At 71.5% G+C, this 54,904-nt stretch carries 51 protein-coding genes and 1 pseudogene; 21 read left to right on the top strand and 31 right to left on the bottom strand.

The annotated features are described in order from the left end of the window. Positions 1 to 134: 134 nt before the first annotated feature. Genes ACZ6AA_RS39595 through ACZ6AA_RS39580 form a run of 4 tightly spaced genes read right to left on the bottom strand, consistent with a single transcriptional unit; the run spans position 135 to position 3,872 of the window. Complete coding sequence (locus ACZ6AA_RS39595; RefSeq protein ID WP_471463302.1) at positions 135 to 815, bottom strand: response regulator; 681 nt, start codon at positions 813 to 815, stop codon at positions 135 to 137. Next, positions 812 to 2,104: a sensor histidine kinase gene (locus ACZ6AA_RS39590; protein WP_471463300.1), complete on the bottom strand. Its 1,293-nt coding sequence runs from the start codon at positions 2,102 to 2,104 to the stop codon at positions 812 to 814. Before ACZ6AA_RS39590 ends, ACZ6AA_RS39595 begins: the two co-directional genes overlap by 4 nt. A 35-nt stretch (positions 2,105 to 2,139) precedes the next feature. Continuing rightward, complete coding sequence (locus ACZ6AA_RS39585; protein WP_468483982.1) at positions 2,140 to 2,946, bottom strand: ABC transporter permease; 807 nt, start codon at positions 2,944 to 2,946, stop codon at positions 2,140 to 2,142. Next, positions 2,943 to 3,872 (bottom strand): ABC transporter ATP-binding protein, encoded by a 930-nt coding sequence (locus tag ACZ6AA_RS39580; protein ID WP_468483983.1) that lies wholly within the window; start codon positions 3,870 to 3,872, stop codon positions 2,943 to 2,945. The genes ACZ6AA_RS39585 and ACZ6AA_RS39580 overlap by 4 nt, the downstream gene beginning before the upstream one ends. A gap of 156 nt (positions 3,873 to 4,028) precedes the next feature. On the opposite strand from ACZ6AA_RS39580, the gene ACZ6AA_RS39575 reads away from it, so the two are divergent. Further along, the gene (locus tag ACZ6AA_RS39575) at positions 4,029 to 4,592 is read left to right on the top strand and encodes a GNAT family N-acetyltransferase (protein ID WP_468462045.1); all 564 of its coding nucleotides are present in this window, start codon (positions 4,029 to 4,031) and stop codon (positions 4,590 to 4,592) included. A 58-nt stretch (positions 4,593 to 4,650) separates the two neighbouring features. On the opposite strand, the gene ACZ6AA_RS39570 is transcribed toward ACZ6AA_RS39575, so the two are convergent. The 7 genes from ACZ6AA_RS39570 to ACZ6AA_RS39540 all read right to left on the bottom strand — a co-directional run bounded on the left by ACZ6AA_RS39570 (position 4,651) and on the right by ACZ6AA_RS39540 (position 14,032). Further along, positions 4,651 to 6,207 (bottom strand): type IV secretory system conjugative DNA transfer family protein, encoded by a 1,557-nt coding sequence (locus ACZ6AA_RS39570; RefSeq protein ID WP_471463298.1) that lies wholly within the window; start codon positions 6,205 to 6,207, stop codon positions 4,651 to 4,653. A gap of 1 nt (position 6,208) precedes the next feature. Next, on the bottom strand, positions 6,209 to 7,639 hold the full coding sequence (locus ACZ6AA_RS39565; protein ID WP_030363591.1) for an ATP-binding protein: 1,431 nt from the start codon (positions 7,637 to 7,639) through the stop codon (positions 6,209 to 6,211). A gap of 28 nt (positions 7,640 to 7,667) precedes the next feature. Beyond that, complete coding sequence (locus ACZ6AA_RS39560) at positions 7,668 to 9,227, bottom strand: SCO6880 family protein (protein WP_468462041.1); 1,560 nt, start codon at positions 9,225 to 9,227, stop codon at positions 7,668 to 7,670. Next, positions 9,224 to 10,570: a hypothetical protein gene (locus ACZ6AA_RS39555; RefSeq protein WP_468462039.1), complete on the bottom strand. Its 1,347-nt coding sequence runs from the start codon at positions 10,568 to 10,570 to the stop codon at positions 9,224 to 9,226. The genes ACZ6AA_RS39560 and ACZ6AA_RS39555 overlap by 4 nt, the downstream gene beginning before the upstream one ends. Continuing rightward, entirely contained in the window at positions 10,560 to 11,390 is an 831-nt protein-coding gene (locus ACZ6AA_RS39550; RefSeq protein WP_468462037.1) for a DUF8175 domain-containg protein, read from the bottom strand. The genes ACZ6AA_RS39555 and ACZ6AA_RS39550 overlap by 11 nt, the downstream gene beginning before the upstream one ends. A 181-nt stretch (positions 11,391 to 11,571) precedes the next feature. Beyond that, the gene (locus ACZ6AA_RS39545) at positions 11,572 to 11,880 is read right to left on the bottom strand and encodes a hypothetical protein (RefSeq protein WP_030363595.1); all 309 of its coding nucleotides are present in this window, start codon (positions 11,878 to 11,880) and stop codon (positions 11,572 to 11,574) included. Between the two features lie 310 nt (positions 11,881 to 12,190). Further along, entirely contained in the window at positions 12,191 to 14,032 is a 1,842-nt protein-coding gene (locus ACZ6AA_RS39540; RefSeq protein ID WP_471463295.1) for a hypothetical protein, read from the bottom strand. Positions 14,033 to 14,372: 340 nt separating this feature from the next. Between ACZ6AA_RS39540 and ACZ6AA_RS39535 the strand changes: the two are divergent. Both ACZ6AA_RS39535 and ACZ6AA_RS39530 read left to right on the top strand, forming a co-directional pair. Further along, a pseudogene (locus ACZ6AA_RS39535) lies at positions 14,373 to 15,374 on the top strand (C40 family peptidase); the annotation flags it as partial. Positions 15,375 to 15,947: 573 nt separating this feature from the next. After that, positions 15,948 to 16,652 (top strand): phosphatase PAP2 family protein, encoded by a 705-nt coding sequence (locus ACZ6AA_RS39530; protein WP_468462033.1) that lies wholly within the window; start codon positions 15,948 to 15,950, stop codon positions 16,650 to 16,652. 60 nt (positions 16,653 to 16,712) lie between these two features. On the opposite strand, the gene ACZ6AA_RS39525 is transcribed toward ACZ6AA_RS39530, so the two are convergent. Further along, positions 16,713 to 18,290, bottom strand: coding sequence for an FAD-binding oxidoreductase (locus tag ACZ6AA_RS39525; RefSeq protein ID WP_468462031.1), 1,578 nt, complete (start codon positions 18,288 to 18,290; stop codon positions 16,713 to 16,715). Between the two features lie 119 nt (positions 18,291 to 18,409). Further along, on the bottom strand, positions 18,410 to 18,568 hold the full coding sequence (locus ACZ6AA_RS39520; RefSeq protein WP_468483988.1) for a hypothetical protein: 159 nt from the start codon (positions 18,566 to 18,568) through the stop codon (positions 18,410 to 18,412). Between the two features lie 121 nt (positions 18,569 to 18,689). Between ACZ6AA_RS39520 and ACZ6AA_RS39515 the strand changes: the two genes are divergently transcribed. Both ACZ6AA_RS39515 and ACZ6AA_RS39510 read left to right on the top strand, forming a co-directional pair. After that, positions 18,690 to 19,511, top strand: a complete 822-nt coding sequence (locus ACZ6AA_RS39515) for an SCO4651 family lipoprotein (protein ID WP_471463306.1) — start codon at positions 18,690 to 18,692, stop codon at positions 19,509 to 19,511. A gap of 119 nt (positions 19,512 to 19,630) precedes the next feature. Beyond that, a complete protein-coding gene (locus ACZ6AA_RS39510) occupies positions 19,631 to 19,819 on the top strand; it encodes a hypothetical protein (RefSeq protein WP_468462059.1) in 189 nt (62 codons plus the stop codon). Positions 19,820 to 19,848: 29 nt separating this feature from the next. Here the strand turns inward: ACZ6AA_RS39510 and ACZ6AA_RS39505 are convergent, their stop codons facing one another. Further along, positions 19,849 to 20,217, bottom strand: coding sequence for a metal-sensitive transcriptional regulator (locus ACZ6AA_RS39505; protein WP_468462029.1), 369 nt, complete (start codon positions 20,215 to 20,217; stop codon positions 19,849 to 19,851). Positions 20,218 to 20,384: 167 nt separating this feature from the next. Here ACZ6AA_RS39505 and ACZ6AA_RS39500 point away from each other — a divergent pair, with 167 nt between their 5' ends. Together ACZ6AA_RS39500 and ACZ6AA_RS39495 are read left to right on the top strand one after the other, a co-directional pair. After that, entirely contained in the window at positions 20,385 to 21,005 is a 621-nt protein-coding gene (locus ACZ6AA_RS39500) for a DUF47 domain-containing protein (protein ID WP_289949001.1), read from the top strand. Positions 21,006 to 21,014: 9 nt separating this feature from the next. Beyond that, positions 21,015 to 22,013 (top strand): inorganic phosphate transporter, encoded by a 999-nt coding sequence (locus tag ACZ6AA_RS39495; RefSeq protein WP_385718049.1) that lies wholly within the window; start codon positions 21,015 to 21,017, stop codon positions 22,011 to 22,013. A 91-nt stretch (positions 22,014 to 22,104) separates the two neighbouring features. Here ACZ6AA_RS39495 and ACZ6AA_RS39490 read toward each other — a convergent pair whose 3' ends face one another. From ACZ6AA_RS39490 to mshD, 9 genes are all read right to left on the bottom strand, one after another. Continuing rightward, a complete protein-coding gene (locus tag ACZ6AA_RS39490) occupies positions 22,105 to 23,541 on the bottom strand; it encodes an integrin alpha (RefSeq protein ID WP_468483989.1) in 1,437 nt (478 codons plus the stop codon). A gap of 202 nt (positions 23,542 to 23,743) precedes the next feature. Continuing rightward, positions 23,744 to 24,520, bottom strand: a complete 777-nt coding sequence (pstB, locus tag ACZ6AA_RS39485) for a phosphate ABC transporter ATP-binding protein PstB (protein WP_468462025.1) — start codon at positions 24,518 to 24,520, stop codon at positions 23,744 to 23,746. Positions 24,521 to 24,617: 97 nt separating this feature from the next. Beyond that, positions 24,618 to 25,697 carry a phosphate ABC transporter permease PstA gene (gene pstA / locus ACZ6AA_RS39480; protein ID WP_468462023.1) on the bottom strand — a complete coding sequence of 360 codons (1,080 nt, stop codon included), beginning with the start codon at positions 25,695 to 25,697 and terminating at the stop codon, positions 24,618 to 24,620. Next, positions 25,694 to 26,719 (bottom strand): phosphate ABC transporter permease subunit PstC, encoded by a 1,026-nt coding sequence (pstC, locus tag ACZ6AA_RS39475; RefSeq protein ID WP_468462021.1) that lies wholly within the window; start codon positions 26,717 to 26,719, stop codon positions 25,694 to 25,696. Before pstC ends, pstA begins: the two co-directional genes overlap by 4 nt. Positions 26,720 to 26,815: 96 nt before the next feature. Continuing rightward, positions 26,816 to 27,937, bottom strand: coding sequence for a phosphate ABC transporter substrate-binding protein PstS (pstS, locus tag ACZ6AA_RS39470; RefSeq protein WP_468462019.1), 1,122 nt, complete (start codon positions 27,935 to 27,937; stop codon positions 26,816 to 26,818). 351 nt (positions 27,938 to 28,288) lie between these two features. Then, entirely contained in the window at positions 28,289 to 28,717 is a 429-nt protein-coding gene (locus ACZ6AA_RS39465; protein WP_468483990.1) for an NUDIX hydrolase, read from the bottom strand. After that, positions 28,714 to 29,943 carry a CHAD domain-containing protein gene (locus ACZ6AA_RS39460; protein WP_471463291.1) on the bottom strand — a complete coding sequence of 410 codons (1,230 nt, stop codon included), beginning with the start codon at positions 29,941 to 29,943 and terminating at the stop codon, positions 28,714 to 28,716. Before ACZ6AA_RS39460 ends, ACZ6AA_RS39465 begins: the two co-directional genes overlap by 4 nt. Then, the gene (locus tag ACZ6AA_RS39455) at positions 29,924 to 32,197 is read right to left on the bottom strand and encodes an RNA degradosome polyphosphate kinase (RefSeq protein WP_468462057.1); all 2,274 of its coding nucleotides are present in this window, start codon (positions 32,195 to 32,197) and stop codon (positions 29,924 to 29,926) included. The genes ACZ6AA_RS39460 and ACZ6AA_RS39455 overlap by 20 nt, the downstream gene beginning before the upstream one ends. A gap of 324 nt (positions 32,198 to 32,521) precedes the next feature. Then, positions 32,522 to 33,448 carry a mycothiol synthase gene (mshD, locus tag ACZ6AA_RS39450; protein WP_468462014.1) on the bottom strand — a complete coding sequence of 309 codons (927 nt, stop codon included), beginning with the start codon at positions 33,446 to 33,448 and terminating at the stop codon, positions 32,522 to 32,524. A 126-nt stretch (positions 33,449 to 33,574) separates the two neighbouring features. On the opposite strand from mshD, the gene ACZ6AA_RS39445 reads away from it, so the two are divergent. Both ACZ6AA_RS39445 and ACZ6AA_RS39440 read left to right on the top strand, forming a co-directional pair. Beyond that, a complete protein-coding gene (locus tag ACZ6AA_RS39445) occupies positions 33,575 to 35,410 on the top strand; it encodes a bifunctional metallophosphatase/5'-nucleotidase (RefSeq protein WP_471463289.1) in 1,836 nt (611 codons plus the stop codon). Positions 35,411 to 35,481: 71 nt separating this feature from the next. After that, a complete protein-coding gene (locus tag ACZ6AA_RS39440) occupies positions 35,482 to 36,699 on the top strand; it encodes an LmeA family phospholipid-binding protein (RefSeq protein WP_468462010.1) in 1,218 nt (405 codons plus the stop codon). Between the two features lie 191 nt (positions 36,700 to 36,890). Here the strand turns inward: ACZ6AA_RS39440 and abc-f are convergent, their stop codons facing one another. From abc-f to ACZ6AA_RS39410, 6 genes are all read right to left on the bottom strand, one after another. Beyond that, a complete protein-coding gene (gene abc-f, locus ACZ6AA_RS39435) occupies positions 36,891 to 38,534 on the bottom strand; it encodes a ribosomal protection-like ABC-F family protein (protein ID WP_471463287.1) in 1,644 nt (547 codons plus the stop codon). A 146-nt stretch (positions 38,535 to 38,680) separates the two neighbouring features. After that, on the bottom strand, positions 38,681 to 40,096 hold the full coding sequence (locus tag ACZ6AA_RS39430; RefSeq protein WP_468462006.1) for a HAMP domain-containing sensor histidine kinase: 1,416 nt from the start codon (positions 40,094 to 40,096) through the stop codon (positions 38,681 to 38,683). Beyond that, entirely contained in the window at positions 40,093 to 40,845 is a 753-nt protein-coding gene (locus tag ACZ6AA_RS39425; protein ID WP_468483995.1) for a response regulator transcription factor, read from the bottom strand. Before ACZ6AA_RS39425 ends, ACZ6AA_RS39430 begins: the two co-directional genes overlap by 4 nt. A gap of 303 nt (positions 40,846 to 41,148) precedes the next feature. Continuing rightward, entirely contained in the window at positions 41,149 to 42,195 is a 1,047-nt protein-coding gene (locus ACZ6AA_RS39420; RefSeq protein ID WP_471463285.1) for a S1C family serine protease, read from the bottom strand. Between the two features lie 182 nt (positions 42,196 to 42,377). Next, positions 42,378 to 43,415 carry a LacI family DNA-binding transcriptional regulator gene (locus tag ACZ6AA_RS39415; protein ID WP_468462000.1) on the bottom strand — a complete coding sequence of 346 codons (1,038 nt, stop codon included), beginning with the start codon at positions 43,413 to 43,415 and terminating at the stop codon, positions 42,378 to 42,380. 23 nt (positions 43,416 to 43,438) lie between these two features. Beyond that, complete coding sequence (locus ACZ6AA_RS39410) at positions 43,439 to 44,284, bottom strand: response regulator transcription factor (protein ID WP_468461998.1); 846 nt, start codon at positions 44,282 to 44,284, stop codon at positions 43,439 to 43,441. Positions 44,285 to 44,589: 305 nt separating this feature from the next. On the opposite strand from ACZ6AA_RS39410, the gene ACZ6AA_RS39405 reads away from it, so the two are divergent. The 7 genes from ACZ6AA_RS39405 (at position 44,590) to ACZ6AA_RS39375 (ending at position 49,478) form a co-directional block, all read left to right on the top strand. After that, on the top strand, positions 44,590 to 45,435 hold the full coding sequence (locus ACZ6AA_RS39405) for an alpha/beta hydrolase family protein (RefSeq protein ID WP_468461996.1): 846 nt from the start codon (positions 44,590 to 44,592) through the stop codon (positions 45,433 to 45,435). Between the two features lie 20 nt (positions 45,436 to 45,455). After that, positions 45,456 to 45,710 carry a MoaD/ThiS family protein gene (locus ACZ6AA_RS39400; protein ID WP_468461994.1) on the top strand — a complete coding sequence of 85 codons (255 nt, stop codon included), beginning with the start codon at positions 45,456 to 45,458 and terminating at the stop codon, positions 45,708 to 45,710. A gap of 10 nt (positions 45,711 to 45,720) precedes the next feature. Further along, positions 45,721 to 46,977, top strand: coding sequence for a hypothetical protein (locus ACZ6AA_RS39395; RefSeq protein ID WP_471463283.1), 1,257 nt, complete (start codon positions 45,721 to 45,723; stop codon positions 46,975 to 46,977). Between the two features lie 129 nt (positions 46,978 to 47,106). Then, entirely contained in the window at positions 47,107 to 47,859 is a 753-nt protein-coding gene (locus ACZ6AA_RS39390; protein ID WP_468461990.1) for an LmeA family phospholipid-binding protein, read from the top strand. Positions 47,860 to 48,062: 203 nt separating this feature from the next. Further along, positions 48,063 to 48,143, top strand: a complete 81-nt coding sequence (locus ACZ6AA_RS39385) for a putative leader peptide (RefSeq protein ID WP_352321565.1) — start codon at positions 48,063 to 48,065, stop codon at positions 48,141 to 48,143. A gap of 169 nt (positions 48,144 to 48,312) precedes the next feature. Further along, a complete protein-coding gene (locus ACZ6AA_RS39380) occupies positions 48,313 to 49,158 on the top strand; it encodes a sulfurtransferase (RefSeq protein ID WP_468461988.1) in 846 nt (281 codons plus the stop codon). Between the two features lie 32 nt (positions 49,159 to 49,190). Next, positions 49,191 to 49,478 (top strand): DUF1416 domain-containing protein, encoded by a 288-nt coding sequence (locus ACZ6AA_RS39375; RefSeq protein ID WP_030362227.1) that lies wholly within the window; start codon positions 49,191 to 49,193, stop codon positions 49,476 to 49,478. Positions 49,479 to 49,540: 62 nt separating this feature from the next. On the opposite strand, the gene ACZ6AA_RS39370 is transcribed toward ACZ6AA_RS39375, so the two are convergent. Next, positions 49,541 to 49,798, bottom strand: coding sequence for a DUF3099 domain-containing protein (locus ACZ6AA_RS39370; RefSeq protein WP_164323439.1), 258 nt, complete (start codon positions 49,796 to 49,798; stop codon positions 49,541 to 49,543). Between the two features lie 240 nt (positions 49,799 to 50,038). On the opposite strand from ACZ6AA_RS39370, the gene ACZ6AA_RS39365 reads away from it, so the two are divergent. The 3 genes from ACZ6AA_RS39365 to ygfZ are packed head-to-tail and all read left to right on the top strand — an operon-like array spanning position 50,039 to position 52,104. Beyond that, positions 50,039 to 50,611, top strand: a complete 573-nt coding sequence (locus ACZ6AA_RS39365) for a heme-binding beta-barrel domain-containing protein (RefSeq protein ID WP_468461986.1) — start codon at positions 50,039 to 50,041, stop codon at positions 50,609 to 50,611. Between the two features lie 16 nt (positions 50,612 to 50,627). Further along, positions 50,628 to 51,104 (top strand): Fur family transcriptional regulator, encoded by a 477-nt coding sequence (locus ACZ6AA_RS39360; protein ID WP_468461984.1) that lies wholly within the window; start codon positions 50,628 to 50,630, stop codon positions 51,102 to 51,104. A gap of 34 nt (positions 51,105 to 51,138) precedes the next feature. Then, positions 51,139 to 52,104 carry a CAF17-like 4Fe-4S cluster assembly/insertion protein YgfZ gene (gene ygfZ / locus ACZ6AA_RS39355; protein ID WP_468461982.1) on the top strand — a complete coding sequence of 322 codons (966 nt, stop codon included), beginning with the start codon at positions 51,139 to 51,141 and terminating at the stop codon, positions 52,102 to 52,104. Between the two features lie 39 nt (positions 52,105 to 52,143). Here the strand turns inward: ygfZ and dtd are convergent, their stop codons facing one another. Further along, positions 52,144 to 52,569: a D-aminoacyl-tRNA deacylase gene (gene dtd / locus ACZ6AA_RS39350; RefSeq protein ID WP_468484000.1), complete on the bottom strand. Its 426-nt coding sequence runs from the start codon at positions 52,567 to 52,569 to the stop codon at positions 52,144 to 52,146. A gap of 335 nt (positions 52,570 to 52,904) precedes the next feature. On the opposite strand from dtd, the gene ACZ6AA_RS39345 reads away from it, so the two are divergent. Further along, complete coding sequence (locus tag ACZ6AA_RS39345; RefSeq protein ID WP_468461978.1) at positions 52,905 to 53,537, top strand: RsiG family protein; 633 nt, start codon at positions 52,905 to 52,907, stop codon at positions 53,535 to 53,537. Positions 53,538 to 53,755: 218 nt separating this feature from the next. Beyond that, the gene (locus tag ACZ6AA_RS39340) at positions 53,756 to 54,739 is read left to right on the top strand and encodes an asparaginase (RefSeq protein WP_468461976.1); all 984 of its coding nucleotides are present in this window, start codon (positions 53,756 to 53,758) and stop codon (positions 54,737 to 54,739) included. Positions 54,740 to 54,904 lie beyond the last annotated feature (165 nt).

Genomic DNA, 54,904 nt, shown 5'->3' with positions numbered 1-54,904 from the left:
GGTACTGCAGGGGGGACCCTGTGGGAGAGTAGGACGCCGCCGAACTAAATTTAAGGGAAACCCCCGCACCTCACGGTGCGGGGGTTTTCTGCGTTCAGGGGTATTTCCTGCACCCGCACGGGGCATTTCCCGTACTACGACGGGCGCACCAGCTTCGTGTCGTACGCCAGAATGACCGCCTGCACCCGGTCCCGTGCGCCCGTCTTCGCGAGGATGCGGCCCACATGCGTCTTCACCGTCGACTCCGCGAGATGCAGCCGGGCGGCGATCTCCGTGTTCGTCCAGCCTTGGCCGATCACCGTGAGGATGTGGAGCTCGCGTTCCGTCAGGGACGACAGGCGCGGGTGCTTCGAGGGATCGGCGGAGCCGGCCCCGGTGTCCGTTCCTGTCGGGAGCCGGTCCGCGAACGTGTCCAGGAGGCGGCGCGTCAGCCGAGGCGCCACCACCGCGTCCCCCGTGGCCACCGCGCGGACCCCCGAAAGCAGCTCCTCCGGCTGTGCGTCCTTGATGAGGAAGCCCGACGCCCCCGCCCGCAGCCCCGCGTACGCGTACTCGTCCAGGTCGAACGTCGTGAGGATCAGGACCCGCGTACTGGAGCCCGAAGCGACGATCCGGCGCGTGGCCTCGATGCCGTCCATGTCGGGCATCCGCACATCCATCAGGACCACGTCGGGACGCAGCCCGGACGTCATGCGGACCGCGTCCGTGCCGTTGCCGCCCTCGCCCACCACCGTCATGTCGTCCTGGCTCTCCAGGAGCATGCGGAAGCCGAAACGCTGCAAGGGCTGGTCGTCGACTATGAGGACGGTCGTCACTGAGCGGATTCCTTAAGTGGGGTGGGGAGAGGAGCGGTGGCGCGGGGGAGATGGAGTCTGACCTGCCAGCCCGGCTCGGGGTGCGGGCGCGGGCCGGCCTCAAGTGTGCCCGCGTACATGGCGGTTCGTTCCCGCATGCCGGTGAGGCCGCGGCCGCCGTCGGACGGTGGGCCGCCCTGCCCGGTGTCCGTGACCGACACCGACACGCCGTCCGCCGCGTACGAGACCTCGACCGTCGCCGTCGCCCCCGGGCCCGCGTGCTTCATGGTGTTCGTCAGGGCCTCCTGCACCACGCGGTACACGGTGAGTTGCTGGCCCTGGGGCAGGGAGTCGGCGCGGCCGTGGAACGTGCTGCGGACGGGCAGGCCCGCGGAGCGGACGCCGTCGATGAGGCGGTCCAGGTCGGTGAGGGCGGGCTGCGGGGCCAACTCGGCGGTCTCGGCGGCCTCCTCGCGCAGGACGTCCAGGAGGCGGCGCAGCTCGGCGAGGGCCTGGCGGCTCGTGGAGCCGATGGCGTCCAGGGCCTGCGCGGCGCGCTCGGGGGACTTGGTGGCCGCGTACTTGCCGCCGTCGGCGAGGCCGGTGATGACGGACAGGTTGTGGCCGATGATGTCGTGCATCTCGCGGGCGATGCGGGTGCGTTCGGCGGCGGCGGAGAGCCGTGCCTGCTGGTCGCGTTCGACCTCCAGCTGGCGGGCGCGCTCGACGAGGGCGCGGGTGTAGTCCTGGCGGGAGCGCACCGCGATGCCGAGGAGCGCGACGAGGGTGTACGCCCACACCTGCGGGACGATCTGCTGGTCCCAACTGCCCGTCGGGTAGCGGACCGTGCCCACCACCAGGGGCACCAGCATCAGCACGCCCGCCCACCCGAGCGTCTTCAGGGGAAGGCGCAGCGCGATGTTGAACAGGACGATGAGCTGGACCAGGGAGATCTGGAGCATCGCGCCGGACGCGCTGTTGACCACGCCGAACCCCACCATGACGGTGAGGACCGCCATCGGCCGGGTGCGGCGCCACAGCAGCGGCAGCGACATGCCGAGGGTCAGGGCGGCGACGAGCCAGCCGGGGAGGTCCGTGTTGTGCGCGATGTTGCGCCAGCCGCCGCCCACGTAGTCGATGCCTGCCGCCACGACGAAGAAGCCCGTCACGAGCAGGTCCCAGACCAGCGGGCGGCGGCCGTCGAAGGCGCGCGCCCGCTGGGTCAGCCGCTGCACGTGCCGGGTGAGCGGGTGCTGGTCCACGTCTTGGGTCACCGGCTCATCCTCGTACACGTACTGGATCTCGTACATGCGCCCGATCCTCATCTGTCGACTCGGGCCCGGGCTCACACGTCGCGGCGCTTGAGCAGGGCCGATGCCGTCACGAGGATCGCTGCCGCCCACAGGGTGAGGGCGAGGAGGCCCGTGCCCGCGGACACGCTGTTGTCGACGGGGGTGATCGAGCCGAGGGACGCGGAGGCCTGTGCCGGGAAGTACTTGACGGCGGTGTCGACCGCGTCGAGGGGGAGTGTGCCGATGACCTCCGGCAGGACCAGGACGGCGCCGACGAACGCGCCGATGCCGCCGGGCACCGAGCGGAAGAGCGCGCCCATGCCGAGGGCGATCAGGCTGAGCAGTGTGATGGCGGCGGCGCTGCCCGCGAGGGCGCCGAGGACGCCGGAGTCGGTGAGGGACAGTTCCTTGTCGGTGTCGGCGAGCCAGATCTGGGCGATGAGGAACGTGACGACGTTCGTGACGAGGGACAGGGTGAAGGCGACCGTCGCGAAGACCGCGGTCTTGGACCACAGGACGGGCCGGCGGTGCGGGACGGCGGTCAGGGAGGCGCGGATCATGCCGGTCGCGTACTCGCCCGCGGTGACGAGGATGCCGAGGACGGCGAGGCAGATCTGGGAGAGCTGGGTGCCGAAGAGGACGAAGACGACCGTGTCGATGTCGGCGTCGTCGCCGTCGTAGGTGGAGCCCATGGTGATGCCGACGGCGAGGACGAGGGCGGTCGCGGTGATCAGGGTGATCCAGGTGGAGCGCAGCGTCCACAGCTTGTGCCACTCCGAGCGCAGGACGCGGGCGGGGGTGACGCGGTACGGGCTCCGGGTGGGCGCGGGCGCGGGCGGGGTGAGGGTGTCCGTGGTCATGCCGCGGCTCCTTCCAGGGGCGTGACGTACTCGACGGAGTCGTGGGTGAGGTCCATGAAGGCCTGCTCCAGGGACGCGCTGTGCGGGGTGAGTTCGAACAGGGGGATGGCGTGGGCGGCGGCGGTGCGGCCGATGTGTTCGGCGTCGGTGCCGCGGATGTCGAGGGTGCCGGAGGCGCTGCTGGTGATGGTCACGGCGGGGCCCGCGAGGAGTTCGGCGAGGCGGGCGGCGGCGGGGGAGACGACCTTGACGGAGCCGGTGCCCGAGTCCCGTACGAAGCGCTCGACCGTGGTGTCCGCGAGGAGCTTGCCGCGGCCGATGATGATGAGGTGGTCGGCGGTCACGGCCATCTCGCTCATCAGGTGCGAGGAGACGAGGACGGTGCGGCCCTCGGCGGCCTGGGCCTTGAGGAGGTTGCGGATCCACAGGACGCCCTCCGGGTCGAGGCCGTTGACGGGCTCGTCGAGGATGAGGGTCGCGGGGTCGCCGAGCAGGGCGGCCGCGATGCCGAGGCGTTGGCCCATGCCGAGGGAGAAGCCCTTCACGCGGCGGCCCGCGACATCCGTGAGGCCGGTCGTGGCGAGGACGTCCTCGACGCGGGAGCGCGGGAAGCCGTGGGTGTGGGCGAGCGCCATGAGGTGGTGGTACGCGGAGCGTCCCGGGTGGATCGAACGGGCCTCCAGGAGCGCGCCGACCTCGGTGAGGGGCGCGCTGTGCGCGGCGTACGCCCGGCCGCCGATCGTGCAGCGTCCGGCGGTCGGCGCGTCCAGGCCGAGGAGCATGCGCATGGTCGTGGACTTGCCGGCTCCGTTGGGGCCGAGGAAGCCGGTGACGGTGCCGGGGCGGACCTCGAAGGAGAGGTCGTCCACGGCGGTCTTGGGGTTCTTCCCGCCATAGCGTTTGGTGAGTCCGTGTGCCCGAATCATGGCTCGATGGTCGCGTCGGGGCGGGTGCGGGCGCGTCGGACCGGGGTCTCTTCGTCGGGTGGGGAGTAGTACCGGGGTACGACCGCGGGGGCGGTGGCCGCGGGGTGACGGGGCAATTGCGTTGCGCGTGGCGGCCCGTCCGCTCAAGATCGGTGTATGGAACACCTCATACGCCCCGTGCGCGCCGACGAATGGCGACAGGTCCGTGAGCTGCGGCTCCTTGCTCTGCGGGATCCGGCCGCGCCGGTCGCCTTCCTGGAGACGTACGAGAACGCCGCTGCGAAGTCCGACGAGTTCTGGCAGGAGCGGGCCGAGGGTGCCGCGTCCCCGGGCGGCCCGGTGCGGCAGTTCGTCGCGGAGGGTCCGGACGGCGTCTGGGCGGGTTCGGTGACGGTGATGATCGAGGAGCCGGGTACGCAGGGGGTGCTCGGGTCGGGCCCTTCGGTGCGGCAGGCGCATCTCGTGGGGGTCTTCGTCCGGGCCGAGCACCGGGGTACGGGGGTGACCGAGGCGCTGTTCTCGGCGGCCGTCGAGTGGGCCCGGGCCACGGACGGCGAGGGGGCCGGGGTGGAGCGGGTGCGGTTGTTCGTGCACGAGGACAATCCGCGTGCTGAGGCGTTCTACCGGAAGTTCGGGTTCGTGCCCAGCGGGGAGGTCGCCCCCGTGCCCGGGGATCCGGAGGCTCGGGAGCGGGAGATGGTGCTGGGCCGGGCGGCCTGAACACCACATCGCGTCAGATAGAACGCTCGTTTTAGTTGAGGTAGATGGTCCGGGGGGCTCAGCCCGTCAGCTCGTCGTGGGGCCAGCGGGCGCGGCCCTGCTCGCGGGAGCGGAGCAGGGCCAGGGTGGGCATGCCCCGCTCCGGTCCGGTGGCGAGCAGCTCCGGCAGTTGCGGGAGCGGGGCGACCGCGGCGACGTCGTCCAGGACGAGCGTCATTGGTGGGTCGAGCCGACCGGAGGATGACCGTTCGGCCATGCGCCGGCCGTGCTCGACCACGCTGGAGGCGATTGCCGTCAGGAGCGGCATCGCGCCGGGGTTCGTCTTGGGGTCCTCGATCGCCTCACCCACCACAAAAAGCGTGCCCCCTTCATCGATGAAGGAATCCAGAGTGAGGGCGTCAGTTCGGTTCGGCGTGCAGGATTCTCGTACGTTGACCGTGAACAGGGCGGACAGGGCGCGGGCCGTCAACTCCTGGGCGATGTCCCGGCGTTCGGTGTGCGCGGTGAGGGCCGACTCCAGTTCGCCCGCCGCGCCCGAGGCGGCCTTGGGGTGGGTGCGCAGGACGCGGACGGCGTCCTGGACCTGGGTGCCCTGGGCCCAGCGGTGGACGTGCTTGATGTTTCGGCCGTCGATGGCTGCGGCGTGCAGGAAGCTGCGGAGCAGGGTTTCCGCCGTGTCGGCCACCGCGGTGTCCAGCTTGGCGCTGGGCCTTATCGGGGCCAGGAGGGATCTCGCCCGGTGGGCGGCTGTCTGGTTGTCCTCGCAGCCGGTGGTGGGGGGCCAGTGGAGGCGGGCCGGGGTGTCGCACAGGTGCGAGGGGTCGTAGACCAGGACGGGGCCGAGCTTCGCCCGGGCGTCCTTGGTCTCCTCCCACAGGGTGGGGTCCGACGTGATGACCAGGGCTGCGGATTCCGCGTCCGCGATGGCCTGGGCCGCCAGGGGGCGGCGGGTTTCCGGGGTGCCGAGGACCAGGGGGGTACGGGGGGTGGGGACCGTGGGGGTTTTGGCCAGCTCGACTTCGGTGGGCGCCGGGGCGGGGGCTGTCGTCGGGGCACCGTCGGCTTGCGCTGTGGACACCTGGTCCGCCCTCTGAGCGGACCAGGTGTCCACAGCGGGAGTGGGAGCGGGAGCAGGTAGGGCGGTGGGCGCTGGGTTGTCCGTAGCGGGTGTGGACTGGTCCTGCGTGGGAGTCGGCGGGTTTTGGGAGGCGGCTCGGCGGGCTCTGCGTACCGCTCTGTAGCGCGTCACCGTTCCCATGACGAAGATCGTGAGGACGATGAGGATCATCACCTGGCCGATGAGGAAGCCCCAGAGGAGGCCGTAGCCGGAGAGCTGGGTGGCGGGGGTGTCGGGCCAGGCGCCGTGGACGTCGTGGGGTTCCTGGGCGAGGTGGCGTACCGCGGGCGGGGTCTTGCCGAAGGTCACGCCGTCCGGCCAGGAGCCGTGGGCCCACCAGGCCGCGATGCCCGTGGACGACCAGATCAGGACGACCATGCCGAGCACGAAGGCGAGGCCGCCCACGAGCAGGCCGTCCGGCACGCCGCCGCGCCCGCCCGTGCCCTGCCCGGCGGGGCCGTGGCCGTCGGGCCCCTGCCCGTGCCGCTCCTGCCCCATGTCACGCCACCGTCGAGCGGGAGCCGGAGGACCCGGCGGGTCCGTCGCCCATCTGCTGTTCCATGTACGCGGCCCTTTCCTCCGCCTCCCGTTCGGCCGCCGCGAGGGCGTCGTCGGCGAGCAGGTCGCTCGCGGACTCCGTCATGGCGCGGTCGGTGAAGACGAGGGGGCGTTCCGTGTCCGTGATGAGGTGCTTGACCACCTGGACGTTGCCGTTGACGTCCCAGACCGCGATGCCGGGGGTCAGGGTGGGGATGATCTCGACGGCCCAGCGGGGCAGGCCGAGGACGCGGCCGGTGGCGCGGGCCTCGTCGGCCTTCTGGGCGTAGATGGTGCGGGTGGACGCCATCTTGAGGATCGCCGCCGCCTCCTTCGCGGCGGCACCGTCGACGACGTCGGAGAGGTGGTGGACGACCGCGACGAAGGACAGGCCGAGGCGGCGGCCGAACTTCAGGAGGCGCTGGAAGAGCTGCGCGACGAAGGGCGAGTTGATGATGTGCCAGGCCTCCTCGACGAGGAAGATGCGCTTCTTCCGGTCGGGGCGGATCCAGGTGTGCTCCAGCCACACGCCGACGATCGCCATGAGGATGGGCATGGCGATGGAGTTGCGGTCGATGTGGGAGAGGTCGAAGACGATGAGGGGGGCGTCGAGGTCGATGCCGACGGTCGTGGGGCCGTCGAACATGCCGCGCAGGTCGCCGTCCACGAGGCGGTCGAGGACGAGGGCCACGTCCAGGCCCCAGGCCCGGACGTCGTCTATGGCGACGTTCATGGCCTCGGCGGACTCCGGTTCGGGGTGGCGGAGCTGTTCGACGATGTCGGTGAGGACGGGCTGGCGGTCGACGATGGTCTCGTTGACGTAGGCGTGCGCGACCTTGAGGGCGAAGCCGGAGCGCTCGTCGAGGCCGTGGCCCATCGCCACCTCGATGATGGTGCGGAGCAGCGCGAGCTGGCCGGTGGTGGTGATGGCCGGGTCGAGGGGGTTGAGGCGGATGCCCATGTCGAGGGCGGCGGTCGGGTCGAGCCGGATGGGAGTTATGCCCAGCTCCTGGGCGATGAGGTTCCATTCGCCGACGCCGTCCTCGCCCTGCGCGTCCAGGACGACGACCTGGCGGTCCTTGAAGCGGAGCTGGCGCAGGACGTACGTCTTCTCCAGGGCGGACTTGCCGTTGCCGGACTCGCCGAGCACCAGCCAGTGCGGTGCCGGGAGCTGCTGGCCGTACAGCTGGAACGGGTCGTAGATGTAGCCCTTGCCGGAGTACACCTCACGGCCGATGATCACGCCGGAGTCGCCGAGGCCGGGGGCGGCCGTCGGCAGGTAGACCGCCTGGGCCTGGCCCGTCGACGTGCGCACCGGCAGGCGGGTGGTCTCGACCTTCCCGAACAGGAAGGACGTGAACGCGTCCGTGAGGACGGTCAGCGGGTCCCGCATCGCACCTTCACACCCCTACCGTTGAGGTTCATCGCCGGATGCCGGTCGCGAACGGCAGCGTGTTCACAAATGCCCGGTGGTGCTCGCGGTCGCACCACTCCAGCTTCAGATACGACTTTCCGGCCGAAGCCCGGATGGTCCGCTTGTCGCGGGCGAGGGCCTCGGGGGAGCGGGACGACACCGTGATGTAGCCGACCAGGTTGACGCCCGCGGCGCCGCTCGCCAGGTCCTCGCCGCGCTGGTCGAGGCGGGAGTGGGACGCGATGTCGCGGGGGTCGACGGTGCGGTTCATCTTGGCCTGGCGGCTGGCCTCGGCCTCGTCGTTGGTCTTCTCGGTGAGCATCCGCTCGATGGCGACCTCGGTGGGTTCCAGGTCCATGGTGACGGCGACGGTGCGGATGACGTCGGGCGTGTGGACGAGCAGCGGGGCGAGGAAGTTGACGCCGACGGGCGTCATCGGCCACTCCTTCACCCAGGCCGTGGCGTGGCACCAGGGGGCGCGGGTGGTGGACTCGCGGGTCTTCGCCTGGAGGTACGTCGGCTCCATCGCGTCCAGCTCGGCGGGCCAGGCGTTGCGCTTGGTCATGGCCTGGAGGTGGTCGATGGGGTGGTCGGGGTCGTACATGGAGTGCACGAGGGAGGCGAGGCGGCCCTGGCCGAGGGGCTGGCGGACGCGGATGTCGGCTTCCTGGAGGCGGGAGCAGATGTCGGTGAGCTCGCGGGCCATGACGACGGCGAGCCCGGCGTCCTTGTCGAGCTTCTTGCCGCCGTGCGGGCGCGAGGCGCGGGCCATGGCCTGGGCCTCGGCGGCGAGGTCGCGGGAGTAGTGCATGCAGGCGACGAGGTAGGCGCGGTGCTGCTCGCTGCTGGTGGAGACCATCGACTGGAGCTGTTCGTAGCTGTGCTGGAGCCAGGGCAGCGCGCGGTCGTCGCCGCGCGCGGTGACGTCCTTGGCGTGGGCGTCGGGGTCGGCGGGCAGCGTACGGGCCAGCATCTGAATGCGCGTCACGAAGCCGTCGCCGTTGGCGACGTGCTTGAGGAGCGTGCCGAAGCGGTCGACGAGGGCTTCCTGGTCCTCGCTGTCGCGCAGGCCGACGCCGGGGCCCTCGATCTCGATGGCGGCGGTGACGGTGCGCCGGTCGGCGTGCAGGAGGACGGCGATCTCGTCCGGGCCGAAGGGCGCGGCGAGCCAGTTGATGCGGCCGATGCCGGGGGGCGGGCCGATCTCGACCTCGCGCCCGTCGAGGTGGATCCCGGCCTCGGCGACGCCGGAGCGGTAGGCGGTGCCGCGCCGCAGGGAGCGCTTGAAGCTGCGGTTGATCTCGAACCACTTGTAGAAGGTGCGGCCCTTGAAGGGCAGGTACACCGCCGCGATCGCGATCAGGGGGAAGCCCATGAGCAGCAGGATGCGCGGGAAGAGGTAGGGGATGAGGATGCCGCACATCATGCCGAGGAAGGCGCCGCCGATGATCAGGGCGATCTCGCCGGTCTCGCGGTTGCGGCCGATGATGGCGTTCGGCCGGGCGCGGCCGATCAGATAGGTGCGGCGGGGCGTGACCGGTGGGGACACATGGGACTGGGTCGTCAACGCCCTTCACCTCCAGTGCTGTTCGGACCGCCGCGGTTGCCCGCGTGCGGGGTGTTCGACGGGCTTGTACGGGGCGGGGGAGCGGCGGAGGGGACAGTTCCGCCGCCGTTCGGGGAGCCGGAGCGGTGGCCGTGGGTGGACACACCGCTGCCGACGGCGTTGGCCGTGGCGGGCTGGGGCGGGGTGTCGCCGCCGCCCGCCCTGCCGCCGCCGGCCTTGCCGTTGGAGCGGGCGCTGTGGGTGCGGATGCCCTGGGCGACCCAGGCGGCGGGCGAGTTGAGGGCGGTGGCGGCGCGGTTCTCGGCGCCGCGCATCAGGCGGTTGTTGCGGGTGGCCATGATGTCGTCGCCGAAGCCGGGGACGAAGCGGTAGATGGAGGCGCTGGCGAAGATGGCGAGGAGGATGACGGAGAGCCCGGAGACGACGGCGGACAGCGAGTCGGGTCCGTCCTCGCCCTGGAGGGCGCCCGCGATGCCGAGCACGATCACGATGATCGGCTTCACCAGGATGATCGCGACCATCAGGCCCGCCCAGCGGCGGATGCGGCCCCAGGTGTTCTTGTCGACGAGCCCCGAGTAGACGACGGTGCCGAGGAGCGCGCCGACGTACAGCATGGCGGCGCGGATCACCAGCTCCAGGCAGAGGATGCCCGCGGCGGCGATGGACACGGCGGACACGACGATCAGCATGATCGGGCCGCCGCCGATGTCGGTGCCCTTGTCCAGGGCCTGCGAGAACGTGCCGAAGAACTTGTCGGTCTCGCCGCCCACGGACTTGGCGAGCACCTCGGAGATGCCGTCGGTCGCGGACACGACGGTGGCGAGGATCAGCGGGGTGAACGCCGAGGCGAGCACCGTCAGCCACAGGAAGCCGATGGCCTCGGACAGCGCGGTGAGCATGGGGACGCCGCGGATCGCGCGCTTGGCGACCGCGAGCAGCCACACGATCAGCGTCAGGACGGTCGAGGCGGCGAACACCACGGCGTACTGCTGGAGGAACTTCTCGTTGGTGAAGTCCACCGCGGCGGTGTCGTTCACGTACTCCGTGAGCTTGTTGACGATCCAGGACGCGGCGTCGCCGAAGCCGCGGGCGAGGGAGGAGAGCGGGTCGAGCTTGGAGAAGGCGCCGTCGTCGGCGGGGGACCTGGGGGCGCCGCCTCCGCCGCCGCCTCCTCCGCCGCCTTCGCCTTGTTCGCAGTACTTCTTGGCGGGGCCGTGGATCAGGGCGCAGGGGTCGTCGTCGGGCGCGGCCGCGGCGCGCGTGGCGAAGAGGAGCACGGCGGTCTGCACGGCCGCGAGGGCGGCGGTGACTGTGAGGACGGGACGGCGGCGGCTACCGGGCATACGTGAACCCTCCGTACCCTTCGACCGCCTTGGCGATCTCGTCGGAGTTGGACGCGCGGTCGTCGCCCGGGACGGGGGCGGGACCTTCCTTCTGGGAGTGCGTGGTGATCTTCCAGTCGCCGTCGACCCACTGCAGCTTCATGGTGATCGTGAACCAGCTGCTGGTGACGGGCTTGGTGGACTGCTCCCCGGCGAGGCCGAGCAGCCCGCCGCACCAGGCGGCGACGGTGGCCTTGCCGTCGGCGAACTCGGTGACCTTGGTGCCGATCGGGCTGGTGCGGGAGACGAACTGGAAGCCGTTCGGTGTGCTGCCGTCGGCGTTCAGGCCCACGTTCTTGAAGAAGGCAGCTGTGTACGCCTTGTCGAGGTCCGCCTTGAATCTGCCCACGCTGGCCGGGGCCATGATGGCCTTGAGGATGCCGTCCCGCTTGGACTTGTCGAACATCTCGGCGGAGCCGAGCGCGACGGCGTAGTTGGCGGCGGCGCTCTGGGCCCCTTGCTGGGTCTTGGCGTACCCCGAAGCGATGCCGGTCGCACCCTGTCCACTCACCGGCTTCTCCCCGGTAGGCGCCGTAGGAGCCGCCTCCGCCCCCTTGCCACCCCCGCGCCCCCCGTCCCCACCCCCGTCGGACGACGAGTCGTCCCGGTTGGCGAAGGCGATCGCCGCGATGAGGAGGACCACGACGCCGATGACGGTGACGACGCTGCGGGACGGGGAACGTGCGGGTCTGCGGGAGCCGTACCCGTCGGTGCCGCCGCCCTCCGGGAGCCGCGTCCGGGTCTCGCCCGTGCCGCCGAAGAGGTCATCGTCATCGCTCATGCCGCGTACGTCCCCTCAACCTCTTGCTTGACCGCGCTATCCGCCAGGTGCACCCGGTACGACGGTAGCCGGGCCGGCTCCCGCGCGGGCGCGGTGTGGTGACTGGACATCAGGGAGTTGCAACCTCAGCCGGTGGGCGCGTCGGACGGGGGAGAACCCGGTGGCAGCCGGGGAACGGGTGTCAGACCGCCATGCCGTACACGATGGTGAACAGCGTGCCCAGCGAGCCGATGATGAAGACGCCGGTGAGACCGGCGATGATCAGGCCTTTGCCCTGTTCCGCGCTGAAGGTGTCGCGCAGGGCCGTCGCGCCGATGCGTTGTTTGGCGGCGCCCCAGATCGCGATGCCGAGGCACAGCAGGATGGCGACCGCCATCACCACCTCGATCATCACGCGCGCCTCGTTGCCCAGGCTCCCGAAGGGGCCCCAGTCGGGGGCGATCCCACCGATGATGGTGTTGATGTCGCCCTTCTCGGCTGCCATAAGCATGTGTAACTCACCGCCCCTAGTGGGTTGTTCTCGCGCCTCTGCCCGCCTCTGCCTACCCAGTGCAGAGGACGAGGCTCATTCTCGCTGACAATCGGTCCGGCGCGTGCCGCCTTGACGTCATTTGTTGGCCGACTTCGCACGTTTCGTCGTACGCAGCCCGCGTAGGCGTTCGGCGGCGGACGCAGAACGCTATACGAAGGAACGTATGGTCACTCTGTGTATCACGAGGGGTGACGCCGGGCAATGAATGTCCGGCGTGGCCACTGACGTCAACTCAGGCGGGCCCGGGGCGGGGCTTGCAGACGGGGCGTCAGGTGCGGGGCGAGAAGTCGCCGAAGCCGCCGCGGACGACGTAGGCGCAGTCCGTGTAGCGATAGCCGCCCTGGACCTTGGCGCCGTCGCTGTGGTCGCGGACCAGGTTGCCGGCGCCGGTGCCGCGCTTGTAGAGGAAGTGGTACTCGCCGGCGGGCAGTCGCAGGGTCTTCTGCGGGTAGCTCCGGCCGCTGGCCTTGCAGGCCTTGGCGCGTCCTTCGGTCCTGGTGCTGTACGTGGTGCAGCCGAGGCAGGCGCCGAGCTTGATGCTGCCGGTGGCGGGGCCGGTGAAGAGGACCTCGACGGCGCTGGGGCCGTCGTTCTTGATGATGAACTCCTGGCCGGAGCCGGGTCCGCGCTGCGCGGGCAGTTTGCGGCCCGCCTGCGGGCGGGCGGCGGCGACCTCGGCGGCGATGGCGATGGTGCGGGCGCGCTTGCTCCTGCCGCTGTCCTTGTACGTGTCGGCGTAGCCCGAGAGGGTCTTGGCGGCGTCGGTGTAGCGGCCGTCCTTGAAGTCGTCGACGCCGCAGGCGTAGCTGCCGGACTGGATGGTGCTCGCGGTCTTGGCGCGGAGCGAGGCGGCGGTGTCGCCGGGCAGGGTCTCGGCGGTGGTGCGGATGGCGCGCAGCTCGGTGGTGGCCGAGCAGGGGTCGGGGCCCTTCAGCTCGTCGGCGCGCTCGTCGATCGCGGCGCGGATGCCGGGGACGACCTTGGCGGCGGCGTCGGACTTGGGGAAGGTGCTCATCAGCTCCCGCAGGTCGGTGCCGCCGCCGGTCTTGCCGAGCGAGGTCATGCCGCAGGCGTGCAGGGAGTCGGCGAGGCGGTTGTCGGGCCAGGTGGCGAGGCGGCCGAGGCGGTCCTCGCCGAGGCTGTCGGGCAGGGTGCGCAGATACTTCAGCGGCTCGATGGCCTCGCAGTACTGGCGGTCGGCGTAGGGCGCGGCGACGGCTTTGTAGTACGTGTCGAGGCGGTCGGGGACGCGGTCGGCGGCGCGTGAGTCGGCGTGGTCGCGGAGGAGGCCGCGGTAGGTGCCGAGGGCGTCGCGGTACTCGCTCTCGGTGGCCGTGAACGGGCGTCCCTCCTGGGCCTTGACGAGCCGGTCGGCCTTGTCGAGGCGGTCGAGCAGCATCTGTTCGACGGCCTCGTCCTGGGCGGAGTCGTAGGCGAGCGCGCCGGAGGCGGGTACGGCGAGCAGGACGACGCCGAGCCCGGCGGCGAGGGGTGCGCGCAGCCGCCAGCCGATGGGGGCGCGGCGGGCGCGGCGGGCGGCGTCGGCGGCGGCGAGCACCAGCACGACGACGTACCCGAGGAGGGCACCGCCGGGGACGCCGTCGACGTCGGCGGGCAGAGCGACGAGGAGCAGCGCGGCGGTGGCCACCCAGCACAGGGCGGCGGGGATCCAGGCGCGGATCAGCACGTATCCGAGGCCGAGGCCGGTGAGGTTGAGCAGGGCGGCGGCTAGAGGGCGCAGGGGCTCGGGCGGGCCGGGGTCGGGCGCGGGGCTCCTGGGCGTGACCGGGGGTTCGAGGAGTTCGGGGGTGCCGTAGGGCGAGGCGGGTGCGGCGTGAGAGGCGGGCGCGACGGGCGGGGGTTGCTGGGGCGGGCCGTAGGCGGGCGGCGGGCCGTAGGCGGCGGGGGCTGGTGGGACAGGTGGAGCGGTCGGGGCGTACGTGGGTGGTGGTGGCGGTGTGGTGGGCGGCGCGGGCTGGGCGGACTGCGCGGGTGTGGCGGGCGTCGCCGGAGGTGGGCCGAAGCTGCCCTCGGTCCCGTCGGGCCGACGGTCCTCGGGCTCGTCCCTCGGCTCGTCTCTGGGCTCGTCACGCGGTCCATCGGTTGCCAACGTCGGCTCCCCCCAGCCGTAGGACGCACAGCTCCGAACACGGGTGTGCGTACGGGTCGACGCTCCCCATCCCCATGGGTCGACCCAACTCCCCTACATTCCGCCAAAGTTGGCGCTGCGTCAATCGCCCGTCACGGTCGGTTTCCGCTCCGGCGCGCGCCGCCCCGGGCCGGGCGAAAGACGTAGGCCACGTCACCCGGCGGTCGCGTCCCCGCTCCGGGAGCCGACGCGCGCTCCCCCGGGAAACTCCCGTGAGCCGTGGGCTCAAGAGCCCTTCGGCGAGGCCCCCGCCCCTACACTGAGGCCGGGCGGACTCCCGGTGGTGGAAGGGCGGTTGACGGTGCGTAAGGCATGGCTGCTCGCGGGCGTCGCGTTCAGCGGGTCCATGGGATTCATGATGCTGCTCGTCGTCGGGACCTTCGTCGCGGCGGGCAGCCTCGCCGACCAGTCCGGGGGCGGTGGGAACGTCGGGCTCGCCAAGGGGGCCGTGCCCGCCTCGTACCAGCCGCTGGTGCAGAAGTGGGGCAATCTCTGCAAGGCCATCAACCCGGCTCTGCTCGCCGCCCAGCTGTATCAGGAGAGCGGGTTCAACCCGCGGGCGCAGAGCCCGGCGGCGGCGCAGGGGATAGCGCAGTTCATCCCCGGGACCTGGGCCTCGCACGGGCTCGACGGCGACGGCGACGGCGACCGGGACGTGTGGGACCCCAAGGACGCCATCCCGTCGGCGGCCTCGTACGACTGCAAGCTCGCCAAGTACGTGAAGGACGCGCCCGGCGATCCGACGAGGAACATGCTCGCCGCGTACAACGCGGGCGCCTACGCCGTGATCAAGTACGGCGGCGTGCCCCCGTACCGCGAGACGCAGAACTACGTCAAGATCATCACGACCCTGGAGAAGAGTTTCGCCCGGCCCATCGACCGCGTGAACCCCTCCCAGCAGGCGGCGGGCGCCATCTACTACGCGCAGAAGAAGCTCGGCACCGAGTACCTGTGGGGTGGCAACGGAACCGCCGACCAGGGCGGCAAGTTCGACTGCTCCGGGCTCACCCTGGCCGCGTACCGCAGTGTCGGCATCACCCTGCCGCGGGTGGCCAACGACCAGTACAACGCCGGGCCGCACCCCAAGCGCGAGGAGCTGCTCCCCGGTGACCTGGTGTTCTTCTCGGACGACCTCAGCAACTCGCGTGCCATCCGGCACGTGGGGATCTACGTGGGCGGCGGCTACATGATCGACGCCCCCCGGCCCGGCGCGGTGATCCGCTTCGACCCGGTCGATACGCCGGACTACTTCGGGGCCACGCGAGTCACCAAAGATGGCGCAAAAGCGATCCCCGAGGAGCCGGTGGAGAAGCTCGTGGAGCGGCCCGGAGGGAAGGCTGAGAAGGCTGAGAAGCCCGGGAAGGCGGAGGAGGGTCCGGCGGAGGAATCGGGGCGGCCCGGGGAGTCGGACGTGGATCCCGAAGGCGGTCCCGCCGAGGAACCTTCCGGTTCGCCCTCGGGAGGGCCCGCCGCCCGCCCCTCGGGGCGGCCTTCGGACGGGGACGTCGAGGCCTGACCCGGCCCCGCGCCACCGCTCGATCCGGTGCTCGTCCGGCCCTCGGGAGGGGGCGCTCCGGTGCTGAGCGGAGGGCGCGCGCACGGCGCGTGCGCCGCCTGAGCTGGCTTGAACCCTCCGTTGAAGCAACCCCCTGAGCTGCGGCGATGAATCTCTCTTCGATAACGTCTGAGTGATCATTCGGTGGAGAGTGGAACGTATGGAAGGGGACCAGGCGTTCCCTTGTCTGGTACGGCACGTACGCGAAGAACAGCGCGGGGAGCACTGAACCAGCGGCACGACTGCACTGACCACGGGGGTTGATGGAAGGGCGCACGACCACGTGCGCTCGCGAGTGAGAAGACAAGGGGCCACAGCATCATGGCTGGACTCGATGATTCCGGGTCGAACCCCGACGTCAGCCTGCTCTACGACATCAACGGCCTGGCCGAGGACGCCCCCGGCTGGCTCGCGCGGACCATGGAGTTCGTCGGTGAGTACGGACTCCTGCTCGCCCTGGTCCTGCTCGTCGTGTGGTGCTGGTGGGGAGCCCGTCGCCGCCCGGTCCTCGACGACGCGGCCTCGTCCGTCGCCGCCGTCGTGTGGGCGCCGCTCGCCGCCGGTATCGCCGTCCTGGTGAACGTGCCGATAAGGGGCTTCGTGGAACGCCCGCGCCCCTTCGAGGACCACCAGGGCCTTGAGGTCCTGGTCGACGGCAAGACCGACTACTCCTTCGTGAGCGACCACGCGACGCTCGCCATGGCCATCGGCGTCGGCCTCTTCGTCGCCAACCGCAAGTTCGGCGTCGCCGGTATCGCGCTCGCCGTCGCCGAGGGTTTCTGCCGGGTCTTCATGGGCGTGCACTACCCCACCGACGTCGTCGGCGGGTTCGCGCTCGGCACGGCGGTCGCGCTGCTGCTCTCGCCGCTCGCCATGGCCCTGCTGACCCCCGTCGCCAAGGCCGTCGCCCGCTCCGGGAGGGCCTCCCGGCTGGTGTGGCGCGGCTCCGGCGAGGTCGAGCCGGTCGCCGCCCTGGCCGAGCAGGAGCCGGCGCCGGGCGCCGACGAGCGGGACCTGGCGGCCTAGCCGGGGGCAACGCCTGCGGAGCCTGGTCCGGGGCAACGCCTACAGAGCCCGGGGCAACGCCTACAGCGCCTGCGGGAACGAGAAGAAGCGCGTCGGGTCGTACGTCTTCTTCAGCTTCTTCAGGCGCGGCGCCGCCTGCCCGTAGTACGCCTCCCGCCAGTTGGTGAGCGTCGGGTCCGCGTAGTTCTGGTACGCCGCCCCGGACGCGTACCGCCGCATCCCGGTGTGGGCCGAGTTCAGCCAGGACTGCGCGGTGCCGCCGGAGGTGCCCGCGCGCCAGGACACGATGTACTGGGCGAGCATCCGCGAGCGCCGGTGGACGAACGCCGTGGCCGTCGGGTCGACGCGGTTGATGGCGCCGCCGAGCGCGGTCAGGGCGATGCTGCCCGCGGTGCCGCGCTCGCCCCGCACACCCTCGATCTGGTGGAGCAGCGCGCGGATGCCCGCGCTGGAGAGGGAGCGGTCGAAGAAGTCGGAGCGGGCCGCGTACGTCTCCCGGCCGAGCGCGCCGCTCGGCGTGCGGCCCGGCGTCGAGCCCGGCAGATGGCACTGGGCGTCCGAGGCGAACGACGAGCAGCCCGCGTACACCTCCATGGCCTGCTCGTACGAGCGTCGCTTCAGGGAGACGCTGCGCGCCGGGGAGCCCACCTTGTCGGCGAGGCGGTCGACGGCGTTCTGCAGCGAGCCGTAGGTGCCGAGGGAGAACGCGGCGACGGAGATGGTGGGCGTGCCGCCCGGCACCGCCGCGAGGTGCGCCGACGACCAGATCTCGTCCGGCTGCGAAGGTCCCCACTCCTGCCAGGCCTTGAGGACGGCGGCGGCCTTCGACCAGGGCCAGGTCAGATACGCGGAGACGGCCTGCGGGGCGGGGTGGGTGCGGAAGGTCAGCTCGGTGACGATGCCGAACTGGCCGTTGCCCGCGCCGCGCAGCGCCCAGAAGAGATCCTTGTTCTCGCTCCTGCTGGCCCGTATTTGCTTGCCGTCCGCCGTGACGATTGTCGCGCCGGTGAGGCTGTCGCAGGTCAGGCCGTAGGCGCGGGAGACCACGCCGTGGCCGCCGCCGAGGGTGAGGCCGCTGATGCCGACGGTCGGGCAGGAGCCCGCGGGTATGGTGACGCCCTTCGCGGCGAGCGCGCGGTAGACGTCGATGAGCTTGGCGCCGCCGCCGATGGTGGCGGTGGTGCCGCTGGAGCGGACGCGGTTCAGCTTGGAGACGTCGATGACGAGGCGGCCCGTGCCGGAGGACCAACCCGCGTACGAGTGGCCGCCGTTGCGGATGGACACGGGGGTGTCGTGGGCGCGGGCGTAGGCCAGGGTGGTGCGGATGTCGTCGACGCCCGCGACATAGGCGACGGCGGTCGGCTTCAGGTTGTCGAAGCGGGTGTTGTAGAGCTGGCGGGCGGTGGCCCAGGCGGCCTCGTTCGGGCGGATCAGGGTGCCGTCCAGGTCCCGGGCGAGGGCGGCGAGGCTGGCCGGGGCGGAGGCGGCGGCCGTCTTGATGGGCGTGGTGCCGGTGTGCGCCGTTCTCGTCGTGGCGGTGCCGCTCGCCCTGCTGCCGGAGTCCGCGCCGCTGGTGCAGGCGGTGGTGGCCGCCGCGAGTGCGGCGGTCGTCGTTCCGAGGAACGTACGTCGTTGCATGAGGCCCTCCCGTTGCTTCCCGCACAACGAGACGGCGCGGGCGCTTGCGGGGTTCCCGTCGACGGGCGCCGTGAACGTTCCCGTCGCGAACGGTGCCGCCGACGGGCGCCGCGAGCGCGCTACACCGCCTCGGCCATGTGATCGGCGGCGTCCGTGCGGGCCCTGCTGCGCGCTCTTCGGGCCGGGCCGCGCCAGCCACAGGTGCACCGGGCGGCGCAGAACGGGCCGTTCTCGACGGTGGAGGTCCGGTGCGGTTGCGGAGATCGCTGCTCAGCCACCCGACCACGGTACGCCCGCCGGGTGAACCCGTTCCCGCGTGACGACCCCTCGGACCGGTCGTTAGTCGAAACGGCAAGGGGCCGGGTGTTGACGCGGGAAAGGCTGGGGGTCGGCGGGGCGATGGGGCAGCGCGGGCACAAGGGCGGAGCGGCCGCCGCGGGTGCGGCGGCGCTGATGGCGCTGGCCACGGCGTGCGCCGGCGGCGGGGCCGCGGCCAGCGACGACCCGGCGGCGGCCGACCCGGTCGGAGCGGTGCGGGCCGCCCCCGACTCCCTGGTGCGCGCCGGGAGTTCCCGGGCGCGCACCGCCATGGAGATGGCCAGCGGCGGCACCCGCGTGACCGTCATGGGCCGCGGCGGGTACGACTTCCGGCGCCGCGTCGGCCGCCTCGACGTGGTGCTGCCGCAGGACCCCGCCGGTACGTCCGCCGGGCGCAGGCCGCCCGTCACCGAGCTGCTCGCGGGCGGGGACCTGTACATGAAGAACCGGGGCGCGGGCGTGCCCGCCGACAAGTGGGTGCACATCGAGACGGCGTCCCTGTCCGACGGGAACCTCGTCACCGGCGGCGCCACCGACCCGTTCGCCGCGGCCGAACTGCTGCGCGGCGCGGGCGAGGTGACGTATGTGGAGCGGACCCGGCTCGACGGCGTCGACGTGCGGCACTACCGGGGGGTGGTGGATCTGGCCCGGGCCGTGCGGGCGGCCTCGAAGGAGCACCGGCCGGCGCTGCGGGCCGCGGTGGAGAAAGGGTTCAGCAAGGCCGGGGTGCCGTTCGACGCCTACCTCGACGGGCGGGGGCGGCTGCGTGAGGTACGCCACCGCTTCCGGGTCGCGGACGCGACGGTGGCGTCGACGACCTCGCTGTACGGGTACGGGGCGCCGGTGCGGGTGCGGCTCCCCGCGGCCGCCGACATCTTCGTCGGGAAGATCGCCGAGCACTGAGCCGTTGCACGGGTGAGGGGTGGAATATGGTCCGTCCGTGCCATGCGCGGTGCGTAGGCCGCTCCCTACTCTAGGAAGCCGATACCGGCACGAGTTGTGGTCAGGAAGAGGTGGTGAACGTGGCCCCGGTGGGCGGAACGGCAGTTCAGGACCACGTTGCCCTCGCCGAGATCGAGCTGTGCGGAGACCTGATCATCGCGGCGTCCGCCGCGCGCGGTGAGCGGCTCAGCGCCGACCGGATCGACGAGGTGCTCAGGGTCTCCGACGGGGCGGACGGCGGGGCGGCCCGGGACGAGTCCCGGCCCTAGACCCCGGTCGCCGTGTCCGCGGCCGCGCCTCAGGTGCGCAGCATCCTCGCGATGGCCTTCGTCGCCTCCTCGACCTTCGCGTCGATCTCGTCGCCGCCCTTGACCGCCGCGTCCGCGACGCAGTGGCGCAGGTGCTCCTCCAGGAGCTGGAGGGCGAAGGACTGCAGGGCCTTCGTGCCGGCGGAGACCTGGGTGAGTATGTCGATGCAGTAGACGTCCTCCTCGACCATCCGCTGCAGGCCCCTGATCTGGCCCTCGATGCGGCGCAGTCGCTTGAGGTGCTCGTCCTTCTGCTTGTGGTAGCCGTGCGTCTGGTGGGCCTCGCCCGTCGCTGCCGCCTGGTCCTCGCCGGAGGGCGCTTCGGTCGTGGCCGCGGCGGCCGTCTCTGTGGTCGTCATCGCGTCCTCCTGTGCATACCCCTGGTGGGTATAGGGTAGCCGATTCCTCGGGTGGTGTGCTGATCACTGTGCCTGATGGGCGACACTGGGGTCCGGCCGGTTAGCCGTGGCCGGATGATGCGCCTAGCATCAGCCTGACCGCATCCAAAGCACCCCGAGGACCCCACGTGCGATTTCGCCTGACCCCCAGGGAGACGAGCTTCTACGACATGTTCGCCGCATCCGCGGACAACATCGTCACGGGCTCGAAGCTCCTGATGGAACTGCTCGGGGCCGACGCCTCGGCCCGAGCCGAGATCGCTGAGCGTATGCGGGCCGCCGAACACGCGGGGGACGACGCGACGCATGCGATCTTCCACCAGCTGAACTCCTCGTTCATCACGCCGTTCGACCGCGAGGACATCTACTCCCTCGCGTCCTCGCTCGACGACATCATGGACGCCATGGAGGAGGCCGTCGACCTGGTCGTGCTCTACCAGGTCGAGGAGCTCCCCAAGGGTGTGGAGCAGCAGATCGAGGTGCTCGCCCGCGCCGCCGAACTGACGGCCGAGGCCATGCCGCATCTGCGCACCATGGACAACCTCACCGAATACTGGATCGAGGTCAACCGCCTGGAGAACCAGGCCGACCAGATCCACCGCAAGCTGCTCGCCCACCTCTTCAACGGCAAGTACGACGCCATCGAGGTGCTGAAGCTCAAGCAGATCGTCGATGTGCTGGAAGAGGCGGCCGACGCGTTCGAGCACGTCGCCAACACGGTGGAGACCATCGCGGTCAAGGAGTCCTGAGGCACCTCCATGGACACCTTCGCGTTGATCGTGACCATTGGCGTCGCGCTCGGTTTCACGTACACGAATGGCTTTCACGACTCCGCGAACGCCATCGCCACTTCCGTCTCCACGCGGGCGCTTACGCCACGCGCGGCGCTCGCCATGGCCGCGGTCATGAATCTCGCCGGTGCCTTCCTGGGCAGCGGTATCGCCAAGACGGTCAGCGAAGGGCTGATCGAGACGCCGCACGGCACCAAGGGGATGTGGATCCTCTTCGCCGGTCTGGTCGGCGCCATCGTCTGGAACCTCGTCACCTGGTACTTCGGCCTGCCGTCCTCCTCGTCGCACGCGCTGTTCGGCGGTCTGGTGGGCGCGGCGCTCGCGGGCGGCATCGGGGTGATCTGGTCCGGGGTCGTCGAGAAGATCGTCATCCCGATGTTCCTGTCACCCCTTGTCGGCCTGCTGGTCGGCTATCTGGTGATGTGCGCGATCATGTGGATGTTCCGCAAGTCCAACCCGCACAAGGCCAAGCGCGGCTTCCGGATCGCGCAGACCGTCTCGGCGGCCGGCATGGCGCTCGGCCACGGCCTCCAGGACGCGCAGAAGACCATGGGCATCGTGGTGATGGCCCTGGTCATCGCCGATGTCGAGGACGCGGGCGACCCGATCCCGATCTGGGTCAAGATCTCCTGTGCGGTGATGCTGTCGCTCGGTACGTACGCCGGTGGCTGGCGCATCATGCGCACCCTCGGCCGCAAGATCATCGAGCTGGACCCGCCGCAGGGCTTCGCCGCGGAGACCACGGGCGCGGGCATCATGTTCACCACCGCGTTCATGTTCCACGCGCCGATCTCCACGACGCACGTCATCACGTCCGCGATCATGGGTGTGGGTGCGACCAAGCGGGTGAACGCGGTGCGCTGGGGCGTCGCCAAGAACATCATCCTGGGCTGGTTCATCACCATGCCCGCGGCTGCGCTGGTCGCGGCGCTGAGCTTCTGGATCGTGAATCTGGCGTTCCTGTAGGGGCGCGGGATGCGGGAGTGCCCCCGGTCCGGATCGTGGTGATCCGGGCCGGGGGCACTTGTGTGTGCGGTCCTGCTCTCCGCGTACGTCCCTACTTCGCGAAGTACTCGCCGAAGTGGGCGGAGCCGTAGCCGCCGCCGAGGTTGAAGCTCTTGGCGCCGGTGCCGGTCACGCCGGTGGCGTCGGTCTGGAGCTGCCAGACGCGGCCGACGAAGGTGTCCTCGCCCATGCCGCCCACGTACACCTCGGGGGTGCCGTTCTTGTCGCCGTCGACGACGGCGACCGCCTCACCGAAGTGGTCCGACTTCTCCGAGGTGCTGGGGATGCCCTTGGAGTTCTGGGTCAGGACCTTGGCGCCCTTGGTGGTGACGCCGGTCTTGCTGCCGCGCAGCATGGTGACCGACCCGGACACGGCCGTGGCCGGGTCCGTGGCGGACTCCCAGGAGGCGCCGATCAGGAGGTCGCCGTAGCCGTCCTTGTCCAGGTCGCCGATGGTCACGTCGGTGCCCCAGCGGTCGCCCTTCTCGTTGACGCCGGGGACGCCCGGGCTGTCCTGGTCGTAGACGCGGGCGGGCAGGGTCTTGCTGACGCCGTCCGGGCCGCCGTACGTGACGCTGATGCCGCCGTACATCTTGACGTCGGACGCCTGCGGGGTGCCGACGAAGTCCTGGTAGCCGTCGCCGTTCAGGTCGCCGAAGGTGCCGGTGTGGCGGGAGTCGAGTGTGCCGCCGGGGACCAGGCCGTCGCGGGTGCCCTTCAGGACGCGGGCCTCGGATTCCCAGTAGGGCCTGCGGATGGAGCCCGTGACCACCACGTCGTCGATGCCGTCGCCGGTCATGTCGCCGATCTCGGCGCCGCCGAGGGAGAACCCGTCCTCGGCCGCGGTGTCCTTGAAGACGATGTCGGCCGGCTTGCCTGTGGTCCGGCTGATGGGGCCGTACATCATGCCCAGGCCCCACTTGGACTCGCCCTCCCACGGGCCGACCTGGGCGCCGCCGACGATGTCGGCCTTGCCGTCGCCGTTGACGTCGCCGATGCCGTGCCAGGCCGTGCGGAAGGCGGGGGACTCCGCGGAGCTGCCGTCGCCGCCGACGGCCTGGGTGCCGCCGGAGATGCCGTCCTTGCCGCCCCACAGCACGAGCATGTCGCCGCCGTCGCTGATCAGCACGTCGTCGTAGCCGTCGTCGTCGAGGTCGCCGTAGTCGGCCTTGGTGCCCCAGCCGTAGTCCGTCTCCTTGGGCTCGCCCGGGACGCCCGGGGTGGCGCGGCTGATCAGCTGCTGCTTGTCGTGCTTCAGGCCCTCGGCCGAGCCGTAGACGATGGAGACGAGGCCGGCCCGCTTGATGCCGTCGATCTTGGCGCTGGGCGCTCCGACGGCCAGGTCCGGGTAGCCGTCGCCGTTGAAGTCGGCGGCGGGCTTCGTGGCGGCGGCCTTGGCGGGGGCCGCGGGGGCGGCCTGGGCCGGGGCGGTGATGCTCAGCAGGGCCGCGGCACAGGCCGCTGCCGTGAGGTAGGTGGTGCTGCGCAAGATGGGTCCCCCAGGTGGGCGTCAGACCGGGACGGTGTCGCCGGTCATGGTTCCGACGCCGAAGATGACCAACGGGAGAGCCGGATAGTTGGTGTGACGCAGCTAACGGGCCCGCCCCCCGGGAGCCAGGGGGCGGGCCCTTTTCGTCCCTGCGGTGGCACCGCCATGCAGCACCGCGGGGAGTTCTGTCCGGCCGGGAGGCCTAGCCGAAGCGGCCGGAGATGTAGTCCTCGGTCGCCTGGACCGACGGGTTGGAGAAGATGCGCTCCGTCTCGTCGATCTCGATGAGCTTGCCGGGCTGGCCGACGGCCGAGAGGTTGAAGAAGGCCGTGCGGTCCGAGACGCGCGCCGCCTGCTGCATGTTGTGCGTCACGATGACGATCGTGAAGCGCTCCTTCAGCTCGCCGATCAGGTCCTCGATGGCGAGGGTGGAGATCGGGTCGAGCGCCGAGCACGGCTCGTCCATCAGGAGCACCTGCGGCTCGACCGCGATGGCGCGGGCGATGCACAGGCGCTGCTGCTGACCGCCGGAGAGGCCGGAGCCCGGCTTGTTCAGGCGGTCCTTGACCTCGTTCCAGAGGTTGGCGCCCTTGAGGGACTTCTCGACGACGTCGTTCAGCTCGCTCTTCTTGTACGAGCCGTTGAGCTTCAGGCCCGCCGCGACGTTGTCGAAGATCGACATGGTCGGGAAGGGGTTGGGGCGCTGGAAGACCATGCCGATGGTGCGGCGCACGTTCACCGGGTCCACGCCGGAGCCGTACAGGTCGTCGCCGTCGAGGAGCACCTTGCCGTCGACGCGGCCGCCGGGGGTGACCTCGTGCATGCGGTTCAGGGTGCGCAGGAACGTGGACTTGCCGCAGCCGGACGGGCCGATGAAGGCCGTCACGGAGCGCGGCTCCACGGTCATGGAGATGTCTTCGATCGCCTTGTGGGAACCGTAGTAGGCGTTCAGGCCCGATACGTCGATTCGCTTGGCCATGGAGATCACTGCTTCTTTCGAAAGTCTGCTGCGTCGGTCGCTGTATGGCCCCGCTCGGCGCAGCCGAATGCTGTCGCGTCGGAGCCGATGGGTCGCCTCAGCGACCGGTCTTCGGGGCCTTCCAGCGGGCGAGGCCGCGGGCCACGAGGTTGAGGATCATGATGAAGGCGATCAGGGCGAGCGCCGCTGCCCAGGCACGGTCGTAACCGGCGTTCGTGCCGGACGCGTACTGCTGGTAGATGTACAGCGGCAGCGAGCCCTGCGGTCCGTTGAACGGGTCCGTGTTGATGAACGGGTTCGTCCAGACCAGGAGCAGCACGGGCGCGGTCTCGCCGGCGATGCGGGCGACGGCCAGCATGACGCCGGTCGTGATGCCGCCGATCGCGGTGGGCAGGACCACCTTCAGGATGGTGCGCCACTTCGGTACGCCGAGGGCGAGCGATGCCTCGCGCAGCTCGTTCGGGACGAGCTTCAGCATCTCCTCGGTGGAGCGTACGACCACCGGCATCATCAGGATCGAAAGCGCCATGGCGCCGGCCCAGCCGGAGAAGTCGAAGCCCAGGATCAGGATCCAGAAGCTGAGGACGAACAGACCGGCGACGATGGACGGGATGCCCGTCATGACGTCGACGAAGAACGTGACGGCCTTGGCGAGCTTGCCCCGGCCGTACTCGACGAGGTAGATCGCGGTGAGCAGGCCGATCGGCACGGCGATCAGGCAGGCGAGGCCGACCTGCTCCAGGGTGCCGATGATCGCGTGGTAGATGCCGCCACCGGGCTCGTCGTCGGCGACGACGCCCATCGAGTGGCTCAGGAAGTACCCGTCGAAGACCTTCGTGCCGCGCTGGACGGTCTCGAAGATGAGCGAGGCCAGCGGCACGACGGCCAGCAGGAACATGACCCACACCAGCGAGGTGGCGAGGCGGTCCTTGGCCTGGCGGGTGCCCTCGACGGTCGCCGCGAGGAAGTACGAGACGCCGACGAACACGATCGCCGAGATCAGGCCCCACTGGAGGCGGGAGCTGAGGTCGGCCGCGAGGCCGATGCCGCTGCCCACGGCGAGGGAGCCGACGGCGATGACGTAGGGCGCCCAGCGGGGCAGCCGCGCGCCCTGCAGGTCGGAGGGGGCGGGCTTGCCGTCGGGGGTACCGGCGGGCTTGACGGTCGTGGTGCTCATGCGTTGGCCCCCGAGTACTCCTTGCGGCGGGCGATGATCAGCCGGGCCGCGCCGTTGACAAGGAGAGTGATGACGAAGAGGACGAGACCGGAGGCGATGAGGGCGTCCCGGCCGTACTCGCTGGCCTCACTGAACTTGCTGGCGATGTTCTGCGCGAAGGTGCCGCCGCCGTAGTCGAGCACGGAGGCCTGGATCACGAAGGTCGGGGAGAGCACGGTGGCCACGGCGATCGTCTCGCCGAGCGCGCGGCCGAGGCCCAGCATCGAGGCGGAGATGATGCCGGAGCGGCCGAAGGGGAGCACCGACATGCGGATGACCTCCCAGCGCGTGGCGCCGAGGGCGAGCGCGGCCTCCTCGTGCATCTTCGGGACCTGGAGGAAGACCTCGCGGCTCACGTTGGTGATGATCGGCAGGATCATGATCGCGAGCAGGATGCCGACGGTCATCAGGGAGCGCGGGGCGCCGCCCTGGTACTCGAAGATGCCGGTCCAGCCGAAGTAGTCGTCGAGCCAGCTGTAGAGCCCGGTGAGGTTCGGGGCGACCACGAGGGCGCCCCACAGGCCGTACACGATCGAGGGCACGGCGGCCAGCAGGTCGATCACGAAGGCGATGGGGGCGGCGAGCCTGCGCGGCGCGTAGTGCGAGATGAACAGCGCGATGCCGATGGCCACGGGCACGGCGATGGCGAGCGCGATGATCGAGCTCACGATGGTGCCGAAGACCAGGACGGCGATGCCGAAGTAGGGCTTGCCGTCGTGCAGGGAGCCCGCGGGGTCCCACTCGAAGGTGGTGAGGAAGTTGCCCTCGTTGTCCGCGAGCGCGATGGAGGCGCGGTAGGCGAGGAAGGCCGCGACGGCGGCCATGATCAGCAGCAGCGTGATGCCGGAGCCTCGGGAGAGCGCGAGGAAGATCCGGTCACCGGGGCGGGTGGCACCGCGTGCGGCGCGCTTCTGCTCGGTGGTCGTCGGCTTGGCGTCCTCGACGTGCGAGGGCGGGGGAGGCGTGTCGGTGGGTATGTCCATGGGGTTCTCCGGTCTGCGGAGCCGGCCGTACGGTCGGCTCCAGGCGGCGGTGCACCGGACGGCGCGGCCCGCCGGGGAGGCGGGCCGCGCTCAGGTTCAGCTCAGGCCCTTGACGGTCTCGCGGACCTTGGTGATGATCTCGGTCGGCATCGGCGCGTAGGCCTCGTCCTTGAGGACGGACTGGCCGTCCTCGCTGGCGATGTAGTTCAGGAAGGACTTCGTGGTGGCGAGGGTGTCCTTCTTGTTGTTCTTCTCGCAGACGATCTCGTACGTGACCAGGATGATCGGGTACGCGCCCTCGGCCGTGGGCTTGTAGTTCAGCTCCATGGCGAGGTCCTTGCCCTTGCCGACGACCTTGGCCTCGGAGATGGCCTTGGAGGCGTTGTCGACGGTGGCCTTGACCGGCTCCTTGGCGCCCGTCTTGATGTCGACGGTCTTGATGCCCTCCTTGACGTACGACAGCTCCATGTAGGAGATGGCGCCCTCGGTCTGCTTCACCTGCTGGGCCACGCCGGAGGAGCCGCTCGCGGACTGGCCGCCCTTGGCCGCCCAGACCTTGGCGGGCTCGTGCGGCCAGGCGGAGGGCGCGGCGCCCTTCAGGTACTTGGTGAAGTTGTCCGTGGTGCCGGACTCGTCCGAGCGGTGGAAGGCCTGGATCTTGGTGCCGGGGAGCTTGGCGTCGGGGTTGAGCTTCTTGATCGCCTTGTCGTCCCAGGTCTTGATCTTGTCGTTGAAGATGTCGGCGACGGTCTTGGGGTCCAGGACCAGGCTGTCGACGCCGGGGACGTTGTAGCTGATCGCGATCGGGCCGCCGACCATCGGCAGGTCGATGGCCTGGCTGCCCTTGCAGACCTTCTTCGACTCGGCGATCTCCTCCGGCTTCAGGGCCGAGTCGGAGCCCGCGAAGGCGGTCTGGCCCTGGAGGAAGGAGGTGATGCCGGCGCCGGAGCCGTCCGGCTTGTACTGCAGCTGCACTTCCTTGCAGGCCGCGCGGTACTGCTTCACCCAGGCGTCGATCGCGCCCTTCTGCGCGGACGAGCCGGAGGCCATCAGCTGGCCCTTGGCACCCTCGCAGTCGATGTTGCTGTTGGCGGTGGTCTTCTTGCCGCCGTTGCTGCTGCCGTCGTCGTCCGAGCCGCACGCCGTGAGGGCCAGGGCGCCGGAGACGGCGAGAGCACCGAGGGTGAGGGCCCGCCGGTTCATGCGCTGAAGCTTCACTGTCGGGAGTTCCTTCCGGGAGCCGCCGGGCGGCGGCGTGCGAAGTCTGTACGAGTGGCCGTAGGTGGCCGTGGGGCAAAGCTCGCGTTGCCGGGGCGGTCTGTGCGATCGCGCCACGCATCACGTAGGGCCGAAATTAGGCAGATCAGGTGAAGTGACCGATGGCCGTAAATGAACGCGCGGTGAACCTACGAGGACTTTGTGGTTAGGTCACGGTCGTATTACGCGGCGGGGGGCACGACGAGGCGGCGGCACCCCGTGAGTGGGGTGCCGCCGACCTGCGTGTCGTGACTCCACGCGTCCGACCGGGCACTACCGGTATCCGGCGCGGGCCTGTTCCGCACCCTTGCGTCAGGGCTCGTCGACCGGGTGCAGCGTGGTGACCAGGGCGTCCAGGAGCTCCCGGTCGCGGACCTCGGTGAGGCGGGCGCGGGCCTCGGCAGGGGGGAGCCAGCGGACGCGGTCCACCTCGCGGTTCGGCGTGAAGTGGCCGTGGGTGGCCTCGGCGGCCCAGTAGTGGACCACCTTCGGGCGGCCGCCGGTGCGGTAGTGGACCGTGGGCAGGGGCAGGCCCGGGACGCAGTGGTGGCCGGTTTCCTCCCCCACCTCACGCACGGCGCCCTCCAGCGGGGACTCGCCCGGCTTCAGCTTGCCCTTGGGGTGCGACCAGTCGTCGTACTTCGGCCGGTGCACCACGCAGACCTCGAGGCCGCCCGGTACCGGCGCGCGGCGCCACAGCACGCAGCCCGCCGCGCGGATCAGGTCCGGCGGCCTCGTCACGGGGCCGTGACCGCCTCGCGGAGCCAGGCCCGCTGGAAGGCGAACCTCGCCGCCTCTACCTCGTGGCGCTGGTCGGCGTGCAGCACGCCGAGGGCGTACGCGGTGGCCGGGGCGATGCGGGGGGTGCGGGCCGCCGATGCGGCGGCGGCCGCCGCGTCCGCGGCCTCGCGGTGCAGGTCCAGGGCCTGGCCCGCCTGGAGGAGGCGGGGGTCCAGGGGCGCCTCGCCGAGGAGGACCTCCTGGGCGTAGCGGTGCAGGCGCAGCAGCGAGCGGACCTTCAGCCAGGGGGCGTCCTGGGCCTCCGGCGCGGTGTCCGCCGCGAGGCCGTGGACCAGGGCCTCCGCGTTGTACGGGTGGCCCGCCCTGATCAGGGGCAGGGCTGCCACCGCCTCCGCCAGGTGCTGTTCGGCCGTCGCGGCCAGGGGTTTGAGGTCGGCGTCCGGGGCGTCCCGCAGCGGGACCTCGCTGGCGAGTACGGCCACGTTGTCCGCCACCGCGTGGAAGCGGGAGGAGCCGAAGGCCTGGAGCGCGGCGGAGTGGGCCCGGGTGCGGGCCAGGGTGAGCTGGCGCTCCAGGAGCGCGGCGGCCTTGGCTGCGCCTATGGCCAGGGGGCCGGTGGGCTTTTTGGCGGGGCCGGATCCCGGGGTCTGCGCGGGGAGGCCGGGCTGGCGGGGCCGGGACGTTTCGGCACCGTCGGCCTGTGCCTGTGCCTGTGCCCACCCTTCCCCAGGTTCTCGGCTTCGCTCGAACAGGGGAGACCCCAATCGCCCCGCGGAACGCCTGCCCACCGCGGTTGCGGCGGCGGGTGGGAGGTGGCCTGCGGAACGTTTGCCCGCAGCGACCGTGGCGTCCGGGGAGGCCGGGGCCGACGGGCCCGGCAGGGGCGGCGGCGGGGTCGAGAGGCGGTGGAGGGCCGTGAGGAGGCGTTCCAGGCGCGTGGCGTAGGCGTGTTCGCGGGCCAGCGTGCCGGAGAGCCAGGCCAGCTCCGGGCGGAGGGACTCCGTCCACTCCGGGTCGAGGAGGGGCCGGAAGGTGTGCAGCGTGGCGCCGACCCTGCGGGACGCGCGCCGCAGGGCCCGCGCCGCCTCCAGGGACTCCTCGGCGCCCTGCGCGTCCGTGGCGGACTCGCGGTGCAGCCGCAGCGAGCGGAGGAAGTCGGTCGCCTGGTCCTGCAGGTAGACCGACAGCGTCTCGCCCGCCGTCATCTCATGGTGTTGCTGTGCCACGCCGGCGCCTCCGGGCGTCTATGAGCATCTCCTGTACGTTCCGCAGGGGCTGGCCGTCCGGGTCCGTGGCATGCCGCGTCCAGTTGCCGTCCGCCCCCAGGTGCCACGAGGCCGTGGTGTCCGACATGCCGGTCTCAAGGAGCCGGTTCAGGGTCGCCCGGTGCGCCGGGGCCATCACCCTGACCAGGGCCTCGATACGGCGGTCGAGGTTGCGGTGCATCATGTCGGCGCTGCCGATCCACACCTCGGGCTCGCCCCCGTTGCCGAAGGCGAAGATCCGGGAGTGCTCCAGGAAGCGGCCGAGCACGGACCGGACGCGTATGTTCTCGGACAGGCCCGCGACCCCTGGCCGCACCGCGCAGATCCCGCGCACCCACACGTCCACCGTCACCCCGGCCTGCGAGGCCCGGTACAGCGCGTCGATGACGGCCTCGTCCACGATCGAGTTGACCTTGATGCGGACGTAGGCGGGGCGGCCCGCGCGGTGGTGCTGGATCTCCCGGTTGATGCGGGTGATCAGGCCGTCGCGCAGGGACTTGGGGGCGACGAGCAGGCGCCGGTAGGTCTCGCGGCGCGAGTAGCCGGACAGGCGGTTGAAGAGGTCGGAGAGGTCCGCGCCGACTTCCTGGTTGGCGGTGAGCAGCCCCAGGTCCTCGTAGAGGCGGGCGGTCTTGGGGTGGTAGTTGCCGGTGCCCACGTGGGAGTACCGGACAAGGTTGTCACCCTCCTGGCGGACCACGAGCGACAGCTTGCAGTGGGTCTTCAGGCCGACCAGGCCGTACACGACATGGCAGCCCGCCTCCTCCAGCTTGCGCGCCCACTTGATGTTGGCCTGCTCGTCGAAGCGGGCCTTCAGCTCGACCAGGACGAGGACCTGCTTGCCGGACTCGGCGGCGTCGATGAGCGCGTCCACTATCGGGGAGTCGCCCGAGGTGCGGTACAGCGTCTGCTTGATGGCGAGGACGTTCTCGTCGGCGGCGGCCTGTTCCAGGAAGGCCTGCACGGACGTGGAGAACGAGTCGTAGGGGTGGTGCAGGAGCACGTCGTGGTCGCCGCGCAGGGCCGCGAAGATGTCGGGCGCGGACGCCGACTCGACCTCGGCGAGGTCGCGGTGGGTGCCCGCGACGAACTTCGGGTACTTCAGCTCGGGCCGGTCCAGGCCCGCGATGGAGAAGAGGCCGGTGAGGTCGAGGGGGCCCGGCAGCGGGTGCACCTCGGACTCGCCGATCTTCAGCTCCCGCATCAGCAGGTCGAGCACCTTGCGGTCGATGGACTCCTCGACCTCCAGGCGCACCGGCGGCCCGAAGCGGCGCCGCATCAGCTCCTTCTCCAGGGCCTTGAGGAGGTTCTCGGCGTCGTCCTCCTCGACCTCCAGGTCCTCGTTCCTGGTGAGGCGGAACATGTGGTGCTGCTTGATGTTCATGCCCGGGAACAGTTCCTGGAGGTGCTTGGGCGCGGCGATGACGTCCTCTATGGGGACGTAGCGCTGCGGGGACGCCTCAAGGAAGCGGGACAGGAGCGGCGGGACCTTGACGCGCGCGAAGTGCTCGTGTCCCGTGACCGGGTTCTCGATCACCACGGCGAGGTTCAGGGACAGGCCCGAGATGTACGGGAAGGGGTGCGCGGGGTCCACGGCCAGGGGGGTGAGGACCGGGAAGATCCGGTGCATGAAGAGGGTGTAGAGCCGGGACTGCTCCTTGTCGGTCAGCTCGTTCCAGCGCACCACGTGGATGCCCTCGTCGGCGAGCGCCGGGGCGACCTCTTCCTGGTAGCAGGCGGCGTGCCGGGCCATGAGTTCGCGGGAGCGGGACCAGATCAGCTCCAGGACCTCACGGGGCTGCAGGCCTGAGGCCGAACGGGTGGCGACGCCGGTCGCGATGCGCCGCTTCAGGCCCGCCACCCGGACCATGAAGAACTCGTCCAGGTTCGAGGCGAAGATCGCGAGGAAGTTCGCCCGCTCAAGGAGCGGGGTGTTCGGGTCCTCGGCGAGTTCCAGGACGCGTTCGTTGAAGGCGAGCCAGCTGCGCTCCCGGTCCAGGAAGCGGCCCTGTGGCAGCTCCGCGCCGCCGTACCCCGCCTGGGCGTCCTCGTCGTATCCGTCCAGGTCGGCGTCGATGTCGGGGTCCAGATCGGAGACCGTGGCCGCGATGGTGTGCGGCCGGTGGGCGGCCAGGGAGCCGACGGACGGCTGCGCGTGGCGCACCCCGGGGACGTCGGCGTGCTGGCTCTCGGACTGCGCGGTGGGCTCGCTCATGCGCCCATTGTTCCGCGCGCTGCCCGCTCCGGGCGCGCCGAGGGACTCGGGCGCGAGACGGACCTTGCCGTTCTGGCGCGCTCCGTCCGGCGCGGATTCGGGCACGGTGGGGGGCTGCATTGGCTGAGCGTCGCAAGGCTGTCTGAATCAGTGGTTACGCCGACATGACGCCTGGGAGTTCGCATGGATACTCCCAGACGTCTGCACGTGAGGGCGCGCCTCAGGGTGTACGGCGGCGCAGGGCCCGGAAGCAGGCATACACCGCCGTCGCCGCGAGTGCCAGGGCGATCCCGGACTCGACGAGCTGTCCGTGGTGTGTACCGTTCACGACTCCGTGCGGTACATCAGGTCCGTCTCGTGCGTCACGAAGCCGAGGCGCTCGTACACGCTCACCGCCGCCTTGTTGTCCGCGTCGACGTACAGCATCGCCGTCGGCAGCCCGGCCGCCGCGAGGTGCCGCAGGCCGATGGTGGTGAGCGCCTTGCCGAGCCCGCCGCCCTGCGCGCCGGGGCGCACCCCGACGACGTACACCTCGCCGAGCCGCTCCGCCGCGTGCGTCTTCGTCCAGTGGAAGCCGACGAGCTCGCCGTCCGCCTCGCGCTCGGCCAGGAAGAACCCGGCCGGGTCGAACCACGGCTCGGCCTTGCGGTCGTCGAGGTCGCGCTGGGTGAGGGAGCCCTGCTCGGGGTGGTGGGCGAAGGCGTCGGCGTTCACCGCGAGCCACGCGGAGTCGTCCTCGCCGGGGACGAAGGCGCGTACGCGGACACCCTCCGGAAGCACCGGCTCCGGCAGGTCCAGGTCCGCCAACGGGCGCCGCATCTGCCGCAGTTCCCGGAACAGGGTGAGGCCGAGGACCTGGGCCAGGTGGCGCGCCGCGGAGTGCCCGCCGTGCGCCCACACCCGCAGCCGGCGCCCCGACTCCGCGAGCAGCGCGGTGCCGAGCGCCCGTCCGTGCCCGTGCCCGCGGTGCGCCGGGTGCACGACCAGCTCGGCGGCGGGGGCCTCGACGGGGTCGGTGTCCTCCAGCTGGGCGTAGCCGACGAGTTCACCGCCGACAGTGAGCAGCAGATGCCGTACGCCCTCCCGGGTCCCGCCGCGCAACTGCAGCCGCCCCTGCTCGGACACGGCCTGCTGCCCGTCCGTACGAGCCGCCTCCACGAGGAGCCCGAGCACGGCCTCGGCCTGTTCGGCCGTGAGCGCGTCGAGGGTGTCGATCTGGCGGAGGGGGGCGGGGGCCTGGTCGTCAGTCATGGGTCCGAGGGTACGGCGCAGACAAATGGCAACCACCCTGTAACCACCAGGGCCCTGTTGCGCTACGCGCGTTGACCATAGGCTGCCCGACGGCCCAAGTCGTCCCATACGCCCCGGGGGGAACCCGTGTCCGCCATACCGAAGCACCGAAGGCCCAGGCGCCGCGCCACCCGCGTCCTCGCCGTCGCGGCGGGCATCGCCACCGTGGGGGCGCTCGCCGTCGCCCTGCCCGCGAGCGCGGGGCAGGACGCGCGGGACGGCGCAGCGGCCAAGGACAAGAAGCGCACGGTCGACGTGCAGTTGCTGTCCTTCAACGACTTCCACGGCAACCTCCAGGCGCCCGCGGGCTCCTCGGGCCAGGTCACCGAGAAGCAGCCGGACGGGACCGAGAAGAAGATCGACGCGGGCGGCGCCGAGTACCTGGCGACGTCCCTGCGCACGGCCCGCAAGGGCCACCCGTACTCCGTCACCGCCGCGGCCGGCGACCTCATCGGCGGCAGCCCGCTGCTCTCGGGGCTCTTCCACGACGAGCCGACCGTCGAGGCCCTGAACAAGATGGACCTCGACGTCTCCAGCGTCGGCAACCACGAGTTCGACGAGGGCGCGCAGGAACTGGCGCGCATCCAGAACGGCGGCTGCCACCCCAAGGACGGCTGCTACGAGAAGGACAAGCACGGCAAGCCGAAGAAGTTCAAGGGCGCCGACTTCCCCTACCTCACGGCGAACGTCACCAAGGAGAAGACCGGCAAGCCCCTCCTCAAGCCCTACTCGGTGTGGAAGCACAAGGGCGTGAAGATCGGCTTCATCGGGCTGACCCTGGAGGGCACCCCGGACATCGTCTCGGCCGACGGCATCAAGGGCCTGAAGTTCCACGACGAGGTCGAGACGATCAACAAGTACGCGAAGATCCTCGACAAGCAGGGCGTGAAGTCGATCGTCACGCTCATCCACGAGGGAGGCTCCCCGGCGAGCCAGGCGTACAACTACAACTGTGACTCCCCGGGCGCGGGCGACGGCATCTCCGGCCCGATCACCGCGATCGCCAAGGCCGCCTCGCCCAAGGTCGACGCGTTCGTGACCGGCCACACCCACCAGGCGTACGTCTGCACCATCCCGGACCCCTCCGGCAAGCCGCGCATGGTCACATCGGCGTCCTCGTACGGAAAGCTCTACACGGACACCACGCTGACGTACGACCGCCGTACCAAGGACATCGTCCGCACCAGCGTGAAGTCGGCGAACCACGTCGTCAGCCGTACGCAGCGCAAGGCCCGCGACATGAAGCGCCTCATCCGCCGCTGGGACAAGCTGGCCGCGCCCATCGCCAGCAAGCCCGTCGGCTACATCTCCGGCGACATCCCCGGCCGCGGCGCCACCTCGCCCGAGTCCCCGCTCGGCGACCTGATCTCCGACGCGCAGCTCGCGCACGCCAAGTCCCTGGACCCCAAGGCGAGCCTGGCCCTGATGAACCCGGGCGGCATCCGCTCCGACCTCGTCCACAAGGCGAGCGGCAGTGAGGGCGACGGGGTCGTGACGTACGGCGAGGCGTTCACCGTGCAGCCGTTCAGCAACACCGTGAACCTCGTCGACCTCACCGGCGCGCAGCTCCTGACCGCGCTGCGGCAGCAGGTCAGCGGCCCGAACGAGGCCTCGCCGAAGATCCTCCAGGTCTCGGACGGATTCACGTACACACTCGACATGACGAAGTCCGGCGCCGACCGGATCGTCACCGACTCCGTGAAGCTGAACGGCAAGGCGCTCGATGTGAACGCCACCTACCGCGTCGCCCTGAACTCCTTCCTCGCGGGCGGCGGCGACGGCTTCGCCGAACTCGGCAAGGGCGCCAAGCCGCTGGTCGGCGCGGACGACCTGAAGGCGCTCAACGACTACTTCGCCGCCAACTCCTCGGCGGACAAGCCGATCGCGCCGCCGAAGGCGGACCGCATTACCGTTGTGAAGTAGCTCTCCGGCGAACGAGCTTGGGGTGGGGTGTGAACGTATGGTGAGATCATCTGATGCGTTCCCCCCACCGCATGGCCGTTTCTGATCCGTCCCACGCCGAACCGCACGAAGAGACATCCCCCCACAATCCGTACGAAGAGCTCGGCGCCCTCGCGCCCGGCCCCCTGGAGGACTTCCTCCGGGAGGACCCCGACGACGAGAACGCCGCCGACGCTCCCTGGCAGCCGCCCAACCACCGGCGCGGCAGCCGTCGGCGCCGCAACCGGTTCGCCGGGCTCCCGCTGGCCGCGAAGGCCGTCGTCGCCCTCGCCGTCGCCGCCGCGTTCCTGGTCCTCGCCGACCGCTGGGCCCTGCTCTACGCCGAGCACGAGGCCGCCGACAAGCTCAAGGACCAGCTGGACCTGAGCGCGGCCCCCGAAGTCGACATCGAGGGCTTCCCCTTCCTCACCCAGGTCTTCGACCAGCGCCTGGACGAGGTGAAGGTGACCGTCCCCGACGTCGCCGCCGACCGGGTCTCCCTCGCGAAGGTCTCCGCGACCGCCACCGACGTGACCATGAAGGGCGACGGCCCCACCTCCCTGACCGGCGCCGTCATCGGCCGCATGCGCGGCGAGGTGCTCCTCTCCTTCGACGACCTCAACCGTGAACTGGGCGCCTCCCAGGTCACCTTCACCGGTCACGGCCGCGACAAGGTGTACGCCCGCGGCACCCTGCCCGTCGCCGGGCACGACCTGAAGGTCCGCGCCGACGCCCGCATCGAGCGCAACGGCGAGCGCGGTGTCGCCACCGACATCGACCGGATGCGTCTCGACATCGGTGACATGGCGACCTACCGGCCCGGCGCGCGGGAGTCCGAGGGGCTGCACCTCAGCCGCACGGGCGCCCGCCGCGTGGCCGACGAGTCGTCCCAGGCCAAGGCCCTGCTCGCGGTGCCCGAGATCGCCCGGCGGCTGGGGGTGCCGGACGACGCCGTGCGGAAGGCTCTGCGCAGCGACGCCAAGCTCAACGACGTCACCGGGTCGCCGGAGTTCGTCGACGACGTGATGCGGTTGAACCTGATCGATGTGGCGGCTGGGCACCCCGCCCTCCTGAAGCGGCTCGGGCTCGACCCCGCCCTGCTCAAGGGCCTGGACGACCTCACCCGGCCCGTCCTCGTCGACCGCCTGTCCCTGTCCTTCCAACTGCCGAGGCTGCCGGGGGAGGGTGCCATGCGGCTCCAGGGCGTGAAGGTGGAGAAGGACGGGATCCGGGTGGGGGTCGAGGGCTACGGGATCGGGTTCGGGACGTAGGCCCTGCGGGGCATTCCCCAGTCCCACCCCTTCCCGAACCCGGGGGCTGCGCCCCCGGACCCCCGCTGATCGGCGCTCCGCGCCTCGTCCTCAAACGCCGGACGGGCTGAAAGAGGGTGGGTGTCCCGTGCGGGTGGGACGGGCCTCCGCCGGATCGGCGCTCCGCGCCTCGTCCTCAAATGCCGGACGGGCTAGACAGTTGCTGCTGGTTGGCCCGGAAGGTGCAGGGTCGGGCCCCGGTAACCCGCCCGGAGTCGCCTGTCGTGTGTCACCACGATCAGCGTCCCCTCGTACGTCGCGAGTGCCGCCTCCAGGTCCTCCACCAGGGCGGGCGAGACGTGGTTCGTCGGCTCGTCCAGGAGGAGCAGGTCGTACGGGCGTGTGACCAGGCGGGCCAGTTCGAGGCGGCGGCGCTGGCCCGTGGACAGGGTGCCGACCGGGCGGCGCAGGTCCGCCTCCCGGAACAGGCCGAGCGCGAGCAGCTCATCGCCCCGGTCCTCGCCGAAGGCGGCGAGCAGTGAACGTGCGTCCTCCGCGGGGGACAAGGGCGCCGCGACCTGCCGCAGCAGCCCGACCCGGGCGGGCCGTCGCACGCTGGCGCCCGGCCCGGGCTCGACCTCGCCCGCGAGGACCCGCAGCAGCGTGGACTTGCCCGCGCCGTTGGGCCCGGTCACGAGCAGCCGCCCGCCGGCCGGGACGCGCAGGGAGTCCAGGGCGAGCCGCCCCGGCACCCGCAGGTCGGCCACCTCGACCGCGCCGTCGGCCGTCCCCGCGATGCCCGCGTCGAACCGAAGGGGCTGGGGCGGCGCGGACACCGGGTTCTCCGTCAGACGGCCGAGGCGTTCGCGGGCGTTGCGGATGCGGCTCATCGCGCCGTGCGCCCGTGACCGGGCGCGGAAGGCGCCCGCGCCGCTGAAGGCCGCGGGGGCCTTGCGGGGGATCGCGTCGAGGCGTCCGATGCCGGAGTCGGCGAGCCGGGACTGGCGGGCCACCTCGGCGCGCCACTCCTCGTACTCCCGTTCCTGGCGGGCGCGTTCGGCGGCCTTGGCGGTCAGATAGCCCGCGTACCCGTCGCCGTAGCGGCGCACGGATCGGGTGACATGGTCGACCTCCAGGATGGTGTCGGTGACGCGGTCCAGGAAGGTCCGGTCGTGGGTGACGGCGACGAGGGTGCCGCGGTGGGCGCGCAGCCGCTCCTCCAGCCAGGCCACGGCCTCGTCGTCGAGGTCGTTGGTCGGCTCGTCGAGCAGCAGCAGTTCGGGGGCGGCGGCGAGGGTCGCGGCCAGGGCGAGCCGGGAGCGCTGCCCGCCGGAGAGCGTGCCGAGGCGCCGCGAGCGGTCGAGGCCGGTGTGCTCGCCGAGGTGCCGCAGTGCGATGTCGACGCGCCGGTCGGCGCCGTAGCCGCCGCGCGCCTCGAAGCGGGCGACGAGCGCGGCGTAGGCGTCGTACGCGGCCGGGGCGGCGCCGTCCAGGTCCGCGCCCGCGGCCTGGATGCGGCGCTCCAGGGACCGCAGTTCGGCGAGCGCGAGGTCGACGGCGTCGCCGACGCGTGCGGAGTCCGGCAGGTCAAGGGTCTGGGCGAGGTGCCCGGTGCCGCCCGGGGCGACGACGGTGACGGTGCCGTTGTCGGCCCGCTCCCGCCCGGCGAGCAGCCGCAGCAGCGTGGACTTGCCCGAGCCGTTGTCCCCGATGACACCGGCCTTCTCGCCGGGCCGGACGGTGAGCCGGACGCGATCGAGGACGAGGTGGTCGGCGTAGCGCTTGGTGACGTCGGTGAGGGTGAGCTGGGAGAGGGGGGTGGCGGAGGTGGCGGGTGCTGCTGGGGCACGGAACAAGTGGGGCTTCTTTCGCAGGCGACAGTGGATCATGCGAGGCGAGACGTCTCGTCTCGTTTCGCGATGCGCCCACCATAGCCCCCGCCTCGCGGTAACGCAAGACGCAGCGTCTCGTCAGTGGGGGATGCCCTTCGAGGGACCGCTCCTCACGGCGCCGCGGGCGGCGGCGTCCCCGCCCCCGGCAGCCGCACCCTGGCCACCGTGCCGCCACCGTCCGCGGGCCCGAGCGCGACCTCGCCGCCCGCCTGCCGCACGGTCCGCGCCACGATGGACAGGCCGAGCCCGGAGCCCGGCAGGCTGCGGGCGGTGGGGGAGCGCCAGAAGCGGTCGAAGACGTACGGCAGCTCGTCGGCGGGGATGCCGGGCCCGTGGTCACGTACCGTCAACTCGCCGCTCTTGAGCCCGACTTCGATGGCCGTGCCCGCGGGGCCGAACTTCACCGCGTTGTCGAGGACGTTCACGATGGCCCGCTCCAGGGCCGCGGGCTCAGCGCGTACGAACCACGGGGTGAGGTCGGCCTCGAAGGTCAGCTCGGGGCCGCGCAGCCGGGCCCGCTCCAGGGCCGCGTCCACGATCTCGTGCAGGGCGACCACCTGCACCTTGCCGCCGCCCTGGGCCGCGTCGGGACGGGACAGCTCCTGGAGGTCGCCGATGAGCGCGGCCAGCTCGGTCATCTGGGCCTTGACGGAGGCGAGGAGGGCACGGCGGTCGTCGGGCGGGATGGCCCGCCCGGTCTCCTCGCTGCGGGCGAGCAGTTCGATGTTGGTGCGCAGCGAGGTGAGCGGCGTCCGCAGCTCGTGTCCCGCGTCGGCGATGAGCTGCTGCTGGAGGTCGCGGGACGAGGCCAGGGCGGAGGTCATCGCGTTGAAGGACCGGGAGAGCCGGGCGATCTCGTCGTCGCTGTCGTCGTCGGCGGGCAGCCGCAGGTTCAGGTCCTCGGTGCGGGCGACGTGCTCGACGGCGGCGGTGAGTTCGTCGACGGGGCGCAGGCCGGTGCGGGCCACCCAGAGCCCGGCGGCGCCCGCGCCGAGGACGCCCACACCGGCGACGAGGGAGAGGACGAGGACGAGGTTGTTGAGGGTGTCGTTGACCTCGTCGAGGGGGCGGGCCACGGAGACGGCGAGGGACGTGCCCTGCAAGGGGTAGGTGAAGACCCGGTACTTGACGCCGTTGGCCGCGTGGGTGTCGTGGTAGGTCTGCGGCGACTCCTGGCGGGCGACGTCGATGTCGGACCCGCTGATGTCGATCCGCTGCCGCCCCATGATGACGCAGCTGGTGCCGTCCGAGGCGACGACCTGGATGGTCTGCTTGTACAGGTCCGGGTTGTTCGGGAAGGTGCGCAGACACTCCCCGCTCCTGGTGTTGACCTGCTGGATGACGTCGGAGTCCAGCGGGCGATTGCTCCGCAGCGCGTCGTCCAACGAGCTGACCAGCACGTTCCGTACGACGAACCAGCACGCCACCGCGGCCGCCGCGACCGCCACCGCGACCGCCGTCGCGACGAGCAGGGCGAGCCGGGAGCGCAGCGGGAGTGCGCGGAAGCGGCGGACGAACCGGTTCACACGCCGCCGCCGGATCCCGAGGCGTCGGCGCGCAGCACGTACCCCACGCCCCGCACCGTGTGCACGAGACGCGGCTCGCCGCCCGCCTCCGTCTTCCGCCGCAGATACATCACGTACACATCGAGGGAGTTGGAGGACGGCTCGAAGTCGAAGCCCCACACCGCCTTCAGGATCTGCTCGCGCGTCAGGACCTGGCGGGGGTGTGCCAGGAACATCTCCAGGAGCGTGAACTCCGTACGGGTCAGCTCCACCGTGCGCGAGCCGCGCGTGACCTCGCGGGTCGCCAGGTCCATGCGGAGGTCGGCGAAGGTCAGGCCCTCGTCCTCCGCCGCGGTCCGGTCCGACGCCGTCGCGTAGGTGCTGCGGCGCAGCAGGGCGCGGATCCGCGCGAACAGCTCGTCCAGCTCGAACGGCTTGACCAGGTAGTCGTCCGCCCCCGCGTCCAGGCCCGTCACCCGGTCGCCGACCGTGTCCCGCGCGGTCAGCATCAGGATCGGTGTCGTCGAACCGGCCGACCGCAGCCTGCGCGCGGCCGTCAGGCCGTCCATCCGGGGCATCTGGATGTCCAGTACGACCAGGTCGGGGCGGTAGGCCGCGGCCTTCTCCAGCGCGTCGGCGCCGTCCACGGCGACCTCCGTGCCGTAGCCCTCGAACGCGAGGCTGCGCTGCAGGGCCTCGCGCACGGCCGGCTCGTCGTCCACGATCAGGATGCGCTGCTGGGGGTGCGAATCGCCTTCGGCGGGGGTCATGGGGGGGTCGGCCTTCTCGTGGGTGTGGACGGGGTCGGTATCAGCGTCGCATGGGGGTGGGGGTGGGCCCTGCGGGGCATTCCCCAACCCCGCCCCTTCCCGATCCTGGGGCTCCGCCCCAGACCCCGCTCCTCAAACGCCGGAGGGGCTGAAAATCTCGCCGGCGCAGCCGGCTTCCAGCCCGCCCCGGCAAAGTTTTAGCCCGTCCGGCGTTTGAGGACGAGGCGCGGAGCGCCGATACGGGGTCCGGGGCGGAGCCCCGGTTTCGGGAAGGGGCGGGATTGGGGAAAGCCCCGCCAGGGCTCACCCGTCCGCCCCGGCCCGCAGCTTCCCCAGGTCGGCCTTGACCGTGTTGATGGGGATGGCGAATCCAAGCCCCACGCTCCCCGACTCGGACCCCCCACCGGCCCCCGACCCGGAACCCGCCGAGTACATGGCCGAGTTGATCCCGACGATGTTCCCGTCCATGTCGATGAGCGCACCCCCGGAGTTCCCGGGGTTGAGCGACGCGTCGGTCTGCAACGCCTTGTACGTCGTCTTCGAAGACCCCGTGTCCCCGTTGAACTGCTCCCCACCGAACTCGAACGGCCACCCCTCCCCGGGCCCCTGGCCCTGCCCCTGCCCCCGCCCGGGATCGGCGGAGACGGTCACGTCCCGGTCGAGCGCGGAGACGATGCCGCTGGTGACGGTCCCGGTCAGCCCCTCGGGCGAGCCGATGGCGACGACTTCCTGCCCGACCTGTACGTCGTCGGAGTCACCGAGGTTCGCGGCCTTCAGCCCGGACGCCCCCTCCAGCTTGATCAGCGCGAGGTCCTTCTTGCTGTCGGTGCCGACGGTCCTGGCCTTGTAGGTCTTGCCGTCGCTGGTCCGGACGGTGATGTCGGTGGCGCCGGAGATGACGTGGTTGTTGGTGACGATCTCGCCGCCGGAGGTGATGATCACGCCGGACCCGGTGGACTTGCCGGACCCGGTGGTGGCGTTGATCTCGACGATGCTGGGGGAGACGGCGGCGGCGACCCCGGCGACGGTGCCCTTGCTGCCGGCGGAGACGCTGGTCCCGTTGATGTTCCGCGCACCCCCGCTGCCGCTGTCGTCACCGGTCAGCGTCTGGAAGGCGTACGCGGTACCACCACCGACGGCCGCGGCGGCGAGGGCGACGGCGGCGAGGAGGGCGACGGGGCCGCGGGCCCGCCGACGGCCGGAGTGGGCGGGCCCGGCCGGGGTGGGCTCGAAGCCGGGCAGCGGCGGATAGCCGGGCTGCTGCGGGGCCGCTGAGGCGTGCGGGGCCGAGGGGGCCTGCGGGTGCGGGCCGGACGGGTTCTCATCGCTCTGGCGGAAGGGTTCTGTCATGTCTCCGATCGTGTTCCCACCACATGAGAGCCCTCTGAGGACGCCCTGAGAACCCCGACAGAACCGCGTTTGCCCGATATAAAGAAGCCGCACCCACGCCACGAAGACGCCGCGCACGCCCACGAAATCGCCGTGCGTACCCCTGCGAAACCGCCGCGCGCCCCCTCAGGGACCAGCCGCAGCTAAGCCCCGGCCGCAGCCTCACACCCGCACGACTGCCGCACCACAAGCCGCGAAGGAAACACCTTCAGCCGCTCCCGCCGCGACCCGGCCACCCGCAGCCCGTCGTCGAGGACCAGGTCGACCGCCGCGCGGGCCATCGCCGGGCGGTCGGAGGCGACGGTGGTGAGGGGCGGGTCGGTGAGCCCGGCCTCCTTGACGTCGTCGAATCCGGCGACGGCCAGCTCGCCGGGCACGTCGATGCGCAGCTCGCGGGCGGCCCGCAGGATGCCGATGGCCTGGTCGTCCGTGGAGCAGAAGATCGCGGTGGGGCGGTCGGGGCGGGAGAGGAAGCCGAGGGCGAGCTGGTAGGCGTCGTAGCGGTTGTAGGGGGCCTCGAAGAGGCGGCCCTCGACCGGGAGACCGGCCTCGCGCATGGCGCGCCGCCAGCCCTCGACGTGGTCGGAGACGGGGTCGCCGACGGTCGGGGTCTCGGCGGTGCCGCCGACGCAGGCCACGTACGCGTGCCCGTGTTCGAGCAGGTGCCGGGTGGCGAGCTGGGCGCCGCCCACGTCGTCCGTGACGACGGCGACGTCGTCGATGGCCTCGGGCCGCTCGTGCAGGAGCACCACGCGCGCGTCCCAGGCGTCGATCTCGGCGGCGGCCTGGTCGGTCAGGCCGTGGCTGACGAGGATCAGTCCGGAGACCCGCATGCCGAGGAAGGCGCGCAGATAGTGCGTCTCACGTTCTTCGACGTAGTCGGAGTTGCCGACGAGCACCATTTTTCCGCGCTCGGACGCGGCCTGCTCGACGGCGTGGGTCATCTCCGCGAAGAACGGCTGCCGCGCGTCCGGCACGATCATGCCTATGAGGTCCGTGCGCCGGGACGCCATGGCCTGGGCGACCCGGTCCGGGCGGTAGCCCAGCTCCTTGATCGCGGCGAGTACGCGCTCGCGCGTGGCCGGGGCGACCGGCCGGGGTCCGTTGTTGATGACGTAGCTCACGACCGCGGTCGAAGTACCCGCCAGTCGCGCCACATCGTCCCGCGTCACCTTGGCCACGCGCGCAGTCTACGCGGATGGACTCAACCCTGAGCAGGGCGTGCGACGGCTTCCTTCGCCCGTTCGGCGGCTGCCTGCGGCGCCCGCCCCGCGGCGGGCTTCGCGGCGCCCGCCCCGGCGCCGTCGGAGTCGCCCGTGCGCGCCGTCCGCTCGGCCTTCTCCGCGCTGTCCCGCGCCGCCTTCTCGGACCGCTCGGGCTTCTCGGGGACGACGAAGCGGTAGCCGACGTTGCGCACGGTGCCGATCAGCGACTCGTGCTCGACGCCGAGCTTGGCCCGCAGCCGGCGTACGTGCACGTCGACCGTCCGCGTACCGCCGAAGTAGTCGTAGCCCCAGACCTCCTGAAGCAGCTGGGCGCGGGTGAAGACCCGGCCCGGGTGCTGCGCGAGGTACTTGATCAGCTCGAACTCCTTGAAGGTCAGGTCGAGGACCCGGCCCTTCAGCTTCGCGCTGTACGTCGCCTCGTCCACGGACAGGTCGCCGCCCCTGATCTCCATGGGGGAGTCGTCGGCGGTGATCTGCTGGCGGCCCATGGCCAGGCGCAGGCGCGCCTCGACCTCGGCGGGGCCCGCCGTGTCCAGGAGCACGTCGTCGATGCCCCAGTCCGCGGTGACGGCGGCGAGGCCGCCCTCGGTGACGACGAGGATCAGCGGACAGCCGGGTCCGGTGGAGCGCAGGAGCTGGCAGAGGCTGCGGACCTGGGGCAGGTCGCGCCGCCCGTCGATCAGGATGACGTCGGCACCGGGGGTGTCGACGAGCGCCGGGCCCTCGGCGGGGGCGACCCGCACCTGGTGAAGGAGCAGGCCGAGGGCGGGAAGCACCTCCGTCGACGGCTGGAGGGCGTTGGTCAGGAGCAGCAGAGAACTCATCGCGGCCCACCTGCCTGGGTCGTCCGCCGGTTCTTCTGACTGTCGTGCACGTTTCGCTCGCCCATTACGTCGGTTCCTCCTCGGTCCCTGCGAGGACGTATGGCACTGCTTCGTACGTATGGCTCTCGTATGACACTGCTTCGTACGGTTGATACACCTCCCGCGCCCTGGGAAGCGGCCGTGCGCGCCGTTCTTGAGGCTTCGTTTACGGGGCCTTGGTGAGCCTCGTGCGCGAGTCCGCCGGAAAGCACGAAAGGACCCGGGGGCTGCGCTGCCCGGATCCTCTGCGCAGCAGAATAGCCCACATGAGTTCCGGTCCGGCAGGTCAATCGGCGCGATCTTCTGTGCGGCCGATCACTCGCGTTCAACCGCGCGCCACGTCGCGTTCCACGCTTCTTACCGCGGACGGGGTGCGCATCGAAGCCGCGTACGACCCCGGTCCCGGGCCGGTCGGCGGGCCCGCGATCGTGCTCGCGCACGGCTTCTCGGGGGATCTCGGGCGGCCGCACGTGCGCCGGGCCGCGAGGGTGTTCGCGCAGCGTGCGGCCGTGATCACGTTCTCGTTCCGGGGGCACGGCGGGTCCGGTGGGCGCTCCACGGTCGGCGACCGCGAGGTGCTCGACCTCGCGGCGGCCGTGGCGTGGGCGCGCTCGCTCGGGCACACGCGCGTGGTCACGGTCGGTTTCTCCATGGGCGGCTCCGTGGTGCTGCGGCACGCCGCGCTGCACGGGGGGCGCACGGAAGCGCGCGTCGACGCGGTCGTGTCGGTCAGCGCACCGGCCCGGTGGTTCTACCGGGGTACGGCGCCGATGCGGCGGCTGCACTGGGTGGTGACGCGGCGGGCGGGGCGGCTCGTCGGGCGGCTCGGTCTGCGCACCCGGATCCACCCGCACGAGTGGGACCCCGTCCCGCCCTCGCCGACGGAGTCCGTGCCGCTCATCGCCCCGACCCCGCTCCTGATCGTGCACGGCGACCAGGACCCGTACTTCCCCGTCGACCACCCCCGGATGCTGGCCGCCGCCGCGGGCGGGGCGGCCGAGCTGTGGCTGGAACCCGGCATGGGGCACGCGGAGCACGCGGCGGACGACGAACTCCTTGGGCGGATCGGCGCCTGGGCCACGGCATCATGGACGTCGGCAACCGCCGAGTGACTTGAGCGAAAGGAGGGGGCATGGCATCCGGGACGATTCGGTACTGGGCCGCCGCCAAGGCCGCCGCGGGGATCGCCGAGGAGCCGTACGCCGAGGCCACGCTGGCCGAGGCGCTCAGCGCGGCCCGTGCGCGACACCCCGGAGAACTCGACCGCGTGCTGCGGCGCTGCTCGTTCCTCATCGACGGCGACCCCGTCGGTACCCGCGCCCATGAGACGGTACGGCTTGCCGAGGGCGGCACGGTCGAGGTGCTCCCGCCGTTCGCAGGAGGATGACCCGTACGCGATGAGCAACGAACCGTACGACCCTTATCAGCAGTACCCACAGCAGCCGCACCCGCAGGCCCAGCCCCAGCAGTACCAGGGCCAGCAGCCGTACGACCCGCAGTACGGGCAGTACCCGCAGGCGCCCGCCGCCCAGCAGGGGTATCCGCAGGGGCAGGGCGAGTGGGGGTATCAGGAGCCCTACGCGCAGCAGCAGTACGCCACGCAGCAGTGGGAGGGGCAGACCTGGGAGACCCAGGTGTCGGCCCCGCTGCCCGCCGTCGACGTGACCGAGACCGCGTACCTGCCGCCGCAGGCCTACGCGGAGCCGCCGCATGCGTACCAGGCGCAGGCGCCCGGGCCGGACTACCCGGGGTCGCACCAGCAGGAGCCCGGCACCGGGGCTGTGCCCGCGGCCGGGCACGCCCCCGTGGACGAGCCCGAAGCCGGCCCCGACGCCGCCGGGTACGGCCCCGCCACCGTCACCGGCAACCCCCGCATCACCGACGCCCAGCGGGCCAGGGCCGAAGGGCGGTCGCCGATCATAGAGCCGGGGATGCAGCCCGCGCTGCTCACGGCGCTGCTCGGGCTGCTGCTCGCCGGGGGCGCCGCGGCGGGGCAGTACGGGCTGCTCGTACCGCTGGTGATCCTGCAGGGTGTGACGGCCGCCGGATGGTTCCGGCTGAACGGGATGTGGCCCGCCCGGCAGGGCATCGCGCTCGCGTTCCTCGGCGGTGTCGCCGCCGACGTCGCGCTGCTCGCCACCGGCGAGGGCAACGCCCCGGCCGCGATCCTCGGCACCCTCGGCGTGTGGGTGCTGCTCGTCCTGGTGCTGCAGCTGCGCAGCCGCGCCGGTGCCGACGAGCGGATGGCCGGGCTCATGGCCACCCTCGCCTCCAGCGCGCTCGCGATCATCGCGGCCGGGCACCTGGCCGCCGTGGACGACGCCGCGACCGTCGGCGGGGTCGCCGTCGCCGCGGCCGTGCTGGCCCGCGCGCTGCCGCTGCCGACGCCCGCGTCGGTGGTCGTGGCGCTGCTCGCGGCGGCCGGAGCGGGCATCGCGGTCGGCGGGGCCACCACCCTGTTCGACGGCGCCTCCGGCGCGGGCGGCAGCGAGGGCGCCCTGCTCGGGCTCGCCGCGGGCGTCTGCGCCGTGATCGGGCACCGGGTCGCCTCCTACGACTACCCGTCGCGGTTCGTGCACTTCACGGCCGGTGTCGCCCTGCCGCTCGCGGCCGCCGCGCCCGCCGTGTACCTGCTGGGGCGCGCCCTCGGCTGAGTCCGTGCGGGAGCTGCCCGCAGCGTCACAGTCGATCGACAGGTCCCCGGCCGGGCACAGCGGCCGGGGATCCGTCCTTTAGGCTCGCGGCAACGGAACAGCCGAGGCGGGGGACGGGGAACAGCAGGCATGAGCAAGCGCGCGATACGCATTCTTCTGATCGTCGTGGTGGTCCTCGGGGGCCTCTTCGTCGCCGCCGACCGGTTCGCGGTGTCCTTCGCGGAGAGCGAGGCGGCGGAGAAGATCAAGGCCCAGGAGGGCCTGAGCAGCACGCCCGACGTGTCCATCAAGGGCTTCCCGTTCCTCACCCAGGCCCTCGGCGGCAAGCTCGACGACGTCGAGATCGGCATCAAGGACTACGACGCCAAGTCCGACGGCGACACGATCCGCATCGCGAACCTCAACGCCACCGCGCACGGCCTCGACTTCTCCAGCGACTACAGCTCCGCCACCGCCGACTCCGCCGCGGGCGTCGCCCGGATCTCCTACGACGAGCTCCTGAAGGCCGCCAAGGCCGAGCCGGTGAAGCTGCCGCTCGGCGCCACCGGCGAGGTCGTCGGCCTCTCCGACGGCGGCGACGGCAAGGTCAAGGTCGAGGTCGAGGTCAGCAAGGGCGGCACGAAGCTCCCCAAGCCCGTGCACGTGCTCAGCTCCCTGAGCGTCGAGGGCGACACGATCAAGGTGCACGCCGACACGATCCCGGACAGTCTCGAAGTGCTCGGCGTGAAGATCCCGCTGCCCGAGGGCATCGCCCGTGACATCACCGACTTCGAGGAGAAGGTCACCGACCTGCCGGGCGGCATCAAGCTCGACACCGTGCAGGCGGCCCCCGACGGCGTGGACGTGGCCGTGAAGGGCGAGAACGTGGACCTGGTGTCCTGAGCCGCCGCCCCGGTAGTTGTCCGTAGTACGAGACGCGGGCGTCCGTCCCTCAGATGGTGGGCGGGCGCCCTCGGTGCGTCCGGGGCCCGGCGGACCCCGGCGACCGGCCGGAAAGTATTCACCTGACCACATCCTGGACGAAAACGTCTCAGTATCCGACACGCCGGTGACACGGCCACCCCTGCGTCCCTACGATCGGACGCATGCACCGACAGGCGGACCTCACGAAGCGGCGGGCAGTGGACCTGTGCCGCGTCGCCGCCATGCTCTGTCGCACTCTCTGAACCGGACCCTGAACTCCGGTGTTCCCCGGGCCTGTTGACCCCCTCACGGTCACCAGCGCCACCCGTGCCGTATGACCGGCGCCTCCCCGCGTACCCATACGCGCACTTCCCCGCGCAACCCGTGTCATCCCCGCCGCAACTGCCCCGAACTGCCCCGGAGGAGAACAGCATGAGCCGCAGCGACGTCCTGGTAGACGCCGACTGGGTCGAGGCCCACATCGACGACCCGAAGGTCGTGATCGTCGAGGTGGACGAGGACACCTCGGCGTACGACAAGAACCACATCAAGAACGCGATCCGGATCGACTGGACCAAGGACCTCCAGGACCCGGTCCGCCGCGACTTCATCGACCAGGAGGGCTTCGAGAAGCTGCTCTCCGCCAAGGGCATCGCGAACGACTCCACCGTCGTCCTCTACGGCGGCAACAACAACTGGTTCGCCTCCTACGCCTTCTGGTACTTCAAGCTCTACGGCCACCAGGACGTGAAGCTCCTCGACGGCGGCCGCAAGAAGTGGGAGCTGGACTCCCGCGACCTGGTCGACGGAGCGCAGGTGCCGCAGCGCGCCGCCACGTCGTACCGGGCCAAGGCCCAGGACACCTCGATCCGCGCCTTCCGTGACGACGTCGTCGCCGCGATCGGCTCGAAGAACCTCGTCGATGTCCGCTCGCCCGACGAGTTCTCCGGCAAGCTGCTCGCCCCGGCCCACCTCCCGCAGGAGCAGTCGCAGCGCCCCGGCCACGTGCCGAGCGCCCGCAACATCCCGTGGTCGAAGAACGCCAACGACGACGGCACCTTCAAGTCCGACGACGAGCTGAAGGCCCTCTACGAGGACGAGCAGGTCGACCTCGCGAAGGACACCATCGCGTACTGCCGCATCGGCGAGCGCTCCGCCCTGACCTGGTTCGTCCTGCACGAGCTGCTCGGCCAGGAGAACGTCAAGAACTACGACGGCTCCTGGACCGAGTACGGCTCCCTCGTGGGCGTGCCGATCGAGCTCGGCGCCAACAAGTAAGCCCCGACCTTCCCTCATCCCCAGGAGTACCCATGTGTGGAGCCAAGGCCGGCGGCCCTGACGCCTCGACGATCAAGCCCGGTGAGACCACCATCCAGGGCCAGGTGACCCGCGACGGCGAGCCCGTCACCGGTTACGTCCGCCTGCTGGACTCGACCGGCGAGTTCACCGCGGAGGTGCCCACCTCCGCCACGGGACAGTTCCGCTTCTACGCGGCCGAGGGCACGTGGACCGTACGGGCCCTGGTGCCCGGCGGCTCGGCGGACCGCACGGTCGTCGCGCAGACGGGCGGCCTCGCGGAGGTCGCGATCGCTGTCTGAGCAAGCGGGCCGAGGGGCCGCACCCAGGGGTTGGACGCCACGGGGTGCGGCCCTCGGTCGTGCTAGCGGCGGCGCTTGCCGTCGAGCTCGTCCCACCACTCGTCGGACTTCGGGTCCCCCGAGGGGTCGTCCCACCAGCGGTCCTCGGGACCGCGCCGGTTCGCCACCATGGCGGCCACCGGGGGGATCACCATCGCCACGACGCACATCCCGACGGCGACCGGAATCGACCACAGCCGCACAACACCCCAGGCCAGGACGAACAGGGCCAGGCACGTGCCCATCATGGCGAAGTACACATGGCGCCTTCGCGCGTACATACGTCCAGCGTACGGCCGACCTCGCAGAGAGGGGCAGGGCGCGCACGGCTAGAGTGGGATGCGGCTCTGTACCGCCCTACATACCGCTCACCAAGGAGCTTCCGTGCTTGAGGCCTTCTTCTCCGCTCTCCTTGTCCTGGTCTGCGTCGGCGTCCTCGCCTTCGCGGGTCTGACCGTGAAGAAGCTGTACCAGGGCCAGCGCTGACCGCACCCCCCCACCGAGAGACTCCTGAGCACCCCATGATCGAGATCCCGTCCGACCTGCACCGCGACCTCGTCCCCCTCGCCTGGCTCCTGGGCAACTGGGCCGGCGCGGGCGTCACCGACTTCCCCGGCTCCGCCAAGGCGAATTTCGGCCAGGAAGTCTCCTTCTCGCACGACGGGCGGGACTTCCTGGAGTACCAGTCGCACACCTGGGTGCTCGACGCCGAAGGCAACAAGGTCGAGCCGCTGGAGTCCGAGTCGGGCTTCTGGCGCATCGACGAGCAGCGCAAGGTCGAGACCGTCATGGTCCGCCAGGACGGCGTCGTCGAGGTCTGGTACGGCGAGCTGGCCGACCAGAAGCCGCAGATCGACCTGGCCACCGACGCCGTCGCCCGCACCGCCGCCTCCGGCCCGTACAGCGGCGGCAAGCGGCTTTACGGCTATGTGAAGGGCGACCTGATGTGGGTCGGCGAGAAGCAGACCCCCGAGGTGCCGCTGCGGCCGTACATGTCCGCGCAGCTCAAGAAGGTCGTCTCGCCCGAGGACGTCGCCGAGATGGCGCGCAACCTGGGCGACCTGCCCGACGACGGCATCGCTTTCTTCAAGTAGGCCTAGACTTCACGGTGTGGTCAGCACCGACTCCGACTGGAAGAGCGACCTGCGGCAGCGCGGATACCGCCTGACGCCGCAGCGCCAGCTCGTGCTCGAAGCCGTGGACACACTGGAGCACGCGACCCCCGACGACATCCTCTCCGAGGTCCGCAAGACGGCGTCGGGGGTCAACATCTCCACCGTCTACCGCACCCTGGAGCTCCTGGAGGAGCTGGGCCTGGTCAGCCACGCCCACCTCGGCCACGGCGCCCCCACGTACCACCTCGCGGACCGCCACCACCACATCCACCTGGTGTGCCGGGACTGTACGCACGTCATCGAGGCCGACCTGGACGTGGCCGCCGAGTTCACCGCGAAGCTGCGGGGGATGTTCGGGTTCGACACGGACATGAAGCACTTCGCGATCTTCGGGCGCTGCGAGAAGTGCGCCGCGGCCGCCGCCGCGGACTCCGGTGATCGGGAACCGGCCGACCGGGCAGCCGCGGAATAAGCTCCCCGGTCCTCGGGTCGTAGTCTTTGTGAACATGAAGAGCCCCCTGCTTTCGCTGCCCGGCGCCGTCCCCGCCGAGGGCGTGGACGAAGGTGTCGCCGCCCACTACGGCGACCTGTTCCGCGAGCAGCGTGCCCTCGCCGACGGCACCGGACTCGTCGACCTCTCCCACCGCGGCGTCGTCACCGTCACCGGTGCCGACCGGCTGAGCTGGCTGCACCTGCTGCTCACCCAGCACGTCAGCGACCTCCCGGCGGGCCGTGCCACCGAAGCGCTGATCCTCTCCGCCAACGGGCACATCGAGCACGCCCTCTACCTCGTCGACGACGGCGAGACGATGTGGGCGCACGTCGAGCCCGGCACGCAGGACGCGCTCATCGCGTACCTGGAGAGCATGAAGTTCTTCTACCGCGTCGAGGTCGCCGACCGCACCGCCGACATCGCCGTGGTGCACCTGCCCGCCGGGTCCATCGCGGCCGTCCCCGAGGGCGCCGCCGTCCGCGAGACGCCGCACGGCCGGGACGTCTTCCTGCCGCGCGCGGACCTCTCCTCCTACGCCGAGGCGCACGGACCCGTCGCCGGGCTCCTCGCCTACGAGGCGCTCCGCGTCGAGCACCACCGGCCGCGGCTCGCCTTCGAGACCGACCACCGGACCATTCCGCACGAGCTGGGCTGGATCGGCAGCGCCGTCCACCTCCAGAAGGGGTGCTACCGCGGGCAGGAGACCGTCGCCCGCGTCCAGAACCTCGGCAAGCCGCCGCGGCGCCTCGTCTTCCTCCACCTCGACGGCAGCGAGGTGCACCTGCCGGTGCACGGCACGCCCCTCCACCTCGCCGCGGACGGCCCCGAGGGCCGCAAGCTCGGCTTCATCACCACGTCCGTACGCCACCACGAGCTCGGGCCCATCGCCCTCGCCCTCATCAAGCGCAACGTCCCCGTCGACGCGGAACTCCTGGCCGGCACGACGGCCGCCGCCCAGGAAACGGTGGTCGAACCCTGACCTCGGGTCCCGGGCGCCCCGGCGGCACGGTGGAGCGGGTCAGATGTCCAGGAGGACGGTGAAGGGGCCGTCGTTCGTGAGGCCCACGCGCATGTGGGCTCCGAAGCGGCCCGTGGACACCGTGGCGCCGAGGGCGCGGAGCCGCGAGACCACTTCGTCGACGAGCGGCTCGGCCACATCGCCGGGGGCGGCCGCGTTCCAGGTGGGGCGGCGGCCCTTGCGCGCGTCGCCGTAGAGGGTGAACTGGCTGATCACGAGGAGCGGCGCGCCGACGTCCGAGCAGGACTTCTCGTCCGCGAGGATCCGCAGGGACCACAGCTTGCGGGCGAGCTGCCCGGCCTTCTCCTTCGTGTCGGAGTGCGTGACACCGACCAGCACGCACAGCCCTTCACCGACGATCTCCCCGACCGTCTCCCCGTCCACGACGACACTCGCGCCGTCCACCCTCTGCACCACCGCACGCATGGCGCCCATCATGCCCTGCGCGCACGCGCCGTCCGCGCGCCGGTCCAGAACCCCCCATCCGGGGCCGATTGGGGGCACTCACGCACAGAGCGACCACTCGGGGTGGCACGATGCTCACACGCGGTGTACCGCGCCGGCTGAGGGGACGGTAGAGCCACATGAGCACACCCAGTACGCCCAGTATGCCCAGCACGCCATGGTCGCCCGGGGCGTCATGGCCGTCGGGGGCGAGACACCCGGGCGGGACGGCAGGGATGGGCGGGACAGCGGGCATGGGCGGGACAGTGGGGGCAGCAGGGGCACCAGGGGCAGTGGGAGCAGCGGGGATGGTGGGCATGGCCGGGGCCGCCGAGGCGGGCGGCGCGGGCGGTGCGGCGGGCATCGGCGGCACCCACGTCCCGCGCCCCCCGGTCCAGCGCACCGACAGCCCCGTCCTGCCCGACGTGCCCGCGCACGACCTGACCGCCCTGCGCCTGCCGGAGCTGCGCGAGCTGCGCCGCTCCACACAGCAGGACGAGGCGGATCTGAGCTACGTACGACGGCTGCTGCAGGGCCGTATCGACATCCTGCGGGCGGAGACGGCGCGCCGCAGGGTCCCGCGCGCGGTGGGCCGGGGTCCGGAGGCCGCCGCCGGGGCGGAGTCGCCGCTGGTCGTGGACCGGCTCCCGGAGATCCTCACGGACGGCCCGGCCCGGCACCGCTCGTCGGCCCGCCATGTGACGCTCGGCACCCCGCACAGCGAGGAGTACCGGCGCCTGGCCGCCGAGATGCTCGCCGACGTGGAGCTGTCCGACCTGGTGGCCCGCACGGACGAGGAGCTGCACGCGGCGATGGGCCGTCTCGTCCGTTATGAACAGCAGGTTTCCCGGCGGCGTCAGGAGATGCAGCGGACGACGGACGATTGCAGTGCGGAGATCGCCCGCAGGTACCGTGAAGGAGAAGCACAAGTAGACGACCTGCTCGCGTGACCTGCCGGCCCCGGTGGGCGCCGCCGCCCCGCCGGGCCCGGTGACCCCGCAGGACCCGGTGGCCGCCGTCGGCCGTGATCCCGGTGGACGTCCGCGCGCGGCGCCCGCCGAGATCCCGTGATCGTGGTGGACGCCGTGTCCGGTACGGCCGCCGTGATCCTCGGGTCCGGCGTTCCCGTGGGCGGTCCGTCGCACCGCCCGCACCCGGAAGGCCGAAGATGCCGAAGACGACGCCGCCGTCCGCCGTCACCAGTTCCCCCGTCATACCCCCGGTCCTCGCCGAGGTCGTCCGGTCGGGCTTCGTCGAGGGCCACCACCGCGGCAGCCTCGTGCTGCTCGGGGCCGACGGCGATGTGCAGCTCGCGCTCGGCGATGTGACGGCCCCCGTCTTCCCGCGCTCCACCAACAAGCCGATGCAGGCGGCGGCGGTGCTGCGGGCCGGTCTCGACCTGTCCGGCGAGCGCCTGGCCCTGGCCGCCGCCAGCCACTCCGGAGAAACGTTCCACCGGGATCTCGTGCTGAAGATGCTGGCCGAGCACGGGCTGACCCCCGCCGAGCTGCAGTGCCCCGCCGATCTGCCGCTCGACCCCGAGGAGGCCGAGACCTATCTGGCCTCGGGAGCCGTCCGCGACCGGGTCACGATGAACTGCTCCGGCAAGCACGCCGCGATGCTCGCCGTCTGCGCCCTAAACGGCTGGCCCAAGGAGAGCTATCTCGACCCCGGGCACCCCCTCCAGCGCCTGATCCACGACGGCATCGAGGCGGCCGCGGGCGAGCCCGTCGCCGCCGTCGGCACGGACGGCTGCGGCGCGCCCCTGATGGCCATCTCCCTGACCGGCCTCGCCCGCGCCTACCGGCACTTCGTCCTCGCCCCCGAGGGCAGCCCCGAGCGCCGGGTCGCCGACGCCATGCGGGCCCACCCCGAGTACGTCGCCGGTACCCGGCGCCCCGACACCTGGCTGATGCGGGAGGTGCCCGGCGCGCTGTCGAAGATGGGCGCCGAGGCCGTCCAGGCGGTCGCGCTTCCCGACGGCCGGGCCCTCGCCTTCAAGATCGACGACGGCTCGACGCGGGTACTCGGCCCGGTCCTGGCCCGCGCCCTGCGCCTGCTCGGCACCGACGCCCCGATCCTGGACCGGATCGGCAGGGCGCCGCTGCTCGGGGCGGGGCGTGAGGTGGGGGAGATCCGGGCGGTGATCTGAGGCCGGGCGGCGGCCGTCCCGTACGGGGACGTGCCCTCCTGAACGGTTCGGCGGGGTGGTTCCCCCCCCCGTTGGCCCCCCCCCCCCCCCCTTCTGGCCCCGTCCTTGCGTTTTTGGGGGGTTCTGGTGGTCCCTTTCCCCCATTTGGCGACTTTCCACACCCCC

The sequence above is a fragment of the Streptomyces sp. NPDC040610 genome, assembly GCF_055594065.1.
The sequence above is the reverse complement of the archived record's forward strand: the minus strand, read 5'-3'. Positions and strand labels throughout refer to the sequence as shown.

Bases quoted from the DNA above. Each gene is read 5' to 3' on its own strand.
- ACZ6AA_RS39385 (WP_352321565.1), top strand. From the start codon at position 48,063: ATGCACCGACAGGCGGACCTCACGAAGCGGCGGGCAGTGGACCTGTGC.
- ACZ6AA_RS39365 (WP_468461986.1), top strand. From the start codon at position 50,039: ATGATCGAGATCCCGTCCGACCTGCACCGCGACCTCGTCCCCCTCGCC.
- ACZ6AA_RS39440 (WP_468462010.1), top strand. From the start codon at position 35,482: ATGGCCGTTTCTGATCCGTCCCACGCCGAACCGCACGAAGAGACATCC.
- ACZ6AA_RS39380 (WP_468461988.1), top strand. From the start codon at position 48,313: ATGAGCCGCAGCGACGTCCTGGTAGACGCCGACTGGGTCGAGGCCCAC.
- ygfZ (WP_468461982.1), top strand. From the start codon at position 51,139: ATGAAGAGCCCCCTGCTTTCGCTGCCCGGCGCCGTCCCCGCCGAGGGC.
- ACZ6AA_RS39505 (WP_468462029.1), bottom strand. From the start codon at position 20,217: ATGACGACCACAGAGACGGCCGCCGCGGCCACGACCGAAGCGCCCTCC.
- ACZ6AA_RS39375 (WP_030362227.1), top strand. From the start codon at position 49,191: ATGTGTGGAGCCAAGGCCGGCGGCCCTGACGCCTCGACGATCAAGCCC.
- ACZ6AA_RS39585 (WP_468483982.1), bottom strand. From the start codon at position 2,946: ATGACCACGGACACCCTCACCCCGCCCGCGCCCGCGCCCACCCGGAGC.
- ACZ6AA_RS39340 (WP_468461976.1), top strand. From the start codon at position 53,756: ATGCCGAAGACGACGCCGCCGTCCGCCGTCACCAGTTCCCCCGTCATA.
- ACZ6AA_RS39425 (WP_468483995.1), bottom strand. From the start codon at position 40,845: ATGACCCCCGCCGAAGGCGATTCGCACCCCCAGCAGCGCATCCTGATC.
- ACZ6AA_RS39420 (WP_471463285.1), bottom strand. From the start codon at position 42,195: ATGACAGAACCCTTCCGCCAGAGCGATGAGAACCCGTCCGGCCCGCAC.
- ACZ6AA_RS39495 (WP_385718049.1), top strand. From the start codon at position 21,015: ATGGACACCTTCGCGTTGATCGTGACCATTGGCGTCGCGCTCGGTTTC.
- ACZ6AA_RS39455 (WP_468462057.1), bottom strand. From the start codon at position 32,197: ATGAGCGAGCCCACCGCGCAGTCCGAGAGCCAGCACGCCGACGTCCCC.
- ACZ6AA_RS39570 (WP_471463298.1), bottom strand. From the start codon at position 6,207: ATGGGGCAGGAGCGGCACGGGCAGGGGCCCGACGGCCACGGCCCCGCC.
- ACZ6AA_RS39390 (WP_468461990.1), top strand. From the start codon at position 47,107: ATGAGCAAGCGCGCGATACGCATTCTTCTGATCGTCGTGGTGGTCCTC.
- ACZ6AA_RS39580 (WP_468483983.1), bottom strand. From the start codon at position 3,872: ATGATTCGGGCACACGGACTCACCAAACGCTATGGCGGGAAGAACCCC.
- dtd (WP_468484000.1), bottom strand. From the start codon at position 52,569: ATGCGTGCGGTGGTGCAGAGGGTGGACGGCGCGAGTGTCGTCGTGGAC.
- ACZ6AA_RS39545 (WP_030363595.1), bottom strand. From the start codon at position 11,880: ATGCTTATGGCAGCCGAGAAGGGCGACATCAACACCATCATCGGTGGG.
- ACZ6AA_RS39555 (WP_468462039.1), bottom strand. From the start codon at position 10,570: ATGCCCGGTAGCCGCCGCCGTCCCGTCCTCACAGTCACCGCCGCCCTC.
- pstA (WP_468462023.1), bottom strand. From the start codon at position 25,697: ATGAGCACCACGACCGTCAAGCCCGCCGGTACCCCCGACGGCAAGCCC.
- ACZ6AA_RS39565 (WP_030363591.1), bottom strand. From the start codon at position 7,639: ATGCGGGACCCGCTGACCGTCCTCACGGACGCGTTCACGTCCTTCCTG.
- ACZ6AA_RS39410 (WP_468461998.1), bottom strand. From the start codon at position 44,284: ATGAGTTCTCTGCTGCTCCTGACCAACGCCCTCCAGCCGTCGACGGAG.
- ACZ6AA_RS39515 (WP_471463306.1), top strand. From the start codon at position 18,690: ATGGGGCAGCGCGGGCACAAGGGCGGAGCGGCCGCCGCGGGTGCGGCG.
- ACZ6AA_RS39530 (WP_468462033.1), top strand. From the start codon at position 15,948: ATGGCTGGACTCGATGATTCCGGGTCGAACCCCGACGTCAGCCTGCTC.
- ACZ6AA_RS39590 (WP_471463300.1), bottom strand. From the start codon at position 2,104: ATGTACGAGATCCAGTACGTGTACGAGGATGAGCCGGTGACCCAAGAC.
- ACZ6AA_RS39370 (WP_164323439.1), bottom strand. From the start codon at position 49,798: ATGTACGCGCGAAGGCGCCATGTGTACTTCGCCATGATGGGCACGTGC.
- pstB (WP_468462025.1), bottom strand. From the start codon at position 24,520: ATGGCCAAGCGAATCGACGTATCGGGCCTGAACGCCTACTACGGTTCC.
- ACZ6AA_RS39345 (WP_468461978.1), top strand. From the start codon at position 52,905: ATGGCCGGGGCCGCCGAGGCGGGCGGCGCGGGCGGTGCGGCGGGCATC.
- pstC (WP_468462021.1), bottom strand. From the start codon at position 26,719: ATGGACATACCCACCGACACGCCTCCCCCGCCCTCGCACGTCGAGGAC.
- ACZ6AA_RS39400 (WP_468461994.1), top strand. From the start codon at position 45,456: ATGGCATCCGGGACGATTCGGTACTGGGCCGCCGCCAAGGCCGCCGCG.
- ACZ6AA_RS39550 (WP_468462037.1), bottom strand. From the start codon at position 11,390: ATGAGCGATGACGATGACCTCTTCGGCGGCACGGGCGAGACCCGGACG.
- ACZ6AA_RS39525 (WP_468462031.1), bottom strand. From the start codon at position 18,290: ATGCAACGACGTACGTTCCTCGGAACGACGACCGCCGCACTCGCGGCG.
- mshD (WP_468462014.1), bottom strand. From the start codon at position 33,448: ATGACTGACGACCAGGCCCCCGCCCCCCTCCGCCAGATCGACACCCTC.
- ACZ6AA_RS39395 (WP_471463283.1), top strand. From the start codon at position 45,721: ATGAGCAACGAACCGTACGACCCTTATCAGCAGTACCCACAGCAGCCG.
- ACZ6AA_RS39575 (WP_468462045.1), top strand. From the start codon at position 4,029: ATGGAACACCTCATACGCCCCGTGCGCGCCGACGAATGGCGACAGGTC.
- ACZ6AA_RS39405 (WP_468461996.1), top strand. From the start codon at position 44,590: ATGAGTTCCGGTCCGGCAGGTCAATCGGCGCGATCTTCTGTGCGGCCG.